Annotated in this window: 51 protein-coding genes and 1 pseudogene (1 of these 52 running past the window's edge); 32 read left to right on the top strand and 20 right to left on the bottom strand. The window is 56.2% G+C overall.

Going from position 1 to position 57671, the window contains the following annotated elements; genetic code table 11:
* Nucleotides 1–184: 184 nt before the first annotated feature.
* The 11 genes from A6F49_RS16605 to A6F49_RS16655 all read right to left on the bottom strand — a co-directional run bounded on the left by A6F49_RS16605 (nucleotide 185) and on the right by A6F49_RS16655 (nucleotide 12178).
* A complete protein-coding gene (locus A6F49_RS16605; protein ID WP_150119568.1) occupies nucleotides 185–643 on the bottom strand; it encodes a hypothetical protein in 459 nt (152 codons plus the stop codon).
* A 330-nt stretch (nucleotides 644–973) separates the two neighbouring features.
* Nucleotides 974–1603, bottom strand: coding sequence for a hypothetical protein (locus tag A6F49_RS16610; RefSeq protein ID WP_150119569.1), 630 nt, complete (start codon nucleotides 1601–1603; stop codon nucleotides 974–976).
* A 617-nt stretch (nucleotides 1604–2220) separates the two neighbouring features.
* The gene (locus A6F49_RS16615) at nucleotides 2221–3717 is read right to left on the bottom strand and encodes an aldehyde dehydrogenase family protein (protein ID WP_043055797.1); all 1497 of its coding nucleotides are present in this window, start codon (nucleotides 3715–3717) and stop codon (nucleotides 2221–2223) included.
* Complete coding sequence (locus A6F49_RS16620; RefSeq protein WP_043055798.1) at nucleotides 3714–4406, bottom strand: HD domain-containing protein; 693 nt, start codon at nucleotides 4404–4406, stop codon at nucleotides 3714–3716. Before A6F49_RS16620 ends, A6F49_RS16615 begins: the two co-directional genes overlap by 4 nt.
* Nucleotides 4407–4452: 46 nt before the next feature.
* A complete protein-coding gene (locus tag A6F49_RS16625; RefSeq protein ID WP_235605047.1) occupies nucleotides 4453–5772 on the bottom strand; it encodes an NAD(P)/FAD-dependent oxidoreductase in 1320 nt (439 codons plus the stop codon).
* Nucleotides 5773–5775: 3 nt separating this feature from the next.
* Nucleotides 5776–6096 carry a 2Fe-2S iron-sulfur cluster-binding protein gene (locus A6F49_RS16630; RefSeq protein ID WP_043055799.1) on the bottom strand — a complete coding sequence of 107 codons (321 nt, stop codon included), beginning with the start codon at nucleotides 6094–6096 and terminating at the stop codon, nucleotides 5776–5778.
* Nucleotides 6097–6149: 53 nt separating this feature from the next.
* Nucleotides 6150–6941 carry an SDR family NAD(P)-dependent oxidoreductase gene (locus A6F49_RS16635; protein WP_043055800.1) on the bottom strand — a complete coding sequence of 264 codons (792 nt, stop codon included), beginning with the start codon at nucleotides 6939–6941 and terminating at the stop codon, nucleotides 6150–6152.
* Nucleotides 6942–6967: 26 nt separating this feature from the next.
* Complete coding sequence (locus A6F49_RS16640) at nucleotides 6968–8830, bottom strand: PEP-utilizing enzyme (RefSeq protein ID WP_043055801.1); 1863 nt, start codon at nucleotides 8828–8830, stop codon at nucleotides 6968–6970.
* Between the two features lie 21 nt (nucleotides 8831–8851).
* The gene (locus tag A6F49_RS16645) at nucleotides 8852–9937 is read right to left on the bottom strand and encodes a PEP/pyruvate-binding domain-containing protein (RefSeq protein ID WP_043055802.1); all 1086 of its coding nucleotides are present in this window, start codon (nucleotides 9935–9937) and stop codon (nucleotides 8852–8854) included.
* Nucleotides 9934–11223 carry a cytochrome P450 gene (locus tag A6F49_RS16650; protein WP_043055803.1) on the bottom strand — a complete coding sequence of 430 codons (1290 nt, stop codon included), beginning with the start codon at nucleotides 11221–11223 and terminating at the stop codon, nucleotides 9934–9936. Before A6F49_RS16650 ends, A6F49_RS16645 begins: the two co-directional genes overlap by 4 nt.
* Before the next feature lie 148 nt (nucleotides 11224–11371).
* Nucleotides 11372–12178, bottom strand: a complete 807-nt coding sequence (locus tag A6F49_RS16655; RefSeq protein WP_043055804.1) for an IclR family transcriptional regulator — start codon at nucleotides 12176–12178, stop codon at nucleotides 11372–11374.
* A 197-nt stretch (nucleotides 12179–12375) separates the two neighbouring features.
* Here A6F49_RS16655 and A6F49_RS16660 point away from each other — a divergent pair, with 197 nt between their 5' ends.
* Nucleotides 12376–12675, top strand: coding sequence for a hypothetical protein (locus A6F49_RS16660; protein WP_150119570.1), 300 nt, complete (start codon nucleotides 12376–12378; stop codon nucleotides 12673–12675).
* Nucleotides 12676–12882: 207 nt separating this feature from the next.
* On the opposite strand, the gene A6F49_RS16665 is transcribed toward A6F49_RS16660, so the two are convergent.
* The gene (locus tag A6F49_RS16665) at nucleotides 12883–13800 is read right to left on the bottom strand and encodes a PDDEXK nuclease domain-containing protein (RefSeq protein ID WP_235605048.1); all 918 of its coding nucleotides are present in this window, start codon (nucleotides 13798–13800) and stop codon (nucleotides 12883–12885) included.
* Nucleotides 13801–13999: 199 nt separating this feature from the next.
* Between A6F49_RS16665 and A6F49_RS16670 the strand changes: the two genes are divergently transcribed.
* Nucleotides 14000–15493 (top strand): APC family permease, encoded by a 1494-nt coding sequence (locus A6F49_RS16670; protein WP_082911883.1) that lies wholly within the window; start codon nucleotides 14000–14002, stop codon nucleotides 15491–15493.
* A 55-nt stretch (nucleotides 15494–15548) separates the two neighbouring features.
* Here the strand turns inward: A6F49_RS16670 and A6F49_RS18555 are convergent.
* Nucleotides 15549–15806 (bottom strand): annotated as a pseudogene (locus A6F49_RS18555) (FAD-dependent monooxygenase); the annotation flags it as partial.
* A 607-nt stretch (nucleotides 15807–16413) separates the two neighbouring features.
* The gene (locus tag A6F49_RS16680; protein WP_150119571.1) at nucleotides 16414–18147 is read right to left on the bottom strand and encodes an FAD-binding protein; all 1734 of its coding nucleotides are present in this window, start codon (nucleotides 18145–18147) and stop codon (nucleotides 16414–16416) included.
* Between the two features lie 127 nt (nucleotides 18148–18274).
* Here A6F49_RS16680 and A6F49_RS16685 point away from each other — a divergent pair, with 127 nt between their 5' ends.
* The 20 genes from A6F49_RS16685 to A6F49_RS16785 all read left to right on the top strand — a co-directional run bounded on the left by A6F49_RS16685 (nucleotide 18275) and on the right by A6F49_RS16785 (nucleotide 41207).
* Nucleotides 18275–19060 carry an IclR family transcriptional regulator gene (locus A6F49_RS16685; protein ID WP_052499988.1) on the top strand — a complete coding sequence of 262 codons (786 nt, stop codon included), beginning with the start codon at nucleotides 18275–18277 and terminating at the stop codon, nucleotides 19058–19060.
* A gap of 115 nt (nucleotides 19061–19175) precedes the next feature.
* Nucleotides 19176–20279 carry a Gfo/Idh/MocA family protein gene (locus A6F49_RS16690; RefSeq protein ID WP_043055836.1) on the top strand — a complete coding sequence of 368 codons (1104 nt, stop codon included), beginning with the start codon at nucleotides 19176–19178 and terminating at the stop codon, nucleotides 20277–20279.
* Nucleotides 20276–21127 (top strand): sugar phosphate isomerase/epimerase family protein, encoded by an 852-nt coding sequence (locus A6F49_RS16695; RefSeq protein WP_043055806.1) that lies wholly within the window; start codon nucleotides 20276–20278, stop codon nucleotides 21125–21127. The genes A6F49_RS16690 and A6F49_RS16695 overlap by 4 nt, the downstream gene beginning before the upstream one ends.
* Before the next feature lie 16 nt (nucleotides 21128–21143).
* Nucleotides 21144–21986 (top strand): aldo/keto reductase, encoded by an 843-nt coding sequence (locus tag A6F49_RS16700; protein ID WP_043055807.1) that lies wholly within the window; start codon nucleotides 21144–21146, stop codon nucleotides 21984–21986.
* Between the two features lie 23 nt (nucleotides 21987–22009).
* Nucleotides 22010–23818 carry an FAD-dependent oxidoreductase gene (locus tag A6F49_RS16705; protein ID WP_235605049.1) on the top strand — a complete coding sequence of 603 codons (1809 nt, stop codon included), beginning with the start codon at nucleotides 22010–22012 and terminating at the stop codon, nucleotides 23816–23818.
* Entirely contained in the window at nucleotides 23815–24558 is a 744-nt protein-coding gene (locus tag A6F49_RS16710) for an SDR family NAD(P)-dependent oxidoreductase (protein WP_043055808.1), read from the top strand. Before A6F49_RS16705 ends, A6F49_RS16710 begins: the two co-directional genes overlap by 4 nt.
* Before the next feature lie 125 nt (nucleotides 24559–24683).
* A complete protein-coding gene (locus A6F49_RS16715; protein WP_043055809.1) occupies nucleotides 24684–25577 on the top strand; it encodes a LysR family transcriptional regulator in 894 nt (297 codons plus the stop codon).
* A gap of 112 nt (nucleotides 25578–25689) precedes the next feature.
* Nucleotides 25690–27075, top strand: coding sequence for an MFS transporter (locus tag A6F49_RS16720; RefSeq protein WP_043055810.1), 1386 nt, complete (start codon nucleotides 25690–25692; stop codon nucleotides 27073–27075).
* Complete coding sequence (locus A6F49_RS16725; protein WP_043055811.1) at nucleotides 27072–27941, top strand: shikimate dehydrogenase; 870 nt, start codon at nucleotides 27072–27074, stop codon at nucleotides 27939–27941. Before A6F49_RS16720 ends, A6F49_RS16725 begins: the two co-directional genes overlap by 4 nt.
* 141 nt (nucleotides 27942–28082) lie before the next feature.
* Complete coding sequence (locus A6F49_RS16730; protein WP_043055812.1) at nucleotides 28083–28382, top strand: YciI family protein; 300 nt, start codon at nucleotides 28083–28085, stop codon at nucleotides 28380–28382.
* A 12-nt stretch (nucleotides 28383–28394) separates the two neighbouring features.
* Nucleotides 28395–29471, top strand: coding sequence for an alcohol dehydrogenase catalytic domain-containing protein (locus A6F49_RS16735; RefSeq protein ID WP_043055813.1), 1077 nt, complete (start codon nucleotides 28395–28397; stop codon nucleotides 29469–29471).
* A complete protein-coding gene (locus tag A6F49_RS16740; protein ID WP_150119572.1) occupies nucleotides 29471–31108 on the top strand; it encodes an FAD-dependent oxidoreductase in 1638 nt (545 codons plus the stop codon). The genes A6F49_RS16735 and A6F49_RS16740 overlap by 1 nt, the downstream gene beginning before the upstream one ends.
* Before the next feature lie 165 nt (nucleotides 31109–31273).
* On the top strand, nucleotides 31274–32059 hold the full coding sequence (locus tag A6F49_RS16745; protein WP_043055814.1) for an SDR family NAD(P)-dependent oxidoreductase: 786 nt from the start codon (nucleotides 31274–31276) through the stop codon (nucleotides 32057–32059).
* A gap of 80 nt (nucleotides 32060–32139) precedes the next feature.
* Nucleotides 32140–32895, top strand: coding sequence for an SDR family oxidoreductase (locus A6F49_RS16750; RefSeq protein ID WP_150119577.1), 756 nt, complete (start codon nucleotides 32140–32142; stop codon nucleotides 32893–32895).
* A gap of 26 nt (nucleotides 32896–32921) precedes the next feature.
* Nucleotides 32922–33734, top strand: a complete 813-nt coding sequence (locus A6F49_RS16755; protein ID WP_043055816.1) for an IclR family transcriptional regulator — start codon at nucleotides 32922–32924, stop codon at nucleotides 33732–33734.
* A gap of 90 nt (nucleotides 33735–33824) precedes the next feature.
* On the top strand, nucleotides 33825–35507 hold the full coding sequence (locus tag A6F49_RS16760; RefSeq protein WP_327019985.1) for an FAD-dependent oxidoreductase: 1683 nt from the start codon (nucleotides 33825–33827) through the stop codon (nucleotides 35505–35507).
* Nucleotides 35507–35839, top strand: coding sequence for a Dabb family protein (locus A6F49_RS16765; protein WP_043055818.1), 333 nt, complete (start codon nucleotides 35507–35509; stop codon nucleotides 35837–35839). The genes A6F49_RS16760 and A6F49_RS16765 overlap by 1 nt, the downstream gene beginning before the upstream one ends.
* Nucleotides 35836–37212, top strand: coding sequence for an MFS transporter (locus tag A6F49_RS16770; RefSeq protein ID WP_043055819.1), 1377 nt, complete (start codon nucleotides 35836–35838; stop codon nucleotides 37210–37212). Before A6F49_RS16765 ends, A6F49_RS16770 begins: the two co-directional genes overlap by 4 nt.
* A 38-nt stretch (nucleotides 37213–37250) precedes the next feature.
* Complete coding sequence (locus A6F49_RS16775) at nucleotides 37251–39005, top strand: FAD-dependent oxidoreductase (RefSeq protein ID WP_150119573.1); 1755 nt, start codon at nucleotides 37251–37253, stop codon at nucleotides 39003–39005.
* Nucleotides 39006–39980: 975 nt separating this feature from the next.
* Nucleotides 39981–41207 (top strand): ATP-binding protein, encoded by a 1227-nt coding sequence (locus A6F49_RS16785; RefSeq protein WP_235605050.1) that lies wholly within the window; start codon nucleotides 39981–39983, stop codon nucleotides 41205–41207.
* A 95-nt stretch (nucleotides 41208–41302) separates the two neighbouring features.
* On the opposite strand, the gene A6F49_RS16790 is transcribed toward A6F49_RS16785, so the two are convergent.
* The 5 genes from A6F49_RS16790 to A6F49_RS16810 all read right to left on the bottom strand — a co-directional run bounded on the left by A6F49_RS16790 (nucleotide 41303) and on the right by A6F49_RS16810 (nucleotide 45136).
* Nucleotides 41303–41812, bottom strand: coding sequence for an amidohydrolase family protein (locus A6F49_RS16790; RefSeq protein WP_052499989.1), 510 nt, complete (start codon nucleotides 41810–41812; stop codon nucleotides 41303–41305).
* A 199-nt stretch (nucleotides 41813–42011) separates the two neighbouring features.
* Nucleotides 42012–42929, bottom strand: a complete 918-nt coding sequence (locus A6F49_RS16795) for an ABC transporter substrate-binding protein (protein WP_043055822.1) — start codon at nucleotides 42927–42929, stop codon at nucleotides 42012–42014.
* Nucleotides 42841–43659: an ABC transporter permease gene (locus A6F49_RS16800; RefSeq protein WP_067605905.1), complete on the bottom strand. Its 819-nt coding sequence runs from the start codon at nucleotides 43657–43659 to the stop codon at nucleotides 42841–42843. The genes A6F49_RS16795 and A6F49_RS16800 overlap by 89 nt, the downstream gene beginning before the upstream one ends.
* A complete protein-coding gene (locus A6F49_RS16805; protein WP_043055823.1) occupies nucleotides 43656–44330 on the bottom strand; it encodes an ABC transporter permease in 675 nt (224 codons plus the stop codon). The genes A6F49_RS16800 and A6F49_RS16805 overlap by 4 nt, the downstream gene beginning before the upstream one ends.
* A complete protein-coding gene (locus A6F49_RS16810; RefSeq protein ID WP_043055824.1) occupies nucleotides 44327–45136 on the bottom strand; it encodes an ABC transporter ATP-binding protein in 810 nt (269 codons plus the stop codon). The genes A6F49_RS16805 and A6F49_RS16810 overlap by 4 nt, the downstream gene beginning before the upstream one ends.
* A gap of 533 nt (nucleotides 45137–45669) precedes the next feature.
* Between A6F49_RS16810 and A6F49_RS16815 the strand changes: the two genes are divergently transcribed.
* The 4 genes from A6F49_RS16815 to A6F49_RS16830 all read left to right on the top strand — a co-directional run bounded on the left by A6F49_RS16815 (nucleotide 45670) and on the right by A6F49_RS16830 (nucleotide 49196).
* Complete coding sequence (locus A6F49_RS16815) at nucleotides 45670–47271, top strand: AbgT family transporter (RefSeq protein WP_082911886.1); 1602 nt, start codon at nucleotides 45670–45672, stop codon at nucleotides 47269–47271.
* Nucleotides 47272–47274: 3 nt separating this feature from the next.
* Nucleotides 47275–48444 (top strand): M20 metallopeptidase family protein, encoded by a 1170-nt coding sequence (locus A6F49_RS16820; protein ID WP_043055825.1) that lies wholly within the window; start codon nucleotides 47275–47277, stop codon nucleotides 48442–48444.
* Between the two features lie 117 nt (nucleotides 48445–48561).
* The gene (gene vapB, locus A6F49_RS16825) at nucleotides 48562–48786 is read left to right on the top strand and encodes a type II toxin-antitoxin system VapB family antitoxin (RefSeq protein WP_043055826.1); all 225 of its coding nucleotides are present in this window, start codon (nucleotides 48562–48564) and stop codon (nucleotides 48784–48786) included.
* Nucleotides 48777–49196: a PIN domain nuclease gene (locus A6F49_RS16830; protein ID WP_043055827.1), complete on the top strand. Its 420-nt coding sequence runs from the start codon at nucleotides 48777–48779 to the stop codon at nucleotides 49194–49196. Before vapB ends, A6F49_RS16830 begins: the two co-directional genes overlap by 10 nt.
* A 669-nt stretch (nucleotides 49197–49865) precedes the next feature.
* Here the strand turns inward: A6F49_RS16830 and A6F49_RS16835 are convergent.
* Nucleotides 49866–52295: a DEAD/DEAH box helicase gene (locus A6F49_RS16835; RefSeq protein ID WP_082911887.1), complete on the bottom strand. Its 2430-nt coding sequence runs from the start codon at nucleotides 52293–52295 to the stop codon at nucleotides 49866–49868.
* Nucleotides 52296–52579: 284 nt separating this feature from the next.
* Here A6F49_RS16835 and A6F49_RS16840 point away from each other — a divergent pair, with 284 nt between their 5' ends.
* The 6 genes from A6F49_RS16840 to A6F49_RS16865 form a co-directional block, all read left to right on the top strand.
* The gene (locus A6F49_RS16840) at nucleotides 52580–53359 is read left to right on the top strand and encodes a GAF domain-containing protein (RefSeq protein ID WP_043056622.1); all 780 of its coding nucleotides are present in this window, start codon (nucleotides 52580–52582) and stop codon (nucleotides 53357–53359) included.
* 489 nt (nucleotides 53360–53848) lie between these two features.
* Complete coding sequence (locus A6F49_RS16845) at nucleotides 53849–54955, top strand: hypothetical protein (RefSeq protein ID WP_052499990.1); 1107 nt, start codon at nucleotides 53849–53851, stop codon at nucleotides 54953–54955.
* Nucleotides 54956–55199: 244 nt separating this feature from the next.
* Nucleotides 55200–55427, top strand: a complete 228-nt coding sequence (locus tag A6F49_RS16850) for an alpha/beta hydrolase family protein (RefSeq protein WP_043056623.1) — start codon at nucleotides 55200–55202, stop codon at nucleotides 55425–55427.
* 88 nt (nucleotides 55428–55515) lie between these two features.
* Nucleotides 55516–57000 carry an MFS transporter gene (locus A6F49_RS16855; protein ID WP_150119575.1) on the top strand — a complete coding sequence of 495 codons (1485 nt, stop codon included), beginning with the start codon at nucleotides 55516–55518 and terminating at the stop codon, nucleotides 56998–57000.
* Nucleotides 56987–57520, top strand: a complete 534-nt coding sequence (locus tag A6F49_RS16860; protein ID WP_043055845.1) for a TetR/AcrR family transcriptional regulator — start codon at nucleotides 56987–56989, stop codon at nucleotides 57518–57520. Before A6F49_RS16855 ends, A6F49_RS16860 begins: the two co-directional genes overlap by 14 nt.
* Nucleotides 57521–57657: 137 nt before the next feature.
* Nucleotides 57658–57671 carry the 5' end (the start) of a Na+/H+ antiporter NhaC family protein gene (locus A6F49_RS16865; protein WP_043055831.1) on the top strand. Its footprint extends 1582 nt past the window's final position, so the window shows 14 of its 1596 coding nt (coding positions 1–14); it begins with the start codon at nucleotides 57658–57660; its stop codon lies off the right edge, out of view.

Below are 57671 nucleotides of genomic sequence, written 5' to 3' on the forward strand. Positions count from 1 at the left end.
GGGCATGTCGAGGTCTTTCTTTAGATGTGTTGTTTGAGCACTTCCATCTTCGGAAGACCTCGACTTTTTTATGCCTTCAACACACCCCGGTCACCAAACCGATCTACACCCAAAATTCCGAAGAGCCATATAACCCCTTCATGGGTTATGAAAATGCTTGAATGCTGCTGGTCGAAATAGATGCTCAGATTTGAAATTTAGTAGCTGTTTTCAAAAGGGCTTGTTGAGCTAAAAATTCGATTAGAGGCAACTCGATCAATATTAAATCATCGTGGTGGGTGCCAGGGAGTAGACCAGATCCGGCACCCTTAGAATTAGTGCTCTTTGAATGAACAATCCCGCATCTAATTGCATAAATCCTTGCAGCAAGACGACGCAGGATGTCTTCTTCTCGCGAAACCTGAATTCTAACAGTCGAGAGCTCCGAGTTTTTGTCGCTCAGATGCTCTTCTAACTCATGGTCACGAATAAACCTTTTTACTTCGAGTTCACTTACAACTGATCTAAGGGTAGTGTAAAGTTGTTCCTCTTCGTTTTTAACGTTGTTGCTAACCGAGGAAGCTAACTCGGCGACGTTCAGTACGCTCTCTTCGTCATGAGGGTCAAATAAAGGGTTCCTAAGGAAACGAGTTAACTCAGCCACCGCAACTTGTTTGTCAAAATGAGGAAAGAAGTATTCTAGGACTTGGTAAAAAGACCAGTATCTAATCAAAGGCGAGCTGCTTCTAGCAGTCCCAGAGTTATATAAAGCTATAGCTTCATGGCGATACGAATTGTTCGGAAAGTTTAGCGGGCTTTTCTTACCGCTACGTTTAGCTCTTCTACCTTTTGGCATCTCACGAAGGAGCGCGGGTACTACTGGAAGCCCATGAGAAACATGTAAATCAAAATTCAGAGAATCCGTAATTCGTTCAATAAGTTGGTCAGCAGCATCTGTAGTTGCTATCGAAACATTACTAACACGAACTGAGACTTATCGGGAGGTATAGCTTCGATACCCTCGACGAATAAGAGCAATACCTTCGTCGGACATTGATCCAATTCTAATTGTCGCACCTGACTCTTTGTCAGTTAGAACCACTTCAGGAACCGAGGCCCAGTTCTCATCAACCTTGCTTGCATTCGGAACTCTGTGGAGTCCATACCGGAGCAGCGCACCGTGTCTTTCGTTGATAAGGACTTCAATAGTTCCTTCGACGGGGTTCCATACACCGTCGTACTTCCTGAGTGAGCGCCAGGATTGGAGCTCCATCTCAAGAATCGTTTCAATTGTGTTGTGGTCAACAACTACAGCTCTTTCTGACCTTCCAGCGGGTAACTTAAATACCAGACCACGGCTGATATCACCCGCTTCTGCGACAATTAGCTCCGGTTGATACCCAAGCTCCTGAAGTAGTGTAGACAGTGTTTGTAGCTGGTCCTGAAATTCTAATTTTTCAGTAGCCTTGTCGAATTGGTCAGAAACTTCTTCGGTGTCTAACACTGATTCAGATACGACTTCCGTAGGGGTGCTACTCGTGACTGCTAGCTCATCAATCTCGATTAAGTTTTGTGGCCTGGAATTGAGTGATGTTTCCGGGGTGCTGTCGAAAACTTCTACCAAAGCGAATAATCCCCACTATCGATGAAAATTTATACAGAAGACTCGTAAACAAAGACTCCTGATGCATTGTACAGATACAGAATCGATTCTGATCTATTAAAGGCGTATTCGTACGTAAAACTTATCCTAGGTATTAAAGACAGATATTTATGTACTCAGGTCGGGGGTCTGTGCGTTATGTGAATCTATATCATATTTCGGCGAGATAGCTTAGACGAGCAGCCCTTAAAAATGCTGTGTTAGTTAGAAGGAGGTTGTTGAATACTTGGCAATAGTTTGTGAATTTAATGTCGATGGAATCCTCTTTGCGTAAGATGTTCGATCTTCAGACTACGCGTGGCGGAGTCTGAAGATCTGATTCTAATCACAGACCTATCGCGTTGCAGCGAAACCGTGCTATCACTCCTTGCCAATGGGTAAGACGCCGTCGAGTGGGGCGGTGTTGCGCAAGTAAAAGGCTAGCTCACCATCGCCTCTCGCACTCAGTCGAGTTGTTCACCTTGACGAACCTCACACCAACGTTTCGGGTTGGTCATAAGTGCTTCGAGCGCCAGCGGGTCCTGTGCGATTTGAGCTACCAATCGATTTAAAAGCATATTCTTCTTCGAGTTGAGGCATTAGTCTCGGTGGATGGATTTATATGATAGGTACGCGGCCAAGCCTTCTGGGCCGTATTCGACGCCGAGGCCGGAGTCGTTGCGTCCGCCAAAGGGCGCGGCATGGTTCGAAGCGAAGAAGTTGATGCCAACGCTGCCGGTGTTCATTGCTTCAGCGACCTCGAGCGCTTCGTCTTGGTCGGAACCGAAGACGATACCGCCAAGACCGAATTCGGTGTTATTGGCAAGACGAATGGCGTCATCGAGGCCTTCATATTTCAGAACGGTGATGACCGGTCCGAAGATTTCTTCGCGTGCTACTCGCATGTCTGGAGTAACATCCGCCAGTACGGTTGGCTGGATAAACAGCCCCTCTGCTAGCTTGGCGTCCAGTTGTGCTGGTTGGCCTCCAGTGGTAAATCGTGCACCTTGTTGTTTCGCAGATTCCAGATGCTCCAGCACGGACTTGTATTGCGAATGATTGGCGGAGGGGCCGAATACCGTGCCCGGGTCCAAGGGGTCTCCTTGTGGTGCGGCTGCGATGGTTTCGGTGACCATGTCGACGACTTCGTCGTAGCGGGATGCTGGGGCGAGGATCCGGGTGGAGATGTAACAGGTTTGTCCGGTGTTGCGCATGCATGAGCGGATAAGTTTGGCGGACATGTCATCCAGGTTCGCGTCTTCCATGACGATGGCGCTGGATTTGCCCCCGAGTTCTAGGGTGACTGGGCGCAGGAGTTCACCGCAGGCGGCCGCGATGTGGCGGCCGACCGGGGTGGAGCCGGTGAAGGCGACTTTGGCGACTTTCGGGTGGCGAACCATGAGATCTCCCATGCGTCCGGGTCCGGTGACGTAGTTGACCACACCTGCAGGCACACCAGCCGCGGTGAGGGCATCGACAATGATGCGGAATGATAGTGGGGTAGGGGAGGCGGGTTTCATCACGACGGTGCACCCGGCCAGCAGAGCAGGTGCGAGTTTGGTGACCATCAGGTTGATCGGGAAGTTCCACGGAGCAATGAGTGCACAGACACCAATGGGATCCTTACGCACCAGTGATTCACCCTTGCCGTTAGGGAAGGGTCGTACGTCGTCGGCTTCAAGCTCTGGTGCCAGGGTCGCGAAGTAGCGGAAGATGCTGGCGGCATTGGATGCGGCACCGGATGTCTCGGCGACCGGGGAGCCATTTTCCAGGGTGTTGGTCAGTGAGAGTTCAGTGGCGCGTTTTTCGATCTCGTCGGCGATGCGCAGCATGATCGCGGCGCGCTCGGATGGGGTGGTCTTCGACCATGGACCGGTGGTGAAGGCTGCGTGTGCGGCTTCGACGGCTGCATTGACGTCTTTCTCATTGCCAACGGGTACCGAACCCCAGATGGTGTTGGTTGCCGGGTCGGTGACCTCGATGGTGTCTTGTCCCTGGCTTTCGCGCCATTCGCCGTCGATGAAATGCGTGGTGACGTGCCGGTAGGGAATCTCGATGGTATCGCGGGTGAGCTTTGATGTGGTTTGCGTGGTCATCGGAGCACCGCCGTTTTCAGTAGGTCTCGGGAGCGTTTCAGATCAGCATGGGCCATGGCGATGGCTGCTTCGGTGATCAGTTCCGGGATGATTTCCTCTTCGAGCCGGTCGGTGTAGTAGTCGGGGGTTTGGCCGAACCAACCGGAGGCCAGGGCGATCCCGACGCGGTCGAAGCGCCAGGATCTATCGGCGTCGCGCATCAGGGCGTCTTCGATGCTGTGGGCTTCTTGCCGGGTGTCATGGCCGTCGATGATGGCTGTGACCTTGGCGATGAACTCGTCGGAGTAACCCAGACCGGGCAGGACGCGTTTAGCGACCTCGCAGCCTTGGAGTTCGTGTTCAAAGCGGATGTCGGATTTTCGCCAGTCACCGCGGAAGCCTTCGGAGATGATGCGGTCTTCATCGACGTGGGCCCAGCCGGTGTCGTGCAGCAGAGTTGCCACAAGCACGAGTTCCCGGTCGGCCTGCGGGTAGGCGTCGCACAGGCGGCGGGCATAGGCCACGGAGAGTGGCAGGTGGAAGTCGTTGCCGCGGGCCCGGGTTTCGGCGATGACTTGCTGCCAGACGGCGTCGAATTCATCGGTGTCGGGGGTGGTATCAATGTGGCTGGTGTCGATGGGCCCGTCGGCGGGGATAGGTCGCTGGGCGTATTGCTCGGCGAATGCCGCAGTCAGTTCTTGAAGTGTCATGGTGGAAGTCTTTCTTCGCGGGTGTGTGCTGTCGCTGGTGGTGTGGTTAGGCGATCAGTGTTTTCAGCATGGTGGACACGTCGGCTGCACCGTTTGCGTCGATGTTCTTGCTCTTGGATAGGGCCTGTCTGACGGCCATGAAGTCCAGGGGTGCATTCGCGCAGTCGGCCGCGATGATTTGGCCGTCGCGATAGTAGAGGACGCTGAATTTGCCGTGTTCGGTGTCATGGCGGACCACGGTTTGGTCATAGCCGGTGGACAGGCCTGCGATTTGGAGTTTGATATCGCCCTGGTTGGACCAGAACCAAGGGATGCCCGCGTATTCTTCGGAGCGTCCCATCAGCGAGTAGGCGGCCACCTTGGCGTGTTCGATCGCGTTGTTGACCGACTCCAGCCGGATGCGCTCGTCGGCGGGGGAGCCCGGCACTGGGTTTGGCATATTCGCTACGTCCCCGGCCACGATGGTGGTGCCGTCGGAGGCGATAGCGTGCGCGTCAACCACGATGCCGTTGTCGACCTCAAGACCGAGGGTTTCTGCCAGCTGGGTGTTCGGGATGACCCCGATGCCGATCAGCACAATCTGAGCGCTGATTTCTTCGCCGTCGGTTAGCCTTACGGCTTTGACGTTGCCGTTGTCATCGGGCAGGATCTCATCGATCTGTGTTTCGAGTCGGACATCCAGGCCGCGCTCGCGGTGTGCTTTGAGGAAGTATTCGCTGGTTTGGTCACCGACTGCACGGCCGATGAGTTTCGGTCCGTGTTCTAAGACGGTGACGTTTTTACCCATTTCGTGCAGGGATGCTGCGGCTTCCAGACCGATGAACCCGCCACCGACCACGATCACGTCTGTGGCTTCGGGTACGAGTTCTTTAAGGTGCAGCGCGTCGTCGGCATTGCGCAGGTACACCACACCGGGCAGGGTGCCGCCTTGCACATCGAGGCGGCGGGGGCTCGCGCCCACGGTGAGGGCAAGCCGACGGTACGGGTAGGTTGCACCCGAGCGGCCGATGGCCACTCCGGCGCCGGGGTTATCGGCGTCGCGTTGGATATCTTCGATGCGCTCGTTTTTGACCAGCGTGACGTTGTGATCGACCCAGTAGTCGTTGGTCCGGAAGATCAGCGATTCGTTGCCGACTTTGCCCTGCAACCATTCCTTGGACAGGGCCGGGCGCTGGTAGGGCCGGTGGTCTTCATCGCCGAGCAGCGTGATGTGCTCGTCGAAGCCCAGCGCTCGCAGGGATCCAGCCAGCTGCACGCCCGACTGCGATGCGCCGATGATCAACAGGCCGGTGGCTTGTCCTGCCGCGGGGGCGTCGGCGCCGGCGTAAGAGGGCATGGTTGTCTGAGCTGTGGTTGCCGTCGTCATGGTTTACACCTGCGTTTCTGGGGTCGTGACATGCACCTCGGTGTCGGCACCGAGTTTGAGTTGGCATGACAGCCGGGAGTTGTCTTCGCGGTCTTCGGTGGTGCCGTAGAGCATTTCGTCTTCCATCTCCGACATGGGCGGAACCTTATCGGCGTCGGCTGGGTCGAGGAAGACGTGGCAGGTGGCACAAGACAGCGAGCCACCACATTCGGCGACAATGCCTTCCAACCCGTTGCGGACTGCGGTTTCCATGACCGAGTCGCCTTCATTGGCCTCAAGGGTGATGGTGGAACCTTCGTAATCGGTGAAATGTACTGTAGCCATGAGATGCTCCTTGAAAAAATCTGTGCCCACCCTGGTGGGTGGTGTTGGGTGTCTTAGATGAATTGGCGGCCACCGTCGACGACGATGGTCTGGCCGGTGACAAATGACGAGTCGGGACCGGCCAGGTACAGGGCCGCACCGACGATGTCCTCGGGCTGCGATGCGCGTTTGAGTGCCCCGCGTTGGACCCCGTAGGAGGCGGCGTCGTCCATGAGCCCGTAGCTGGCTTCGGTGAGCGTGAACCCGGGAGAGATCGTGTTGACATTGATCTCGCGGTGACCCAGTTCTTTAGCCAGCACGCGGCTCAGTCCGATGACGCCGGCTTTCGAGGCGACGTAGTGGGCCCACTGTTCCGAACCCGAGTACACGGTGGCACTGGCCAGGTTGATCACTCGGGACCCTGCCGTGAGGTACGGGCTGAACGCGCGGGTGACCATCCACGGACCCTTGAGGTTGACCGCCATGACCTTGTCCCATTCGTTAGGGTCAATGTCCTCGAAGGCACTGCGATTGATGGTCGCATAAATCGCTGCGTTATTGACCACCGCGTGCACGGTGGTGTCCAACGAGGTCGCAAACTCGTTGACCTGTTGTGCCAGCGCATCGGTCGAGGCAGCATCGGTGACATCAGCGGTGAAACCTTTGGCACAACCGCCGGCTTGGGTCACGGCCTGCACGGTTTCGGCAATGCCGTCGGCGTTGATGTCCACGGCGGCGACCGGGTAGCCCCGGCGGGCAAAACCCAGCGCAAAGGCTCGGCCCAGCCCACCGGCGGCACCGGTGATGACCACCGTGCCCAGACCATTGGTGGTTCGGTCTGCAGTGTTGTCCTGTGTTGCTACCACGGGTCTCCTTTTTCCAGCTCAGTTGGTTAGGCGGTGGCGTGGGAATGCGCGCCCGGTCCGGTGACGGCCGGTTCGTCGGTGACGATTTCCACGGTGCCCTTGCCACCATCCACGATCAGCCGGTCGCCGGTCTTGATGGTGGTCGAGGCGTTGCCGGTACCGGTCACGGCGGGCAGATCGTATTCGCGGCACACGATCGCCGCGTGGCTCATCATCCCGCCAATGTCAGTCACGGTGGCCTTGATCTTGCCGAAGATTGGACCCCAGCTCGGCGCGGTAATGGGTGCCACCAGGATCTCACCGGGCTGGATTTCGGACAGCTCATCGGCGTGCATGATCACCCGGGCGGTGCCTTCGACCTTGCCCGGCGAAGCCGCCATGCCCTTGAGCTGGCTTGCATCGCCGTCGTCACCTGCCAACCACTGGTTGACCTGCTCGGTCGTGATGCCCCACAGCATGCGGGTAAATGGTTCGGTGATCGACTCCGGCGGGGTGTTCAATGCGGGTGCCGGGCGGGCGGTCTTGAGCGCTTCAACGATCTTTTTACGGCGCGCAATTTCTTTGGGCCATTTCACCGCACCGATTGGCGCGTCGGCACCAACGCCGTGGTACATGACGACGTCGAAGAGCACATCGCGAATCTCATTGCGGTTCAGGTACAGCATGTCGTCGGCGGTGTCCCACAGACCCAGGCCGGCGAGCATGGTGCCCAGTTCGCGGACTTTGCGCCAGAACACGCCCATGGTCCAGTGTTCAATGTAGAAGTTGTGGTTTTCCACGTACGGGTAGGCGGTCACGGCCAGCTGGCGTTTGGCTTCAAATACCGCGGCGGATTCTTCATCCAGCAGGTCGCGGTATTCTTCGACGATGCGTTCCTTTTCGGCGATCAGGCGCTCGGTTGGGCGCATGATGTCCTGGCCGTCGTCCAGCCGGCGAATGTAATCGGCGATGTACCCCAGCGGAATATCGAAGTGTTCACTCCAGTATTTATCGTGGCCGTAGAACCCATTGCCCACGGTGAAGTTGAACCACGGATCCTGAGCGGCCTCCCACTGGGCCAGCCACTGGTCCCCGCCGTCCAGTGCGGCGATAGCTGCCAGGGTGGTATCGGCGTCGTCGGTGTTAGCGAATGCCGACTGCAGGTTGAGTTCGACGGCTAGCTTGGCGAGTTTCTTCAGCTCGTCATCGGGACGGAAGAGTTCCATATCGACACCCTGGACCATCGCGGCGATCGACTGGTCCGGGATATTCGGGAACACTTCTTTACAGAAGTTGAAGAAGTCGAGGTAGGCGATGTAGCCGAGGTTCAAAAACTCGAAGTGGTACTGCCAGTTTCGATAGGCCAGTTGGATGAGCTTGTCGTAGTTTTCCAACAGCCGTTCGGAGCCGTCCATGGCCTTGCCCGAGGTGATGTCCTCGAAGGGCACCTTTTCGGGCAGTGGCGAGAAGTCCAGGGCCTCAATCTGTGCGATGGTGTCTTTGACCTTGATGTGCCACTGTTCAAGCAGCTCATCCCAGTTGGCGAAGTAGTGGCCAACGCGGGCTTCGAAATCTTCGATGCGCGCCGGGATTTCCTCTTCGGGCACCGGGATGGGGGACATGTACAGGTAGCCCAGGTGCACCCGGAAGTCGATGCCCTTGGCGGTGGGGATCATCAGGTGCCGGGCGTTGTACTGGCCCAGGCACTTGACGGCGAATTCGCCACCGATGGTCTCAAACGGTTTGAATACCGTGGGCCAGTGCTGCGAGTCGCAGAACCAGAATTTTTCGTCTTCTTGGGCCTTGAGCTCATCCTGGAAGACCAAGTAGTACGGGTAGATGTCTTCCCAGCCTTCGGCGCCCTCGGGCACGGGCAGCTCAGATGGCTTTGGAAACGATTTCATAGTCATGTCGGTTGGCCTTTCGGGACTTTAAGACTTCAAGAATGAGGCGGTCATGGAGGAGATGGAGGAGCCCAGCCCCAGCGAGGCGGCAAAGCCACCGGATGCAGCAGATTTTGCGGCAGGTTTCTTGGCCGAGTGCACGGTTTCTGGCCGAGATTGCAGTAGCAGTACGTTTTCGCCGTCGGGCAGATCGGCGTCAATAGCCCATTCGATGTCCTGTGGTGTGCCGTAGTGTTTCTCAGCGCGTTTGGCCAGCTGTGCGACGGCGGTAAGTTGCGCGTCCGTCAGGCTGCGGATCTGGCGACGCGCGGCCTCGACTTCGCGCTCGATCAGCGCATTGGTCTTAGCATCGGGCACGAGCTCAACGTGCTTGTCGCCGATGTGTTCAAAGATGACGTCCAGGGTGACCTTATCGAGCTGGATATTATCCGGGGTCACGGTGCCCGAGACAACTGTTTCACCCATCCCGTAGGAGGCGTCAACAGTGATTTTGGAGCGATCCCCATTGGTCGGGTCCAGGGTCATGGCCACCCCGGCGACGTCGGCGTTGACCATTTTCTGCACGACAACGGCCATCGACAGGCCCTCATTCGGAATGTCGTTTTTCAACCGGTACAGGATGGCCCGGGAGGTAAACAGCGAGGCCCAGCACTGGCGCACGTGCTCGGTGACCGCCGAGTAGCCCGTCAGCCACAGGTAGGTATCCTGCTGGCCAGCAAACGAGGCATCGGGCAGGTCTTCTGCGGTGGCCGAGGAGCGCACCGCAACTGGGACGGTCTCATCAAACTGTGCCTGCAGCTGTTCGTAGGCGATCCGGGTGGCTTCGCGGATTGCTTCGGGTACCGGGCACTGCAGGATGAGGTCACGAATTTTGGCGCTGATTTGGTCGACGGCTGCGACGTTATCGGCATCCAACCCCGCCAGCAACTCATCCACTTGCTCGACCAACGTGGCGTTGAGGAACTGATCAAAGGCTGCGGTGGTGATCACGAATCCGGGTGGCACGGGCATGCCGGCCGCCGTCATGGTCACCAGCGAGGCGCCTTTGCCGCCGAGGGTTTCTAGCTTCGGTTCGGTGGCATCATCGAAGTGTTGAATAAATGCGTTCGTCATGCTGAGGCCTCATTCCAGGTCACGTGTACGTGGTGGGGGATTCGCATGGAGATGCTTTCGCGGAATGGAATCCCTTCCGGTTCGTTGAGTTCCAACGTGGGGATGGCGCTGGTGAGTTCTTCCAGGGCAATCTTGGTTTGGAGCTTGGCGAGCATATTGCCCAGGCAGTAGTGAATGCCGAAACCAAAGGACAAGTGCTCTCTGGCATTGGACCGGGCGATATCGAAAGTGTCGCCGTCTTCGAAGCGTTCTTCGTCGCGGTTTGCGGAGCCCATCAGCAAGAGGAGCTCGGCGCCTTCTGGAATTGGCACGCCGCCGATTTCGGTGTCTTTCAGGGCTTTGCGGCGCCACGCGACGATCGAGCCGGAATAGCGTAGGACTTCGTCGATGGCCTTGGAAATCTTCTTGGGATCCTCCACGATGGCATCCCATTGCTCGCGGTGATCCAGCAGCACGCGGACGGCGTTGGAAATCAACGTCGTCGTGGTTTCATGCCCTGCAAACAGCAGCGAATACAGCAGTGAGGCAATCTCGTGATCGTCGATTTCGGCGCCATTTTCCTGATCCCGCACCATATCTGCTGTCAGGTTGTCCCCGCCCTCGTCATGCGCTCGCTGGACGAGTTCACGGCACCGTGCCCAGTACTCGACAAGATTATGGGCGTGCGGGATTTGTTCCTCATCTGACAGGTTCGACCAGGTCATCGCGGCACGAGAGTCTGACCAGCGCTTATACTGATCCACGGTCTCAGGGTCGGTATCTTCACCAATCAGGGTGAGGATCGTGATGGTCGGCAGGCTGTAGGCAACGTCGGCCAAAATGTCGGCGTGTGGGGTATCTTTGGCCAGCATCCGCTCGATCGAGGCCCGAACATTATCGCGAATCATGGGCTCCAGCACCTTGAAGCGACGCGGGGTAAACGCCTTCTGAGCGACGGCGCGAATCCGGGTGTGTTCCGGTGGACGACGAGCGGACAGCCCCGAGTAGACGGTAAAACCGCCGTCTTTCATGATCTGAGTTGCCTGTGGTCCCCGTTTGGTCACCGGAGACTGGGCGTTTTCTGACGAGAACGTCTCCCAATCCTCAAAGACGGCTTTCACGTCGTCATAGGCGGAGACCACGTAGAGATTCGTGCGCTCATCGAACATGACCGGTTGTTCTTGTCGCAGCTTGGCGTAGGCGGGGAATGGATCATTTTGATTGAACGGCTCGTAGCCGTGGTGATCCGCCGGTGCGGCTGCGGCATGTGCGACGGGACATCCGCCGACTGACTGAGTGCGAGACATCGAACAATCTCCTTTGGCAGTAATGGTTGCAACTCACTGGTGTGAGGTACATTACGTCTACTGCCATACAGTGTGGCTCACCTCACTGCTAAAAGTCCCGTCGAGGCTTCCATCCAGTGGAAATGATCTGCGGGAGGTGGGGAGGTGGCTACCGCATTTCTTCCGATTCTTCGCCAATAAATGCGCCAAGGAGTGTTTCCAGTGGAATATGCGCCGTCGCTTCTTCAATCCGTTTCGAGGTGCCGTATAACACCGGGAGATGGCGAGACATTTCGGTTGCGGCGTCACTGGAAACTACCAAGCCGATGGCGCATCCGAGGCGACCCGTGTGATAGACCGGCACCGCGATGGAGCTTGCGCCGACGCGAACTTCGTCCAGGGTGATGCCATACCCGTTTTGGCGGATCGTTTCCAGTTCGGCCGCTAAGACGTTGGGATTGATTTTGGTGCGGGGAGTGAATGCTTCGAGGTCGCGCGTCAGATACGCTTCAGCAACCCACGGCTCGGAGAATGCCAGAATAACCTTCCCCACGGCGGTGGCATGTAGCGGTAATCTGCCACCTACCCGAGAAGCGCGAGGCACGCGCCGCGGACCATATACCCGATCAATATAGAGACTCGATGCGCCGTCACGAATGGCAAGCTGGCTGGTGTGACCGGTCAGTGAGTACATGTCTTGGACAAAGGGGCGTGCCGTGTCCCGGAGTTGGCGGCCGGTGTTCTGGGCGATACTCCACAGTTTGAGGCCCAACTGAATTTTTCCGTGTGGTCCCCGCGCGAGCATGCCCTCATCGATGAGCTCACCCACCAGACGGTAGGCGGTCGAAAGGGGCAGGTCGGCTTGATCGGCAATTTGTGTAAGGCTCATCGAGCCCCGCGAGTGTTCGAATGCCGACAGAATTGCTAAAACTTTTGACGTGACGCTGCGCCCGCGCTGCTTCGATCCACCCGCCATGTATCCCTCCCGCTAATGCTTCTGTAGTCAAGGGTAAGCTGCCGCAGTACGGTGACGAACGATTGCGTGGGGTGACCAGACCGCGTAGCGAACCAACCCCTCATGGCCTCATCCTTAACTGAGTTATCTACAGGCGCATCCCCGTCATCATGAGAGATGGAAAGATGGAAGGCATGTGGGACACAATGACAGGGCCTATGACCAGCGAATTTAATTTCGAGATGGCGCAAATGCTACGTGACTTTGGCGAAAACCTTGCGAAGCTCCACCAGCCACAGTGGCAGGCATCTTTCGAGGAGCTAGCGGATTCATTCGAGCGTGTAGAAACTCAACAGGATCGTAGCCGCCTTGCAAAGCAGGGATTGGCCTATTTTACCCGGCCACATGGTCTCAACGACTGGCTCAGAGCACTCGAAGGCATGCCTGACGCTGAGCTTTACTGCATACTGGAACTTAGTTGGGCGCTCACCCAGGAGCTGCTGAAGCGAAACCTGTGAAAAGCGGCTTGAGCTCTTCGCAGGCGGGCTCGTTGAGGAAATTAGGCGGTGAACGATCACGAGCCATCTATCTTTTTTGTGCTCGATAGTTAACCGGTGCTTTGTCTTTTAACTATCGGCTTCGGAAGCATCTTCGAACTCGGCGGCAAGCTCAGCTTCGAGCTCCTCGACTGTCGGGAGCCCACGAGCGAATTCTTCGGGCATTGATTATTCTAATTCGGTAGCCCATTCGGCCACTCCGATTGGGGATTGGAAGCCGCGTAAAGCATATTCAGCTACGATTTTATTTTTCGATTTGCACATGAGGAGGCCGATGGTTGGTTCGTCATCCGGTTGTGCCAAGAGATCATCAACGGCACTCATACACATGCCGAGCTGTCCGAGGTACCCTGGTTCAAACTTTCCGGTTTTTAGCTCAATAACGACGAATCGGCGCAATTTGAAGTTATAAAAGAGAAGGTCAGGAAAAACCTCGTCTCCTGAAATATCGAGCCGCATCTGACGTCCAACGAATGCAAAACCTCGTCCTAACTCAAGAAGAAACCGTTCTACATGTTCGATCAGCTGATTTTCCAGATCACGTTCAGTCGCGAGGTCAGCAAAGTTTAGAAAGTCGAAAATATACGGATCTTTGGTTGCCTCTTGTGAATGTTTAGAGTCACGAAGGGAAAGCGTGGATTTGAAGTTTGTGATTGCGCGGCCTGATCTTTCGAAGAGACGACTGTCGATCTGCGTAATCAAAGTCTTACGTGACCAGCCTTCTTCAACTGCTTTCTTTGCGTACCAGAGGCGGATCTCGCTGTCGTTGAGCTTGTCGAGGAGAACAATATTTTGACCCCATGGCAATTGTGCAACAGACTGTTGCACAATTGCTGGGTCGGGCCAGGCAGCAGCAAAAGTACGCATGTACTTGAGGTTCCGTGGTGAAAACCCACGAACATCCGGGAACCGTACGCGGAGATCGGACGCAAGACGGTCAATTACTTTCGTACCCCAGCCTTCTTGCAGCTGTTTGCCAAGAATATCGTGGCCGATTGCCCAGTATGTAACGATGAGCTCTTGATTGACAGCACGCTGTGCCCGGCGTGCTCCCGCAGAGATTCTTTCACTGACTGTTTGCAGCAATGCCGGATACCAGTCTGGTGTTTCAGACCGGGATGGAGTTTTGGCAAAACTAGTGACTTCGTCGTCGGCTTGATGCTCGCGAAGTTCAACTCGGTGAACATGGTCCTATGAGGCCAATCGACGTTCCGCGTAGACATTCCAATGTCTTTGGATATGTTATCTACTGACCTTAGTGACGAGAGCCACTAAGATATTGTCTATGAGCTCTCGCAAATCAAAGAAAGCGCGGTTATCGCAAAACGGCCAACCTGGTTCGTCCGATAACCAAGGCCTAGCGAAGGTTCTGGGCAACGTCGACATCCTATTCGTTGGTTTCGGAGCGATGATCGGTTTCGGATGGATTGTCCTGACGAGCGGGTGGATTCAGGACGCCGGAACACTCGGCGCGATGCTGGCTTTTGCCATCGGCGGCGTCATCATGATCTTCGTCGGCTTAGTGTACTCTGAGCTTGTTTCGGCCATGCCGCTGGCCGGCGGGGAGCACAATTATCTCCTGCGATCCATGGGACCTAAGATCGCGCTATTTGGTTCGTGGGCCATTACCGGTGGGTACATCTCCGTGGTGATGTTCGAAGCCGTTGTCATCCCAGAAACCCTCATGTATTGGTTCCCGAATTTGGAAACGATTCACTTATGGAGTTTCGCCGGATTTGATGTCTACCTTAGCTGGGCGCTCATCGGAACCGTCACGGCCGTCATCATAGGGTGGATCAATGTTCGTGGGATCCGCACTGCGTCATTAGTGCAGACCTTTATTGTGAGCTTCCTACTGGTCGTGGGCGTGCTGCTGATCGTAGGGGTGTTTGTTGGTGGTGAGCCGAGTAATACGCAGCCACTCTTTACCGGTGGTGCCTCTGGCATTGTTGCGGTGATGATCGCTGTTCCCTTCCTCTTTGTGGGGTTCGACGTCATCCCGCAGTCAGCAGAAGAAGCTAACATTCCTCCCCGTAAGATAGGCCAACTCGTCGTCTTCTCAGTCCTGATGGCCATTGTCTGGTACCTACTCATTATCCTCACCTCCTCCATGGCAATCCCAGCCGCTGACCTGCCAAACCACGAGCTGGTCACTGCCGATGCACTGGCAGTCTTGTTGGGCCACGAATTCTGGGGAACCGTGGTCATTGCCGGCGGCGTGGCAGGGATTCTCACCTCGTGGAACGCGTTCCTGATTGGCGCTTCTCGCCTGATGTTCTCTATGGCACGCGCCAGGATGATTCCGGCCCTCTTCGGCAAGCTGCATCCGAGGTACCGTACCCCAGCGAATGCCATCATCTTGATCAGTATCTTGGCCGCCTTGGCACCCTTCCTGGGATCAGGCATGGTCAACTGGATTGTCAACGCCGGCTCACCGGCCATCGTCATCGCCTATTTCTTGGTTTCCGTGGGCTTCCTGCTGCTCCGTCGTCATGATCCGAATATGCCACGGCCGTTCCGTGTTGGTGGGAAGAACAACACCGGCGGGGTTGTGATCGGTGTGTTGGCCGTGGGACTGACGCTAGGTATGTTCCTGATATATCTGCCGCTCACACCCTGGTCGACAGACCTTGGCTGGCCGGCATGGGTCATGTTCGCCATGTGGATGGCCCTTGGCATTTACTACATGTTGCGTCTACCTCGCGGCATTAAGGCTGGCCCGGATGCCGAAGATGAGCTCATTACAGCGGTTGAAGAAAGAAAAGCTGCAGCGTCTTAACAGCCGGGCCTCTGATTGAGCGGCACAAGTGTCGGTCAGATTCTGGAGTTTTGAAGTTCTGGGCTATCACCTTGCGCTCCTCGGCATAGGTTGAAAGTAAAGAGGCTAGTGCGCGGTCTTCAAGTACGACAGCAAGTTTCCAACCCAGGTTGAACCCGTCGTGGATCGACACGTTCATTCCTTGTCCGGCCTTGGTACAATGGGCCTGGCATGCGTCTCCCGTGATGAATGCTCGCGGGGTACGAATCTCTCTGCGTTCATCGGGTACATCGTCAAAACCATCGCTAATTCGATGGGCAACCTCATACACAGTGGAACGGTGTACTCCATTGCTTTTGCCGCATCGAACCCCCCATGTGCATTCGGTGCTGTTTGGGGCGACCAAACTTGACCACATTGATTCTGCGGTACGCGGTCTCTCGCTTGCAGTTCGCAAAGGCGACGAAATTCGCTCCAGTGCACGCGAGTTAGGAATTTCTGCGAATCAACCAGATCCGCCATTGGATGACACGTCCTGGGCGCCGGCAATCACAATCGCCTAGCAACAGCCCCTTACTTAATGGAAGCTGTCTTCTACATCCAAGCCTCGGTGAGCATGTTACTCACTGAGGCTTGGATATATACACCACCTGAGCCCACATGTACATTTGCTGGCTTCGGACTACTTTGGTCGATTTTTAAAGCTGATGATGGTTGGTAAATACATCAGTCGATTCAATGTTTCCAGATGTCATGGAGTGCGGGCAGCAATCACCGCCACGTGCATGCGTCCTGGCGATTTCTAGCCGTTATCGAGTGGATTGAGACATTACTCGCAGTTGAACCTTCTCAAAGATAGCGTTCATGCCGAAAGTCTCTCGCGGTATTGTCGTTGCGTGCTAGCTAGACCCGCTCTCGCGCAACGACTGTTCAACGAGGAATTAGCCGTGAGCAGCGTGTCGTGCGGCAACCCAACCAAAGGTCATAGCGGCACCTACTTGGGTGCCAGCTCCCGGGTATTCGGAGGCCATGACCGATTGCGCGTCGTTGCCGGCTGAATATAGACCTGGGATGGCAGCGCCGTCGTTATCAACGACCTGAGCGTGTTCATTGGTTGACATCCCAAAAACCGTGGTCAGGGGAGTGGGTACAACCGCGATCGCATAGTAGGGGGCTTTTTCAACCGGTCCGATATTCGGGTTTGGCCCGTGGTTTGGATCGCCCGCAGCAATACCGAACTCTAATTCGCCCTTATGGAAGTCCTCATCCACGCCGGTCTTGGCAAAGCCGTTGTAACGATCGACTGTCCGCCGGAGCCCCGTAGCGTCGACACCAATGTTTGCCGCGAGTTCTTCGAGGGTATTTCCGACGCGCAGGTAGCCGGTGTCGATGTATTTCTTCAGGGCTGCTTTTGGCAGGTGCGGCATGGTGATCATACCCAGGCCGTATTTCGCCAGTGTCCGCGAATCGACAACCAGCCAAGCTGGGATCGATTCTGTTGTTGCGTTTGCTTCATACATTGCGCGAACGAACCGGTGGTATGAGACCGATTCATCGACGAACCGTTCACCAGCGGCGTTGACGGCGATGACTCCTGGTTTACCGCGATCCCAGATGTGTGGGAAGACTGCAGTTGAACCGTCAGCGCGCGTGCCGATCGACGACGGGAACCACAGTGCGTTTTCGCCGTTGTCGTTGCCGATGCCTGCACCGATCTCGCGCGCCATTTTCATCGTGTCGCCCGTAGCGCCTTCGGCTGCTCGGGAGAACTGAGGGGTCGGGGATGGCAGGTACTGTTCGCGGAGCTCAGGCGATTGGGCGAATCCACCAGCTGCCAGCACGATGCCCTTATTCGCTTTAATGCGATGTTCTTTGCCGCGATGACCAACAACTGCACCGATGACCCGGCCGGTGTTGTCTTCGCGGATGAGTTGAGTGGTCTGAGCGTTGAGCCAAACATCTCCGCCACGTCGCAGCGTTTCATAGTACATGCGTGCTGTCAGGGCATTGCCCATTACTAAGCGCGTTCCACGAGGATTCGATACCCGGTCGACTGCCCAACGAGTACCGAGTTTCAATGCGGTGCCAACAGCTTTTGCGGTTGCGGCAGGTCTTTTCGAGAACAGCCCCAACAGTGTGCTCACTTCAGGACGACGAACCATCAGTTCCCCGCCCATCAGCGCGAACTCGGGAACTGGACGACGCACATTGCGGAATCGAACTTTGCCGAGTTTACGACCATCGAACGGTTCGGGTTCAAGTGCTCGACCGGTCTTGCCGGTTTCCGGAAGTTCAGAGTGGTAATCGACCACAGCTGGTGAGCGGAGGAAACGCACATCGAGACGCTCCATGTATTTGAGCATTTCTGGGCCGTTGTCTACATAGGACATGCGCAGTTTCTTGTCGGCTTTGTCTCCCACTACTGCATCAAGATAGCGCTCCACTTTTTCTCGACTGTCGTCGATACCATCTTGTTTCTGGAAATGGTTATTGGGTATCCAACACGTACCAGCCGAGTAGGCGGTCGTACCGCCGATGTAATCGGTCTTTTCCAGCGCCAGCACCTTGAGCCCTTCGGCCGTACCGGTGAGTGCGGCTGAGAGGCCGGCGGCTCCGGTACCTAATACGAGTAGGTCAACCTCGAGGTCCCATGCAGGGTCGGTGTGTTGGTTCATGGTGGAAGTACCTTAGAAATCGGAGAAGAAAACGTTGCTGTTTCTGATCATCAAGGCGTGGATCACGAATTCCAAGCAATATCCCATTGGATGGGAAGTGCGGTAGTGGGTCAGCTACCATGAAGCCATGGCAAATTCTCCTCGTGGGGAATCCGTGGTGTATCGGGTTTCGCGGATTCTTCGAGCCTTTGATGAAGATCATCAGGTCCTATCGGCGACCCAGGTCGCGCACCGTGCAGATCTGGCAATTTCGACCGCACATCGCATGGTGGGGTCGATGGTGAACGAGGGGCTCTTACTGCGCACGCCGGAAGGAAGGTATCGCCTCGGACTCATTCTGTGGGAATTGGCCCACCGCTCCACGGTATACGAGAGTTTTTCCGCTGCGGCTCGCCCATTCCTAGAGGGCGTCCACCAGACCCTTAGGAAAACGGTTTCCCTGGCTATTTTGGACCCGGCTGATGTGTCGATTATTTATTTGGAACGTCTGGCCACCGGTCATGACGATACCGATGTTTCCTCACTCGCCGGACGCCTACCAGTCCTCTCAACGGCTCCGGGGCAAGTGATGCTGGCTTTCGCTCCGCAGAACGTACAGGACCAGTACATAGATCAAGCCGATCAAGATCCCGGCGTCACGGCACAACGATTGAACCGGCAGGATCTCGTTGACCGATTAGCTCAAGTAAAACGTGACGGGTGGGCGCATGTGGCAGAGGTGCTCAGTGCCGGTTCCTCAGGCACAGCCGCGCCCATCTTCGGGCGCAGACAACGCGTCATTGGCGCGATCTCGATCGTCCGTCCGGTAGAAGAGATCAATCTCAACGTGCAACTCCCCGTGCTCCTCGCTGCTGCCAAGGGCCTGAGTCAGTTGATGGCACAGCAGCCAGAGCACTATCAAGACTTTGCCTAAGGCGGTTGAGCTACTCAAAGTTCCCATTCAGTGAGAAGTGGCGCGCCTTGCAGGATAATTGCTGCAAGAATCGCAACGACTGACCAACCACGGAACAAAGGATGCGGCACTATACATGTCCGAGTCATCGCCTGGCACCACGTTGAAGGTTGCCATCATCGGCACCGGCGCCATTTTTCGCAACCACCTAGAGGCCTACCGCGCCCTAGGAAACGTTGAAATTGTCGCAGTCTGCGACGTCAACAAAGAACTTGCGGTGCGCACTGCACAAGAGCACTGTATTCCGCGAGCTTTCGGTAGCGTGGCCGAGCTGTTGTCCGCGGCTAATGACACCACGGACCTTGGTCGTATCGATGTGGTCTCGGTCTGCACACCCCACCCGACCCACGAAGCCGTCGTGACGGAGGTTGCCGAAGCCGGAGTACATGTTCTCTGTGAAAAACCACTGGCGATCTCCTTGGAGTCATCGCAACGAATGGTCGATGTATGTCGCCGTAATGAGGTGAAACTCGGCGTCCTATTCCAGCGCCGCTTCTGGCCTGCAGCACAACGCATTAAAGCTCTCATCGACGACGGCACGATTGGTCAACCCATTTTGGGACACGTTTCGGTGATGCTGCACCGCGACCCGAGTTACTATTCAGCGACCCCGTGGCGCGGCTCGTGGGACACCGACGGTGGGGGAGTGCTCATGACACAGGGCATCCACTACATTGATTTACTGCTGTGGTTGATGGGCGACGTCGTCGAGGTGCACGGCCACATCAATACCTTCGTTCACCAGGCACACATGGAAACCGAGGATTCCGCGACGGCGACCCTGAGGTTCGCATCCGGTGCAATGGCAACGGTTCAGGCTTCTACCGCGGTGACGCCCGGTCTTGGCGTGCAAATCCGGATCACCGGTACTACCGGAGCCAGCGTGCAGCTGACAGAATTTCCCGAAGGCACCGAGGGGCGCATCGACATGTTCGGTACCGGAACCACACTGGAAACCGAACCGACCTGGCCGGCCGACGCCAACCCGAATACCCCACTGTCTGAGATCAACGCAGCCCTGGTACCGTTTCACAAACTTCAGGTGGCCGATTTCGTCAACGCCGTCCTGACAGATACCGAACCTGCAGTAACGGGCGAAGAAGCAACGAAAGCACTGGGTGTGCTGCTAGCCATTTACGAATCATCCGAGACCGGAAAGCCGGTGAAGCTCTCACTATGACCACCCAACAAACTCGTCCACTAGGACTTGCGCAACTCTCCTCCCTGACGACTGAACCTCCCAAGCTCGTTGAGCTTGCCGCACAGGCCGGCTTTGACTTCGTTGGCATCAGGGTGCGCCCCGTGACCGCCCACGAAACGTCCTTCAACGTGCAGCCAGGCTCGCCCATGCTTGCTGAAACCCTGGCTCGATTGGCAGATACGGGATTGCAGGTCAAAGACACCGAATTCTTGCTGCTTGACGGTAGCGATCAACGTGAAGCCTGGTTGCAGATGTTCGAAGCAGGACAGGCCCTGGGTGCCGAATCGATGACGGTTGCGGTAGCCGATACTGATCGGTCGCGCGTGATCGACACTCTTGGGCAAATGACTGCCGATGGGAAGGCGTACGGGATCACCCCTGCGCTAGAGGCCATCAGTTATCAAGCCGTTAACAGCTACCCGCAGGCCCTAGACATTGCCGAACAGACCGGTGTCACCGTGCTGGTGGATACCCTGCATGCCGCACGATTCGGCGCGACTGCTGAGGATTTACGCGCTGCTGCACCTCGGGTGCCCATGATCCAAGTCTGTGATGCCGCAATTGCGCAGCCACCGAACCGCGAAGCCCTGGTTGAAGAGTCTCGCAGCGGACGATTCCCAGCCGGTGAAGGCGGCCAGGACCTAGCGGCGATGATAGCCGCCGTGGACGCTGGCCGAGGAACACACGAACCGCTGCTCCCGATCTCAGTTGAGGTGCCGAATACGGTGCTGCAAGATTCCATGAGCGCCCAGGATTGGGCCAACCGGCTCTACACCACCACGCGCGCACTGCTGAACAGCATTGAACCTACAGCGCAGCGTGCATAACGAAAGGGACGTCGTCATGCCGAACGTTAACACACTGACTCTTAGTGGCACCGGAGTGGCCGGGGTGCAGATCCCCCAGATTGGGTTGGGCACCTGGCCGCATACCGGGCAGGCCTCCACGGACATGGTTGCTATGGCGATCGCCAATGGGTATCGCCACATCGACACCGCCCAAAAGTATGGGAACGAAGATGCCGTGGGTAAAGCCGTGCGCGCATCATCGGTGGCCCGTGACGAACTGTTTATCACCACCAAGCTCATCAACCGATACTTCGGTGAGGTGGCAATCGTGCGCGAGGGCATCGAACACAGCCTGCAAGAAACCGGACTGGACTACATCGACCTGATGCTGATCCACTGGCCGAATCCACAGTTGGGCAATTATGTGCAAACCTGTGCATCCCTAGCGCAGCTGGTCGAGACCGGACTCATCCGGGCATGGGGCGTCTCGAATTTCAAACCCGCACACGTCCAAGCCGTGGCAGATGCTGGGTTGGCTATCCCGATCAATCAGATCCAAGTGGATCCGCTTTCCGGTCAACCTGATTATGTGGCAGCCAACGCGGCCCTTGACGTCGTCGTCGGGGCGTATTCGCCAACCGGTCGGGACGTGAACCTGTCCGAGTTTCCCGCGCTGGTTCAAGCAGCTGAACGCCACGGGAAAACGCCCCATCAAATCGTTTTGCGCTGGCACGTCCAACAGGGCCGCATCGCGGTGCCGCGGTCAGCTCATGCCGAGCGCCAGCGTGAAAATCTTGACGTGTTTGATTTTGAACTCTCCGATGCTGAAATCACCGCGATCAATGCGCTCGATAACGGCTCCCGTGCCCGGCTGGATGCCGACGAGTACGGTCACTAATTTCCTTGAAAGGCAAGACACTCTTGAATACCTCAACACCTGGTCTGTTCCACGTTGATGACCTACCCGCGCACCTGCCAACCGATGAGGTCGATGTCCTCGTCGTGGGAGGTGGGGCAGGCGGTTTCGCGGCCGCGACGACCGCCGCATATCACGGCCTGAACGTCATGCTGGCCGAGCAATCCGCAGCCTGTGGCGGGGCCACCTCTCGATCCGGTGGGTGGGCTTGGACACCGGGGACCTCCCTGGCAAAGGCCGAGGGCGTGGACGAGGAAGCTGAAACCTTCCGCACATACCTGCGCGGTGTACTGGGGGAGCTGTATACCGACTCGGCGTCCGAGATGATCGATGCGTTTCTTGAAGCCGTGCCGCACATGGTGGACTTCTTCCACTACAAGACCGCGCTGCAATTCGTCACGGGTGCCAAGATCAACGATATCTACGGCCACTTGCCCGGGGCGGGCACCGGTAACCGCTCGGTAGGGCCTCAACCCATTAATGCGCGCAAGCTGTCCAAGACTGCGCTGGAGAAACTCAATAACCAGTACTATCCGACATCCTTTTTAGGCATGGGGATTATGGCGGGGCCTGATCTGCAGAAGATCCTGGCTGCCTCGCAAATGTCTCTCAAGGGCTGGGTGTATTCGGCATCGCGCGTCATCCCGCACGTCTGGGATATGGCCACCCACCGCCGCAGCATGCACCTGGTCAACGGAACGGCGCTGATGGGAAGACTGATCCAGTCGGCTGAGGATCTCGGGGTGGATATTCGCGTCAAAACCGAAGTTCAGCACCTGATTGTCGACGACCAGGGGGACGTGGTTGGTGCTGTTGTGGGGACCGATGACGGCGGGCGCATCATTCGGACGAAACGCGGCGTGGTGTTGGCCACCGGTGGTTTTCCGGCGGATGTCGAGCGTCGTCGTCAGTATTTCCGCAATACGCCCACGGGCAATGAGCACTGGACCTTGGCTCCTGAGGAAGCCGATGGTTCGGGTGCTGATCTTGCCGAAGCCGTCGGCGGATACCTGGACACCGAGGTGTACTCGGCCGCAGCCTGGTGCCCGGTATCGCTGGTACCTTACCCCAACGGTAAGACCGGAGTCTTCCCGCACATCATGGACCGCGCGAAACCGGGCTCCATCGGTGTACGCAAGGACGGCAAACGCTTTGTCAACGAGGCTAACGGCTACTTCGACTATGTCGACGGCATGATGAACGCGACACCCGACGGTGAAGCCGTAGGATCCTGGCAGATCGCCGATTCAACGTTCGTCCGCAAATACCCATTGGGCTTTGCCAAACCGATCCCGGTCCCGCTGCTGCCATACATTCGTAGTGGTTACCTCATCAAAGCAAATACATTAGAAGAGCTTGCACACAAGACCGGCATTGATCCGGTGCAGCTGGCCAAGACTATCCGCGAATTCAATGACAACGCCCGCCGCGGGGAGGATCCAGCATTCCAGCGTGGTGAAAGCAATTTCAACCGCTACGGTGGAGACCCGGCCGTAGCACCGAACCCCAGCCTGGCGCCGATCGAAAAAGGACCGTTTTATGCCGTCCACATCCGCCCTGGCTCCTTTGGAACGTTTGCGGGACTTGCCGCCGATACCAAAGCACGGGTATTGAATCGTGACGGTGAACCCATTCGTGGTCTGTACACGGCCGGTAACGACATGGTGTCGATCATGCGCGGCAAGTACCCGTCCGGAGGAGTGAATATCGGTCCAGCGTTGACCTTTGGGTATATCGCAGGACGCGACCTAGCCGGGGTGACCGATTACGAGGTCACCACCCCGGGACTCCAAAACAAGGGAGTACAACGATGAGTGTTCAAGAATCATCTAACGACAGCGCGATCATCGATGCTGAGTACCCTGCCGGAGCCCTGGCCTTGATCACCGGCGGGGGTGGCGGACTTGGTGCAGCGTGTGCTGACCTCCTACGCCACCGCGGAGTGCAGGTATGTACCGTTGATCTAGCTCCTAAAGCAGATTATCAATGCGATATCAGCGACGAACAGCAGGTCGCGGACCTTCGGGCACGGTTGGTCGAGGATGGCAAGTCCGTCAACATCTTGATCAACTCCGCAGGATTGCAGGGTCCCGAGTCTGCGCTCGCAGACACGGACTATGATCAGTGGCAGCAGACCATGCGGGTAAATGTCGACGGAGTGTTCCTGATGTGCAAGCACTTCGTGCCTGACATGGTCGCCTCGGGCTGGGGTCGGATTATCAATCTGGCCAGCATTGCCGGCAAAGAAGGAAACGCTTTCCAGTCGGCTTATTCGACGTCTAAAGCTGCCGTTATTGGGTTGACGAAGTCTCTTGGAAAAGAACTTGCACAAGACGGCGTGTTAGTTAACGCGATCGCGCCGACCATTATCTCCACGCCGTTGAACCAACACATGGACCCGCGCACCCACGATCGTCTCATGGAACGCATTCCCATGGGACGCCCTGGGCACCCCGATGAAGCAGCGGAACTCGTGGCATGGTTGGCTTCGAAGCGCTGTAGTTTTTCTACCGGTGCGGTTTACGACCTCTCTGGAGGTCGGGCAACGTACTAATCGTAACCGGCGCATGTGCCGAACCCACGTCGCTGGAGTTCCTGCAGCCTGCGGGGCCTGATCTTCGGACTGGGCGCTGGCACTACACTCGCACTATGACGTAGGAATGAAGGGGCTGCAACGACATGGAAATTCGATGGTTGGAAGCGTTTATTGCTGTCGCTGAAGAGCTGCACTTTGGTAACGCCGCTATCCGTTTGCGCATGGCAAAGTCACCACTTAGCCAGGTGATTCGAAAGCTTGAGCATTCGCTTGGCACGGACTTATTTATCCGAAATACGCGGTCAGTCGAGCTCACGTCGGCTGGGCACGCGTTCTTGCCACACGCTCGAATGGTGCTTGAGGATCTTGAACTGGCGCAACAGTCGGTGAAAGTCCCCGACGGCGTCGTCTACGGTCATCTCACCCTGGGTTTTACCGGGGTGCTCAACCAACGGACGCTGCCGCGGTTTACGCGCGCGGTGCGAGACACTTATCCAGAGATTGAATTGTCACTGGTGGGCCGCGTCATGACACAAGATGCGATCGCACAATTAGACGCCGGAACGCTGGATTTGGCCTTCGTTGGGCTACCAACTGATTCGACTCGAACCGAAACGCAGCTGCTTCTTCGCGAACGGTATGGCATGGTCGTGCCGACTGAGCACCCACTGGCCGAGCAAGACGATGTTGAGCTATCGATGTTTGCCGAGGAACGTTTCATCACTCCGCCCATCGGGGTGGGCTCGGTGCTGTACGAAGATACGATCCGCGCTTGTACTAATGCCGGCTTTCATCCCATCATTTCCCAACAGATCACTGACCCGTACATGAGCATGATGTTGGTGGCGGCTGGAGTCGGCGTCGCCTACTTGCCAGAAGGCGTAGACCCAGTCGTCCCGCCCGGCACGGTGTTTGTTCCGCTAGAGGGTGAACCGGTGTACCTGAATCATGGGTTGGCCTGGTCAAAGTTGCGCAGTTCACCAGCCCGTGAAGCCTTCCTGGGACTGGTCGAAGATGTGTTAGCCGAAGGACTTTAAGATTGTGTATTTTTAGCACACAGTCTGGGACGAATAAAGTCGTGGACAATACCCAGTGCGGTCAGTCACACTAGATGGTGATCTCCACGAAGGAGCTTGAAAGGACCATCACATGACTACCGACACCACAGCATTTCAGGTATCGAATCCTGAATCCACCGGCGGGGCAGATCCTCGCGTTCGTAACGCTACGACAGTAACTCCGCAGGCCAAGCGCGCGGCATTCTCAGGCTTCCTCGGCAGCGCCCTGGAATACTACGACTTTTTCATTTACGGCTCTGCCGCCGCACTAGTTTTCTCTCACATCTTCTTCCCAGGCGACGGCACGAACGCGCTGCTGCTGTCGATCTCCACCCTCGGGGTTGCCTACATCGCCCGTCCACTGGGTGCGGTCATGTGGGGTCACCTGGGAGATCGTTTCGGACGTAAGAAAACCCTGATGGCTGTGTTGTTGCTCATGGGTGTGGCAACGTTCCTGATCGGAGTGCTGCCAACATACGAGCAGATCGGAATTCTGGCACCAATCCTGCTCGTATTCCTACGTCTGTGCCAGGGTTTGTCTGCTGGAGGCGAGTCTCCAGGCGCTGCTTCGCTGTCGATCGAGCACGCACCAGAATACCGCCGCTCGTTCTTCGCTAGCTTCACCGCTTCCGGCATCATGCTTGGCATCGTTTTGGCAACCATCGTCTTCATTCCCGTTGCGCTGCTCCCGGACGAGCAGCTGTTCAGCTGGGGCTGGCGCCTACCATTCCTCATCAGCGTTGTCCTGACCTTCTTTGCTGTCTGGATGCGGCGCAATCTGGAAGAACCTGAAGTTTTCGAAGAAGCGATTGAAAAAGAACAAGAACCGCAGGTTCCATTGGTAGTGCTGTTCCGTGACCACCTGCCAGCCCTGCTGCGCGTCATGTTCTCCTCGACATTTGCAATGATCAACACCATGGTCAACGTCTTCGGGCTCTCCTTTGCCGTCGAACACTCCGGCGTTGATCGCACCATCATGCTGGCAGCGATTGCCGCGTCGAACTTCGCTGCGGTCCTAACCCAACCGCTCTTCGCCCTGTTGGCCGATAAGATCGGACGAAAGCCAGTGTTTATTGGTGGCGCGATTGGTTCCGGTTTGATGATGTTCGTCTTCCTGTGGGCAGTCAGCACTGGCAACGTCTCCTTGATCTTCATCTCTTCGATCGTGATGATGGGTGGGTTCTATGCCGCAGCAAACGGCATCTACTTCGCAGCATTCCCGGAACAGTTCCCAGCAAAGGTTCGTTACTCCGGGATGGCCATCGGTCTGATGCTCGGACTACTCGTCTCGGGTTTCACCCCAGCCATCGGAACCATGATCACCGGCGGCGACGTTACCAACTGGATCCCAGTCGCGGTCATGTGTGCGGTGTTTGCGCTTGGCTCTGCCGTCGCATTCTCCACTGGCCAAGAAACCTACCGGACCCCAACCTCCGAGCTGGGTAAACCACGCGACAAAGCGGCTGAAGCAAAATGAGTTCGCAGCACTACCGCATAGGACTCATCGGCGAACACATCAGCACCTCGCTGTCGCCAATGATTCACACTGCAGAAGCCAAAGCTCATAGTCTCGAAAATTTCCAGTATGAAGTGATCGATCTGGAAGGCCAAGCGGATGCGGCCGAACGCCTGGGCGAAATTATCCAAGAGTATGCCGCCGCGGGATTCACCGGATTCAATGTCACTCATCCGCACAAACAGCATGTGATCCAATACTTGGATGACCTCACCGATGCTGCTCGAGTCCTGGGCGCTGTCAACAATGTCATTCGAACTGAAAACGGTTGGATCGGTCATAATACCGACCACAGTGGATTCCTGGGGGGCCTGCATGCTCGACTTCCCGAAGATGCGCCTCGCGAAACCGCGGTGCTCTTCGGAGCCGGTGGCGCAGGAGCCGCAGTAGCCAGTGCACTGCTCGACTTCGGTGCCCAGAACCTTTGCGTGATTGACCCGCAGCAAGTCCAACTGGACCAGCTCAACGAGCGTCTCGGCGCGGTTTTGGCTGATGGCGTGCAATTGCATACCGGTAGCCCAGACATGGCAGCCGCTTGGGTTCCGAATGCTGATGCGGTCATCAACGCGACGCCGATCGGCATGGAACATCTGCCGGGCACGCCGTTTGATGTCAGCCTGCTGACTGGCAATCAGTGGGTGGCTGATGTGATTTACCGTCCGGTGGAAACTCAACTGTTAGCTCACGCTCGCAGCCATGGCTGTCCCACGGTTGACGGCACGGCCATGCTGGTTGAACAAGCCGCTGACACGTTCGAGTATCAAACCGGGTTGGTCGCCAACCGCCAGCGTATGCGGGAAAGTATGCAACTCGAGTTCGTGAACTAACTGATAAACACCCTAAGAATCACGCGCCACAGCAATTCACGGCGCGTCTTTGGCAGACGGCGAGGCCCGAGTACCTTCGCGGCCTCGGCGTCTGCCCTATAACTGCAACATCGTGCAAGTAAAACCTCAAGGAGACATGACATGAACATTTATGCGATCAATTACGTTTACGACGACTCGACAGCTGCTTCACGCGACGAAGTCCGCCCCGTCCACGTCGAATTCCTACAAGAATGCTTCGACAATGGCCGTTTGCTCGTCTCAGGTCCAGTTGATGACGGAGTCGGTGCGCTGCTCGTCGTCACCGGTGAAGACGAGGCTGACGCACTGGCCCTGATGGACAACGACCCATTTGCGCAAAATGCTCTCATCACTGAACGGGATATTCGCAAATGGGGTGTCTTCTTCGGCAAAGACAAACTCGTTCCCGCCAACGCCTAGGAACACCCAGCCATGCTACGCGCCCATACAGTCGCACGACGCACCGTCGAACTCAGAGATGAACCAGCACCCGAACTGATCCCCGGCCACGCACTGATCCGGGTCCATCACGTCGCACTGTGCGGCACGGACCACACGATTTGGGACGATCAGTACGTGACCGAACTACCGATCGTTCAAGGCCATGAATTTTCGGGCATCATCGAAGCCATCGATGAACAGGCATTCGATTTATCCGTGGGAACCGCCGTCGCAGTCAGCCCGATGGTCTATTGCGGCACGTGCGGACCGTGCCAAGCCGGGCGCTATAACGTGTGCGAATCGATCTCCTGCTTAGGATGCTATGAAGACGGCGCCTTGACCGAAATCATCTCGATGCCGGTCGACAAACTCCACCCGCTTCCCCATGGCATGCCGCTCCGTCTGGCGGCACTGGGTGAACCGGGTTCGATCGCGATGCAGGCGGTAAACCGCGGCACACCGGTTGCCGGTGAGACGGCCCTGGTTCTAGGGTGCGGACCAATCGGACTCCTGGCCACCTTGTTCTTGACCGAGCGCGGCGTGAACGTCGTCGCTGCTGACTTAGACGAACATCGCATGGCGCTGGCACGCCAATTTGGTGCAACGGCAACCATCAGCGCCGGTACTGATCCCTTCCCGAGCGTGGAAGGCGCCAAGGTGCTGGCTGAAGCATGCCCGATGGCCGGCCCTACCTTAGTCATCGAAGCTACGGGTGTCCCCGCCAGCCTAGAAAACGCAGTGCGGCTGGCAGCTCCGACCGCTCGCGTCGTCCAAGTCGGGATCTCCACGGCGAGTGCTGCACTGTCGATGCGCGATATTCCCTTTAAAGAGCTCGATATTCGCGGCAGCCGCAACTCACTGAACCTGATTCCCGAAGCACTCGAGATCCTCAATAAGCGCCATGATCTAGCAGATGCCTTGATTACCCACACGTTTGATTTCCAGCAGCTCAACCAAGCCTTCGAAACCATGGGAAATCGTAGCGCGCAGGTCGGCAAGATCGTCATCGATATGCCAGTGACCACGGCAACCGAACCCGTAGAGCTTCTCGCAGAGGTGCACAATTAATGTCTGATATGTCTTCCTTTTACACCGTTGACCAGCTCGACGAGTCCTACGACGTCGTCGTAATGGGCTCGGGTGCCTCCGGCCTGACGGCAGCGGTTCGGGCCGCGCACTCCGGTCTGCGAGTCGCGGTGGTTGAGAAAGCCGAACGGCTCGGGGGAACTTCAGCTGCCGGTGGCGGTGTCATCTGGGCGCCCGCCAACCATCTAGGCGCGGCGGCCGGATATCAAGATTCTGAACAAGACGGCATCGATTATCTGACCGCAGCGGCAGGCGACATCATGTCCGATGACGATATCGCCTGGTACGTTCGCACGAGCCGCGAAGCCATCACCTTCCTTGACGAGCACACTCGCGTTGAACTGCTGCCGTTGAGCCGACCGGATTATCACATGGAATGGCCTGGTGCCGCAGCCGGGGGTCGCAGCCTTGACAATGCGGCCTTCCGCGCTGACGACTATCCAGATGTCGCAAAGCTCATGCGTCAGCCAACCTACTTCCCGCTGCTGACCATGGTCGAGCGCGACGACCTCAATGGACGCGCACCCGATCCACAACTGCTGGAAGATCGCGCAGCCCAGGGAATTCGAACCATGGGAGGAGCTCTGGTCGGTTCACTGACTGCCTCGGCCCTGGATGCTGGTGTCCACATTGCCCTGAGCGCACCAGTTACGAACCTCGCCGCTGACGAGCGTAACTGGCAGGTCACCGTGACTGATACGAAAGCCATCACTGCGGCCGCCGTCGTCATTGCTTCGGGCGGTTTCGACTATAACCAACGACTGCGGGAAACCTTCCTGCCCTTGAACGTCACCCCTATTGGGGCGCCCTCCAATGAGGGCGACGGACTGGAGCTGGGTATGGCAGTCGGGGCGAGCCTGCGCGATATGAACGCCCTGTGGGGTGTTCCAATTATTAACGCGGCAGGCCAGACCTACGATGGCAAACCAACTGGCCGAATGGGCAACGTCGAGATGACCTTACCGGGGTCCATCACGGTGAACGCCGCTGGGCGCCGCTTCGTCAACGAGGCACTGAACTACCACGACGTGGCCCGAGTATTCGTCAACATCGACCCGCACACGGGCATGGCGCAGAACAATCCGGCCTGGTTGGTCTTTGATCACACGTTCATGTCGAAGTACCCGGTGGCGGGCTCCACCCCGGGCCAAGCCCCCGATTGGATACTGCAGGCTGACAGCCTCGAGGCTCTAGCCGAACAAGCCGGTATTGATGCAGAACAGCTGAGCGCCACGGTCGAGAAATTTAATGACGACGCCCGTCGAGGAGTCGATACCGAATTCGGCCGCGGCTCATCGGAACAGGACCGTCACCTCGGAGATGCTTCGGTAAAGCCCAACCCGTGTCTGGCACCTTTGGAAACAGGCCCGTATTATGCGGTTCCCCTGCGCGCCGGTACTTTGGGCACCTCCGGAGGCCTGGCTACGAACCACGACGGGCAAGTCCTGGACCGTAACCAGCAGCCAATTGAGGGACTGTATGCTGCCGGCAACGTTTCCGGCGGAGTCTTCCGCAACACCTATCCGGGTGGCGGAGCCACTCTCGGATCGGGCGTAACCCGAGCCTATGCGGTAGGGAGCCACCTCGCCGAGATCTTGGCACCGGTGACCGTTCCATGAAGTAAGGACTACCGGACAAAAACTGCCAATGATCAATCAAGCGGATCATTGAATGGAAACCACAATCAGACACCCATTCGAATCCTATAGATTAGCGGCACATCGCAAAGGACGATGGGGCACGTGAACAACTAGCCAAGCAAAGAGTGCTAAGAGGACAGCATCATGACACAACTCCAACCGGCAAACGCTCCGGAGGTCTTAGCGGTTACCGGTGGGGCCAACGGCATCGGCCTGGAAGTTGCCCGCCAATGGCTGAAGAAGGGTGGCCAAGCGATACTGCTGGATCTTCACCACGAGGCTTTGGACGCAGCCGTAAACCAACTCGGAGACCAGGCGCGTGGTGTTGTCGTTGATGTGACGAATTCAGAGTCGGTAGAGACTGCGATTGACAACATTGCTCTACAGGAAGGCAAGCTCAACGGTCTGGTAAATTGTGCAGGCTTCGCTCGCCATGCGTGTCTAGAAGATCTTGACGACAAGGATTTTCAAGCCATGTTCGAGGTGCATCTGGGTGGCACATTGCGGATGTGTCGAACAGCCTATCCGCTCCTGCGGCAAGCAGCACAGCAGGATGAAGGCGCAGCCGTTGTGAACCTGTCCTCGGTTGCTGGGACCAATGGAACTCCTGGACGCGTCAGCTACTCAACCGCTAAGGCTGGGATCGCGGGCATGACTCGCACGCTCGCGGTTGAATGGGGCAATGACGCCATTCGTGTCAATGCAGTCAGCCCTGGACCGACTCGCACAGCACTGGTGGATGATCTCATTGCACGCCATGAGATACAGGTGGATCCTCTAATCAAACGTACTCCGCTGGGACGCATGCCGACTGTGGACGAGGTTGCGGCACCAATTGTATTTTTGTGTTCCCTTGCGGCTAGTTTTATCACGGGAACCTGCTTGCCCATTGACGGCGGGCTGACCATTGATGGCAACTGGTACGAATAAGCACGGCACTCCATAAATACTGTCTCATTGAATGGAATTACGATCCCTAGTTTTGCCAGCACTGTACCCTGGAATTTATGATGCCTAGATCACAAAGAGTATTAGGAAAAGTTGTCCTCATAACAGGTGGCGCCTCAGGCATGGGAGCATCTCATGCCAAGATGTTAGTCGCTGAAGGAGCGCAAGTCGTCGTCGCTGACATCGATGAACAAGGCGCTCGGACGCTGTGCAAAGAGCTGGGCGAGGACCGGTCGATGTTTGTCAGCCTCGACGTTACGGACTTCGACAACTGGCAACGCGCTGTTGAGGATACGGTTGACCGCTTCGGCAAGTTGGATGTGCTGGTGAATAATGCCGGAATTTTTACCGCCGGCTCAGTGGAAGATGCAACGCTAACCGATTGGGAACGAACTCTTGCCATCGACCTGACCGGCACGTTCTATGGGATGAAAGCTGCCGTCCCGCACCTGAAAAAGAACGAGACATCGTCGATCATTAACATTTCCTCGATTGCAGGCATGACGGGTTTCAAAAACCGGGCTGCGTACTCAGCTGCGAAATGGGGCGTTCAGGGACTGACCAAAACCTCAGCGCTAGATTTTGGTGAGCACAACATTCGTGTAAACGCCATTCATCCTGGAAGCGTCGAAACACCATTAACGGCCAACCTCAAGCGCGGTTATGGACAGATTCCGCTGGGCAGGGCCGCTCAGGTCGAAGAAATCTCGCATTTGGTAGTGTACTTGGCCTCTGATGAATCAACCTTCGCCACCGGTGGGACGTTTGTGCTCGACGGCGGCGAGACCGCGGGAAACAACCTACGCGATGACCAATAGAATGACCAATAGAGCAGTCGGGACGTATGGCTAACTCACCATCTGGCGAGTCACTTATTAGTCGAGCAGTCCGGGTCCTGGCGGCGTTGGCCGACCAGAACCCGCGCGGTAGGAGCGTGCGCGAGACAGCTGACATCGCGGGTTTACCAGTCTCTACAACTTACCGGTTATTGGCTGAACTCGAAATTGAGGGTCTGGTGACCAGGGTCGAAGCCAATAGCGGATGGAAACACGGCACACGCTTATGGGAGCTGGCACTCAGCGGAGCACCGTTGGAGGGGCTGCGCGAAGCTGCCGTGGCGGCCATGGAAGACCTCGTTGCCAACCTCGAAGTTCACGTCTCATTAGGCATCTTGGATCGTAACGAGGTGCTGTATATCGAACGATTTGCACCTCATGCGCTCACTGAGAACATCACAGCAGTCGCCGGTAGGCTGCCCGCCCATGCTACGTCTGCAGGGCTCGTTTTAATGGCGTATGCAAAACAAGTGGATCAAGACCTGTTGCTGAGTCGTAAGCTCAAGAAATTCACAGCGACTACTTTGACAGATCCGGGGGAGCTGCGACGCGTCTTGGCCGCAATTCGCCGGGACGGCTACTTTATCGCGCCCGGATCAATCATTCCTGAATCCACGGGCGTCGCCGTGCCTATCTTCGGAGAAATGGGTCACGCCATTGCAGCGCTGACGATTATAGTTCCGGTCAGTGATGAGGCCCCGGAGCGTTTTGTTTCACACCTCAAGTTCGCTTCCGCTGGGATTCAGCGCCAGCTCGGGGTGGAACCCAACAGGGGAGTGGAGTTTGCTCGGCGGACGGTTCCCTCTCCACGACACATCTAGGTGTTCCATTGAACGAGCTAAGCTGATCCATTGAATGGAACACCCGCCTCGCAGATGCCGATCAAGCGGGCATGATGTAGATCACATCTAATGCGAAAGGTGATTTACCTCATGGAAATTTTGGAGCAGCGCACGCTTGCGGAACACTACGACTTGGTTGTTGTGGGCTCAGGTGCTGCCGGCTTGACCGCCGCAGCAACTGCTGCCGAATCCGGTTTGCAAGTCCTCGTCGTCGAGAAGTCTGGGCTATTGGGTGGAACGTCGGCGGTATCCGGAGGGATGCTGTGGATAGTAGCCAATCATTACGCAGAACAGGACGGTGTGGAGGATTCCAAAGCTGCCGGACGTGAATATGTGGAAGCCGTATCACGTGGGCGTGGACGCCACGAGCTGCTTGACGCTGCGGTCAATCATGGTGCTGAGATGTTGCGCTACGCGGAGGAGAAACTCGGCGTCGAGTTCATTTTCTTGAATAACTTTCCTGACTACCGTCAAGATCTGCCGGGCGCTGCAACGGGCGGACGAACAGTGGAACCGCAACTGTTCAATTACCGAGACTCCCTGGGTCAAATTGCTCAATATATTCGAACCGATGGACGCCATCCCTACACGATGCAGGAATATGAAACGTGGGGTGCTTTCACGCGATTCCCTTGGGAAGAGATGCAAAAGCGAATGGATTCAGGCGTCGCGGCAAAGGGGCATGCTTTGGTTTCCATGTTAGTGGCTGCTTGTCAGCGGCACGGTGTAACTTTCGCCGTTGAGGCCCAGGTGCAACGGCTCATGACAGATGATTCTGCCGTGACAGGCGTGGTGATAGCAGGCGGTCAACAAGTTTCTGCCAGTGCGGTCATGTTGGCATCCGGTGGTTTTGAATGGGATCGTCAATTGACTGATTCCATGCTGGCCTCACGCCTGTACACGGTTTGCTCCCCGCCATCCAATACTGGCGATGGGCTGAAAATGGCTCAACGAATCGGATCAGCAACACGAGGCACTCGCGAAGCCTGGTGGGCACCCATGTCGATGACCGGTGGTACCAGGGATGGTCAACCCATCGGATCGCTGCTGCGTTTTGAACGCCAAGGACCCGGTTCTATTATGGTCAACCGACACGGGCAGCGCTTTGCCAATGAGGCTCAAAACTACAACGACCTGGCTCGTTGTTTACAGTCCTGGGATTCCACGAAGAACCAGACGCTCAATACCCCAGCCCACGTAGTCTTCGATCAGTCCTATCTAGAGCGGTATGGCATCATGGATCACCGCGCCGGCCAGCCCACCCCCTTCTATCTGCACGAGGCGGACACGTTGGAAGAGCTCGCTGAAAAAATTGATGTCCCTGCCAATACACTGGTCGCAACAGTTGATCGGTTCAATGCTATGGCCATCAAGGGAGTCGACGAAGATCACGGTCGCGGTGATTCGGAATATGATCGCTACTGGGGCGATGCTCAATGCCCGTGGCCCAACCCGTCGTTGGGTCCACTGCAATACGGACCGTACTACGCGCTTGAAGTGGTCAACGGAGCTTTTGGTACAAGTGGCGGCGTCGGAACCGATGGACGCGGCCGAGTCGTCGACGTCGACGGCACGCCAATCCCGGGACTCTACGCGGCAGGCAACGTGGCCGATTCACCGTATGCTTCCGGGTATCCAGGGGCCGGAGCCACGCTAGGACCATTGATGACTCTGGCATATCTTGCCGGACGCGACGTCATAGCTCGATCCACAACCTCCACTCCGCACGTTGCGAAGGAGGTACTAGTCTAATGCTTCGACACATTGTCTTATTCAAGTGGAAACCTTCATTTACCGACGATATTCGTGCCCAGTGGATCGCTGGACTGGATGCGATGATCGGTAACATCCCCGGCATGATTCGACTGGTCCATGGTTCAGACGTTCTGGCCACTGATAAGTCGTGGGACCACGCGATCATCGCCGATTTCGAATCGGCAGATGCCCTCCAGGTGTACAACACCCATCCGCTGCATGAAGCGATCAAACCCTATTCATTACCCAACGTGGAAGATATTGCCTACGTCGATTTTCAGATCGATGATTCGGCACTATTTGCCAACCAGCAGGAGGCCTCAAGATGAGCGCATCAACTCCACAATTAGAACAGCGTCAAAGCCCAAAGAAGGCCGCACTCGCCTCGTTTTTAGGTTCGACCCTGGAATACTATGATTTCTTCATTTACGGCACCGCGGCGGCCTTGGTCTTTCCGCAATTATTCTTCCCAGAAGGCAATCAGCTCGTTGCAACGATCGGTGCCTTTGCGACCTTTGGGGTAGCCTATATTGCTCGCCCGCTCGGCGGGCTCGTGATGGGACACTTTGGTGACAGACTGGGCCGCAAAAACGTACTGCTCTTGACCCTGATGATCATGGGTCTTGCCTCCTTGGGCATTGGGCTACTACCGACTTACGGACAAATCGGCCTCTGGGCAACAGTACTGTTGGTCATCGGACGATTAGCACAGGGGTTCTCAGCCGGAGCCGAATCCGCCGGCGCATCCTCGTTGACACTGGAGCACTCTCCAGAAGGTCGTCGTGGGTTCTTCACCTCGTTTGTGATGACCGGCTATGCCTCAGGCATGGTGCTATCAACCCTCGTGTTCATCCCAGTGACCATGCTGCCAGAAGAACACATGATGACGTGGGGATGGCGAGTACCTTTCTGGCTGTCAGTCCTCGTTCTAGCATTAGCGTTTTGGGTCCGCACAAAACTCGACGAAACTCCGGTTTTCGAAGACGACGTGAAAAAGGAAAAGACTCAGGACGCTCCAGCCCGTCTCGCGATCAAATACCAAGGTCTTGATGTATTCCGGGTCCTGCTCATGTCGATCTTCTCGGTCATGCAAACCATTCTGACTGTTTTCGGTTTGTCATACGCCACTGATCAAGGGGGCTTTGAGCGCGCAGAAATTCTGGGCGTCAACGCGGTGGCAATCGGACTATCGATGTTGGCTATGCCAGCCTGTGGCATGCTGGCGGATAAGATCGGCCGCAAACCACTGATGCTGTCTGCCATGATCGGTAGCGCGGTCTCGCTCTTCTTATACTTCATGGCGTTAGGCACCGGCAACATTTGGTTGGTCTTCATGGCCACCGTATTGTTCATGACCATCTGCTATTCCGGATTCAACGGTGTATGGCCCAGTTTCTTTGCTGAGCTCTTCGCCACCCCGCTGCGTTACACCGGCATGGCCATGGGCAACCAGCTGGGCTTGGTGGTCGCTGGCTTCGGCCCAATGATCGGTGGCCTACTGCTGGCCGAAGGTGCCTACGGCTGGGTGCCGGTCGCCATTTTTGGAACTGTTTGCACAGTGTTGGCCATCGTAGCGGTTCTGTCGGCTCGTGAGACAGCCTTCACCCCGATCAAAGATCTCGGAGAACCGTATTGGCGAGCTCAGCGTGACCAGGTATCATCCGTCACGATTGTCACTTCACCAACTACGCCGGTCGCCTAACTCAACACAGCGAACCACTTGAAAGGATTACACATTCTATGCCACACATGTCATCGAATGCTCGTGACTGCGACGTCCTGGTCGTTGGATCAGGCATTGCAGGACTCTCGACGGCCATTGCAGCTGCCTACCGCGGGCTGCGCGTGATCGTTGCCGAACAAAACCCATACTTCGGGGGAACGACTGCTATTTCTGCTGGCTGGGCCTGGGTGCCAGGCAATCCGGCTGGCCAGAAAGCCGGCGACACCAAAGAGGAAGTGAAGACATACCTAAAAGCGCTGGCCCCGGACAACTTCAACGAAGAACGCATAGATGTGTTCTTAGATACTGTGCCCGAGACGATCAAGTTCTTCGAACACAACACTGAGGTCAACTTCGTCTACCCCGAGAAAGCGCCGGACTACCAAATGGATCTGCCTGGTGCTCGCATCGGTGGTCGGGCCATCCTGCCAGGAGATGCTGATGCGCGCATGCTGGGTAAACGCCGCAAAGAGCTACAACCGTACCTGAGCTCTTATACGGTATTTGGTTACATGCCACAGGTTGGCGATGATCTGACCCAATTCCTCTACGCTAACCGTTCGCTGAAATCCTTCGCTTATGCTGGCACCAAACTCACCAGAACCTGGTTTGATCAACTTACGAAAGGTCAACCGGTTAAACGTACCAACGGGTCAGCGTTGATCACTCGCATGGTGAAATCTGCGCTGGATGCCGGTGTTCAGATTTGGACGTCAACCCCTGTCGAATCTCTCATGCAGGACGACGACGGCGCGATCACTGGAGCTGTCCTGGGCGGTGGCCGTCATAGTGGTGTCGTTAACGCGCGCCACGGCGTGGTTCTGGCCGGTGGGGGATTCACCGGTAACGCTACGCTGCGCCGAAAATACTTTGACCACGACTCAGAAGGTAATAACCACATCACCCCCACGGTGGGACACAACGGCTCCAGTGCCGTGCTGGCCATGAAGGCGGGAGGCCAGATCAGTAACGATGTGTTCACCCCGGGTTCATGGGCGCCTGTGACTGAATTTAGGCAACTCAGCGACGACCGACAGCGCTTATTCCCTCATCTACGACAAATTGGTTTGCCGGGTATGATCACGGTGGATCGTTATGGGAAACGCTTTGGGAATGAAGCACTGAGTTACCATGATTTTGGCCGCCAACTGTTGGAACATGACAAAAACGAATCCGATACCTATGCCTGGATCATTGCGGACGAAAAATGTATGGACACCTATGGGATCGGGTACGCAAAACCTTGGCCAATTCCACGACAATACTTCCACGACACAGGTTTTCTTATCAAAGCCACCACGCTGCGAGAGCTAGCCGAAAAAATCGGAGCAGATCCCGCAACCTTAGAATCCACGGTGGAGCGATTCAACGGCTTTGCACGCACGGGTGAGGACGAGGACTTTGGACGTGGTTCCACGGCATACAACCATTTCCGCGGCGACCCGTTACACAAACCAAATCCGAACCTGGCCGAGTTGAAAAAAGCTCCGTACTACGCGGTGCGAATCAAAATGGGTGATCTTGGGTCTTTCGCCGGGCTTGACGTCGATAATGGTGCCTCCGTGCTGGATGGTGCTGGTCAACAGATTCCCGGACTCTATGCCGTGGGCGCCGCTGCCGTGTCAGTCTTTGGTGGCGGGTACCCAGGCTATGGTTCGCATATCGGCCCGGCGATGGTATTCGGTTACCGCCTCGGTCGAGATATTGGACAACAGGATGTCCCCGAGGGAGCTGTTCACAACGCCAACTCGGTCACCCCAGCTCGCGTGTAGATCCCTCGCACGACGTCTGCAATCCGAACAGCGACTGCTTCAGAAGCCATCCCAAGAGTAGGCGTTTGATCGGATCGCACAGACGGCGGAGGAATGTATAAGAGTCCGTTAGGCAGCGGCCGCTATTGCGGTCCGCTGCCTAACGGTTACCTGAAGGAACCGTGGTTGGAAAGTAGCTCGCTGAATTTCAGGTGGCCCTAGGCCAATAATTGGCAAGGCTCGAATCGATCGGCTGGGCGTTTCGCGCTTGAGAGGTTGGCACACCGGGAGCGAGTCGTGACCTATGTCAGCTGACCCAAGGGGAGTAGACGCCAGAGGCTTGCTGTATCACCGATGCGCGCGCTGATCACACCGTTTGTGGTGTTGTTCATCGTCGTCGTGGGGAGGTATGTTTCAGGTGGGAGCATTGGTGATAACTAGTCGGTGCTGGCTGCCCTGGCCAACACTGATGATCGGTGCGGTGTGGGGTGACCACAGTTCATCGATTTCGGACACCACGATTCTGTCGAGTACTGGTGCCGCCTGTTCGATCCCAACTATCGAAGACAGATCGATTCTGGCTGCCCAACCTTCGCAAGGGTAGCCGCAAGGCGCGAGGTCTTGGGAATTGGTGGACTCATACACAGCTCGATGAATGACAAGGAACTCCACTAAGCTAGCGAAGTAACAGCTCAGCCCGCCCGTTTCATCTGGTGCGGGCTGGATCTCTTTTGACGGGATTCGATAGCTGAGGAGGAGTCGGCACACTGGCGCACTCGTCGGATTTTCGAGTCCTACCCTGAATTAGGATCGTGCGTGACTGATGAAGCCCCCCGCAGTTTTATAAAGTGGCGACCAAGATAGTTCTAAATTGACGAGTGAATAGCCTTTAAACTGACGACTGGAACCTTTCTAAACTGACGACTAATGTGGTTCTAAATTGACGACTAGTTGTAATTATTGCGAAGCGAGTGCTGGATGTCTGGGTTCGAGTATGTGACGAGAATTGTTGATGCTGAGTTGTCTGCTGCACTGAAGAGGGCCGGGGCGGTGCTGATTGAAGGCCCACGAGCGTGCGGGAAAACTGAGACAGCACTCCAAGTTGCCAACAGTATTGTCAGGATTGATCGGGAGCCGGGCTTCATAGATCTATTAGGAATCGATCCTCAGTTGGCGTTGCAAGGTGACGTGCCACGACTCTTTGACGAATGGCAGCTTGCACCACGACTCTGGAACATCGTGCGTGGAGAGGTCGATGCCAGAAGGCAAAAGGGACAATTTATTCTGACCGGCTCTATGGCACCGACCTCGGATGCGAAGCGCCACACAGGAGCAGGCCGATTTGCGCGACTTAAAATGCGCACGATGACGCTGTCAGAAACTGGTCACTCTACAAACGAGACTTCTTTTGCGAACTTGCTCGCTGGGAATCCTCCGAGATCTACCGACCCGGGGTTCTCATACCGGGATCTTGTTACCCGGGTGGTCGTTGGCGGTTGGCCTGGTTTTCAAGATCTAGATGCCTCGCAAGCTAGCTTGAATCTGCGGGATTATTTAGACACCGTGGCCGAAGTCGACCTGCAAGAGGTTGATAGTGTGCAACGGGACCCGGTGCGAGTTCGGCGGCTCTTATCGGCGCTAGCTCGTTCTACCGCAAGTGAAGTGACGCTTGCGACCCTGGCCAAAGATGAAACGTCTTTGTCGCGTGATACCGTACGGGACTATTTGGCTGCGTTGCAACGCATATTCATTATCGAAGATCAGCCCGCGTGGTCGACCCACTTACGCTCGTCCGCGACCCTGCGCCAGGAACCAAAACGTCATTTCGTGGACCCATCCTTAGCAGTTGCTGCTCTTGGTGCCTCCGAAGATGCACTCTTAAAAGATCCGCGTTTCACCGGGCAGCTCTTTGAATCGCTGGTCGTCCAACAGCTGAGAGTCTTTTCCCAAGCAACAAGTGGCACTGTGAGCCACGCACGAGACTCTCAGGGCCGAGAACTTGACGCCGTGGTGACACTGCCCGATGGTAGCTGGTCGGCTTTTGAAATCAAACTGGGCAACGATCCTGCTGTCATCGATGCTGCAGCAGCGGGATTGCTGAAGTTTGCAGATCAGGTTGCGGACAACCAGCCAACGTCCCTGACGGTGGTGGTTTCTTCCGGACCCTCGTATCGCCGAGTTGATGGAGTCAATGTCGTTGCCATCGGAACCCTCGGACCCTGATGCTCGAACCACACAGCACTACCTCCGGACTGTCAGTTGCGATTGCGGCACCATGTGTGGGTTGTGAACCATACGCGGCTGCGGCGCTGTCGTCGTTATTTACCCCAGTAAAGAGCCATTGGGTTGTCGACGAGTTGACGTTGCATGTCGGATTCGTCGGGGGCTATCTGAGTCAGGTAGTTGAGCAGGACGGCGTCGTCTGGCCGGCCCAGGTGATCAATGATCAGTGGGACATCCAGGTTGGCGAGGAAGTCTGCGAGGTCGGGGAGATCTGGCGACTCAAAGTACACCACAATGTGCCAACCGAGCTCACGAATCTTTGCGGCAACGAGCTCGACCTCTTCCAGGGACTGGTTTTCGACAAGCCGCTTGACGAAGTTGAACCGCACTCCGCGAACGCCACGGTGATGCATGTCTGCGAGTTCGCTCTGGCTAACGTCACTACCGATGGCGACGACGCCGCGGGCGGTTTCCCCGAAATAGTCCAGTGCATGAAGTAGCGCTGTGTTATCGCGGCCATGGCACGACGCCTGAACAATAACGTTTCGCGCAATATCAAGATCGTTGCGCAGATGTTCTTGAATATTTGCAGTACTGGGGGCCACTCATGGTGCGAATGAGAGCCACCGGCTGATGTGGCCTGTGGGTTTGTTCAGAGCCACTTGTAGCTTAAGCTCCGAGTGGTCGCGGAAGTAGTTAGGTCGAACACCACGCGACCTTCTTGGGACTATTATCGCACTGACGGTCAAGATTTCGTATGGCGTCGAAGTCGAAGGAGTGGTTTTCACCCAGACAGACTGCGTCCTAGTTGAGGTCGTTTTCCTCAAGCCAATCGGCTGCAATTTCTGTCGGCTCTTGAACGTCCTCACCAGAGTTCAAGGCATTCATTTCCATCAGAGTCTCCGTGGTCAACGCTGCGGAAATCTGATTCAGGGTCTCGACCACCTGGTCATCCATCGCCTCAGTCCGAATGACCGGCACAATGTATTGCGCGGCGATCATCTCGTCTGGGTCTTCTAGGGTCACGAGGCTGTGTTCTTCGATGGCCGGGGTTGTGGTGTAAATGTCGGCGACGTCAACGGTGCCGTCAAGCAGTGCCTGTACTGTCGCGGGTCCGCCGCCGTCGCTGATGGCGGTGAAGTCAACGTTGGTGACGCCGTAAATCTCGGCCATTCCTGGCAGACCATAGGAGCGTTCGGCGAACTCTGGATTGGCGGCCAGCCGCACTTGCTCTAATGCAGCCAGATCACCAATGGACTCCAGGTCGTGTTCTGCCGCGAACTCTGGCGTGACATTGAGCGAGTCTTTGTTCTCGGCGGGGGCTGGAGTCAAGATCTCTAATCCCTCCGGAAGAGTCTGTTGTAGCTCAGCTTCAATGTCTTCGGCGGAAGTGGCAGTGGTTTCCGGGTCTAGGTAGGTCAACAGGTTCCCGGTGTAATCGGGCATCAGGTCGATTTCGGCATTCTCCAGGGCAGGTAGGTACACCTCCCGCGCACCGATCTGGAAGTTACGGTCGACTTCCACGCCGTCGGCTTCTAGAGCTTGTGCGTAGATCTCGGCAATGATCTCACTTTCGGGGAAGTTTGCCGAGCCAATGCTGACAGACTCGACGGCACCTGCTGCTTGGTCGCCGTTATCCACCTGGTCGGTGGTGTTGGGATCGCTGCAGGCGGTCAAGAGGAGCAATGCTGCGCCCAGGGTCATGAGTCGGCGGCTGATCATGGGTTGTTCTCCTTGGTAGATGTGCTGATGGACTCTGTGAGGGGACTCGGGAGGTAGCGAAGGTCTCCGCTGCAGGGTTGGCAAGCCTGGCGCTCAAGCGTTGGGCTGCGGCAAACATTAGGTCGAGCATGAGCGCGAGCACGACGACCAGGATCGCTCCTGCCAGGACGCGCGGAGTGTCTCTGACCGCTAATCCGTCGATTATATAGCGGCCCAGGCCCCCGGCGCCGATGAAGGCGGCTACTGTCGCCGTGGCAGTAACTTGCAGCACCGAGGAGCGCAGTCCACCTAGGATGACGGGCATGGCAAGCGGCAGCTCCACCCGGAGAATAATTTGCGTTTCGGTCATGCCCAAAGCTCGGGAAGCACCGACTGCATTGGCATGCACCGATTCTAGACCGGAGTACATACCGGCCAACAGGGGTGGGACGCACAGGACCGCTAAGGCGATGACCGAAACGCCTACCCCGATGCCAAGCCACAGCGCCAACAGTGTAAGCAGGCCCAGGATCGGTAGTGCACGCATCGCTCCAGTGGTCAGCACTGCTAGGTTGCGCCATCGACCGATGTGACCGATGAAGATGCCAAGAGGTATCGCCACGACGGCAGCTGCTGCAGTGGCGAGCAACGTGTAACCCAGATGCTCGACAACGCGCCACGGGATGCTCACGTCTCCGGTCCACTGGGCCGGATCACTAAACCAGGCCAGCGTCTCTTCCAACAGACTCATGCATCACCTGCGCGCAGAGTAGATTGCCAGGGCATCAACAGGTTTCCGGCCAGCATGAGGACCACATCGAAAAGCAGCGCCAGGGCCACCGTCAGGACCACCCCGGTGATGATTTCTGTGGGGAAGTTGCGATTGAACCCGTTTGTGAACAACGAGCCGAGGTTCTGCACGCCAATCAGTGCACCGATGCTCAACAGGCTAACGGTGCTCACTGAGACCACGCGCAGTGTGGCCAAGATGACTGGTCCAGCAAGCGGCAGGGTGACGTATAAGCCCAATTGAAATTTATTGAAGCCGCACGCGACCGAAGAGTCGAGCACGCTTTCCGGCACAGCGTGCAGCGCATCCACCACACCCCGGACCATGATGGCGAAGGCATAAATCACCAGCGCCACCAGCACATTGATGGGATTGAGCCATCCCAAGCCCAAGACGGTTGGCAAGATGACAAACAGCGGCAGCGACGGGATGGTGTAGAGCAAGCTGCTCACACTGACGATGACACCGCTTACCTGCCGCGCACCCTGCCGACGAGTATTCCGCAACGCATAAGCAGCCCAACCCACAGGTAGGGCCAGGGCAAAGCCCAGCCCGATCGCCACCGCGCTGATCCAGGTGTGCTGCCAGAGCAAGTCCAAAAGCCGTTCGGAGTTGGCAAGCGCCCAGTTCACTCTAGAACTCCCATGGGGCGGCCGTGCTGATCGACAATGATCAGCCGACCCTGGAGCTCCTGCACCTGAAGAGTGCGGCCACCACGTTGCAGGCCAATAAATTCCTCAACAAATTCGTCGGCAGGTTCGGCCAGGAGATCGGTTGGGGACCCAACCTGAGCGACTGTTCCACCCGTCTTGAGCACGACCACCTGGTCGCCCATAGCAAAAGCCTCTGCTATATCGTGGGTTACGAAGACGATGGTCTTCTTTAATTTTTCCTGGAGTCGCAGCATTTCGTCCTGCAGTTCGGCACGCACGATGGGGTCCACTGCACTGAACGGCTCATCCATCAGTAAGATATTCGGGTCGTTGACTAGCGCCCTGGCGACTCCCACACGCTGCTGTTGCCCACCGGAAAGTTGACTCGGGTATCTCCGATGCATCGACTCATCCAACCCCACGGTCGCTAACATTTGGGCCGAACGCTGTCTGGCGTCCGCCTTTGCCACGCCGTTGAGTCTCAGCGGCGTGGACACGTTATCAATCACTCGACGATGTGGCAGCAGACCAGCATGCTGCATGACATGGCCAATGCTGCGGCGTAGCTGCACCGGGTTGCGGTCGGAAATATCGACGTCGTCGATGAGGATCTGGCCTTCGGTCAGGTCTACCATGCGGTTGATACTTCGCAACAGCGTGGTTTTACCGCAGCCGGAAGGACCAACGAACACGGTAGTGGTGTGGGAGGGGATCGTCAGAGAAAAATCTGACACCGCACGAGTCCCATCCGCGAATTGCTTGCCAACCGAGCGGAACTCAATCATGGATCTCCTGACCGTGCATTGTCATCTAAAACTGGTCCTCAGCGGTAGGTGACCGACCTCGAGGCGATGTCACGGGTGCTGCGTGCAGACCAGTCGTCCTCACGTACTTTACCGGGGGAATCGCTTGAGGCAATGAGTTGACTACCCTCCGGCACGTGACCTCGATGGAACGCTACACTGGTTACACAGAATCAACTTGCAAGATTTGAATCTGCCCAGACTGCTGAAGATCGTCGTCTCTCCAGTCGTAACTTCGCTAGGTTGTGTCTGCCAGGGGATCAGCGCTGATACCCCATTGCACGTCGATTGGGCTACATCCTCACCATATTTGCTGGACGCACGTACCCTCTGCCAACCTGAGAGCAGCATATTGCAAGATGGCTCGATGTGCCTCGAGCAGGAACGGGTCTCTATCCCACTCGCTCGCCTAAACACCGGAATGGAACTAACCTATTCAATAGAGCTGTTTCGTATTGTTGCAGTCATTCCGCCGTGTTACAGAGACCGCGCCATTGGCGCCGGAAGGGGACTAGATGACCAAACGCGATACATCTTCCTCCAAGGATAGTTCGAAGCGCAACCGGCGCGGAGCTCGGTCCGATAAACAATTTGGGCGCAGACGTGGACCCATCGAATTTGTTCTGGACGGCGTCGAATGGGCCGGCAATAAACTGCCGGATCCCATCATTATCTTTATCGGACTGTGTCTCTTGATGATCCTGGGTTCTTGGGTCGCCGCACTCTTCGGGGTTCAGGCTCAAAGCCCCACTGACGGCGAATTCATTGAGGCCCAATCGCTGCTGTCAGCAGACAACATCAGACGCATGATCGTCGAGGCACCCGCGAACTTTGGCGCCTTCCCCGCTTTGGGTCTGGTGCTGGTCATCATGATTGGCATTGGGCTGTCCGAGCGGACGGGTTACTTTGAAATCCTGCTGCGCCACGCGGTCTCTCGCTCCCCGAAGTTTATGGTGATTCCTACGATCGCCCTGGTCGGATTGTTAGGTAATATAGCCGGCGATGCCGCCCCGATCGTACTGCCGCCACTTGCAGCAATGATTTTCTTACGACTCGGGTGGCACCCATTCGCCGGAGTTGTCTTGGGGTACGCGGCTGCCATTGGTGGCTTTGCGGCGAACTTCATCCTCGGCATGTCCGATGCCCTGGTCTATGCCTTCACCCAGCCGGCGGCCGAGCTCATAGAACCTGGCATCTCGCTTACACCGGCCATGAACTACTACTTCACGGCCGCCTCCGTAGTGCTTTTGCTGCCGATCCTGTGGTTTGTCACTGCCCGGATTACCATCCCACGCTTGGGCTCCTACGACAATCCGGAGTATGTTGACCCAGAAGGGGGATCGGAAATCACCGACCAACAGCGTAAGGCGCTGCGCTGGGCAAATATCTCGGCACTTGGTTTCGTCGTACTGCTGGCACTGCTCTACATCCCGCCCGGTGCGTTGTTGCGCAACCCAGAAACGGGCGACATGATTCAGGGCGCGCCCTTCATGGACGGGATCACGATATTACTCACGATTCTGTTCTTCATTCCCGGTCTAGTTTATGGTTTGATCGCCAAGACCATTCGAAGTACCAGTGACATGGCCACTATGATGGTGCAGTCCATGGCATCGATGGGCAGTTTTATTGTCATCGTGTTCTTCGCAGCACAACTGTTGGCGTACTTCGACTGGAGCAATCTCGGCACGATTTTTGCGATTATCGGAGCCGAACTGCTACAGGGGCAAAGCGGCGTCGTCCTGCTCATCGGGATTATCCTCATCGGAGCTGTGTTGAATCTGTTCCTCGGGTCCGCATCAGCGAAATGGGCAATCCTGGCGCCGATCCTCGTGCCCATGATGATGCTGCTGGGCTACCACCCCGGCTTTACGCAGATGCTGTACCGCATCGGGGATTCCATTTCAAACCCCATTACCCCGATGCTGCCGTATTTCGCCCTGGTGTTGGTTTTGGCGCAGAAGTACGTAAAAGATATGGGGATGGGCACGCTGCTCGCCGCACTTCTACCCTATTCGGTGTTCATGGGGATAGGCTGGATCCTCTTCATGATCGGTTGGTACTTGCTCGGATGGCCAGTCGGTCCAGGCGCTCCAATTTACTTAGAGGGTGGGTAAACCATGCAAGATGTCACACCGTATCTCGACCAGTTGGTCACCTGGCGCCGACACCTGCACCGCCACCCGGAACTGTCTTTCGCTGAACACCAGACGGTGGCATACATCGAGAGTGAACTGCGCAGCGAACTACCTGAGGCCCAGATGCGCAACCTCACCCCGACCTCCCTGGTGGTCACGTTGGACACCGGACGGCCCGGACCACAGCTGGGGCTGCGGGCAGATATCGACGCGCTCGCGATTCAAGAGGATCGCCCCGACTTGGAGTTCGCCTCGGAAGTCCCCGGAGTCATGCACGCCTGTGGTCACGACGGGCACACCGCGGTCGTCATGGCGACCATGCTCTGGGTGCGTGACCACCTGGCTGACCTGACCGGCACGATCACCGCGGTCTTCCAACACGCCGAGGAGACGCCACCCGGCGGTGCCCAAGAAATGGTGGCTACCGGATTCTTCGACGATTTCGACTACATGTATGGCTTCCATCTGTGGGGCTATCAACCCACCGGAACCATCGACATTAAAGAAGGCCCGGCTTCGGCCAACTCAGATCTTTTCCGCATGACGATCCATGGCCGCGGCGGACACGCCTCGATGCCACAAGAAACCACTGACCCGGTCATCCTCGCGACACAAACGATCCAGCAAATTCAGCACATTGTGTCTCGTCGCATTCACCCGCTGTCACCGGCGGTGGTGTCAGCCACGTGGCTTCAGGCCGGCACTGATACGGCGTTGAACGTCATCCCGGGTGTGGCCCATCTGGGCGGTAGCATCCGCACTATGGACGACGACGCCCGCCAGCTGGTGCGACAGTCACTCGAACAGATCGCGATCAGCCTGCAGACCGACCCGCAGGTGCGTGTGGACCTGGACTACGTGTTGGGCTACGACGGCGTCTACAACGACCCGGCCCGCACACGTATCCTTCGAGGCCTAGCCGAGCAACATCCGCTCACCATCATCAGTGAGCCACCGATGTTGGGTGGTGAGGATTTCGCTGCCTTCGCCCAACGCGTGCCCAGCAGTTATGTGTTCGTCGGAGCCCAAGAAGACCCTGAAGCCGGCGGGCACCATACGCCCACGTTTGGTATCGATGAGGACTCCTTTGCCATTGCTATGGCTCTGGCAGTCGATGTGGTCCGCAACGGCCCCGAACTGGCAGCCGGCTGACGCTTCAGAGCTCTACATGGTCAGGCATTCTGTAGCGTATTCTTCTGGCTTCCGCAGCCAGATCTCACATGTACGCCTGGTGATATCATGATATCATTTTCGTGAGGGGTGATTGAGATGAAAGATATACTTATCCGGGGTGTCAGCGAGGAAGTGGTTGAGCGGATCGATGCTCAGGCTGCTGCGCTGGGTTTGTCGCGCAACGAGTTCTTGCGCCGGAAGCTCGATACCGACACGTACTCGGATTCACAGGTGCGGCTTACGGCTGCCGATTGGAAGCGATCTGCTGCCACGTTTAGCGACCTTGAGGATCCTGCCGTAATGGACGCCGCATGGCGGTGACGAGTTGGTTGATCGATAGGTCCGCCTACGTTCGGTTGCAGTTGGGACAGGCTGCCGATCTGACGAGCTGGAATGAACGTATCCAACGAGGGTTAGTTCGCCTATCTACAGTGACGAGACTTGAGTTGGGTTTCTCAGCGAGGTCGGGCGATGCCGCGAGGGCTGCTTTCGGGCTACCGCCACTTTCGTTGATGCCGATTGAATACTTGACACCGGCGATGGAAGATCGAGCATTCGAAGTGCAGATGCTCCTTGCTGATCGTGGACAACATCGAGCACCATCTATCCCGGATCTACTTATCGCCGCCACTGCCGAAAAGGCTGGTCTTACTGTCTTAGCCGTGGACAAGGATTTTGAACTCATCGCTGAGATCACAGGCCAAGCCGTGGAGGTGCTCGCGCTCAAATGATGACGTTTGTCCTTCACCCACGTGCGGCGGCTAGGTTCTGAGGGATCTGATGATTCAACAACTGGAGCAGCCAGTGTGTTGACGGATTGTGCCGGTCCCTAATGAACGTGCCAGAAACAGTTCAGTCCGCCCAGTTCATCTGGTGCGGACTGAAGCTCTTTTGGGGATCAGAAAATTGCGTAAGATACGGGGTTCTGGATCACTTGCTAGATCTGTCACTCTTGTCTTGAATCAAGATCGTGCCGAGCTGACGGGGACTCGAGTCGAATGTGCCGGTCAGAGCGTTCTTGCGAATATGCACGGTGTACGAGCCCGTTCTTGGATTTTGTTTAGCAGCGATTTTCTTCTTTGCCATGATTCCTCCCAAACTCAGTTTATGCCACGAGCCTGTAGCTGGGAAAGCGATTTGGCTGATTCTGCTTCTATAACCCAGACTGAGTTTTTCTATAACAGGGGCTGCAAGTTTTTAGTAGGGGAAGAATCTCGTCGGACTTTTCGATAATCCAAAGATCAGCACTGCTGTCACGAAATCAGGCGCGTGTCGACAAGAGGCAAAATTTGGAATCGCTAAAACAGATTTCCAAGTTGGTCGAGCCCTACGTTTCCATTGCATGTCGCGTAGTTCTCTCATTCAATCGTCAATATTGTCTGAAGCGAGATTCAATATACCTATCCCGCAGCAATTGGAAGCGCGGGCTGTAGTAAGAATCCCTCTTTCTGTAGGACCTTGGACCGTCGACGATGCATCCGAGCGAGTAGCGGTACCTGAGTGTCATGGAAGTCGTGCACGATCGCGGTCTCTTGTCCGCGCGTTGAACCTCTCGTGATTCGTCCGGCTTGCTGGATAATGCGGCCTTTGAATGAGACGGGCATCGTCAGAAATAAAGTATCCATGTTCGGGATGTCGAGACCTTCTCCGGCAACTTTGTCGATGGCGAGCAAAACGAACGGAATGTTCTGCGCTGCACATCTGGCGATATTTTGTCGTACTTGTGCTCGTTCAGGTGCAGTGAGTTGACCATGAAGAGTAAATACTGGGTGGCTGATCCCAGATTCTAGAAGAGCACGAAGCGTCTGGAGATGGGTTATTCGATTGGTAAGTACCAGACAGAAACGCTGCTCTGAAGTGGCCTTTACAATCTGGTCGACAATGAGGTTATTCCGTTTCTGATCCAGGCTGAGCTCGTTGTATATAGCTTGTACGGACGCTCCATCAGTCCCGGGTTCTTCGGTTGTAAACGATGTCTCGTGAATAATTCGTTGGCGGCTTCCTCGAGTCTTGGCCTCCATGACATGGCGAATTGGTCCGCATTGCATCGTAATCAACTCGTCCATCTGGTCTGCTCTGAAAGGAGTGGCCGTTAGGCCAACCCAAAATCGAACGTTAACCTTACGAATAGCTGCCTCGCTAGCGGGGGCAGCTATGCCGTGGCATTCGTCAACTATAATCTGGCCGTAATCGTTCAGGATTGTGGGGTCGGCATCCCTGTGACTGATGGATTGCATCATGATGAGATCGATGACACCCGTGCGTTTCTTACGTCCGCCACCCAATTGGCCGATCTGCTTCTGATCGATATCGAGAAAGGACATGAGTCTTTCTCGCCATTGGTGGATCAGCTCGGACCTGTTCACCAGAATGGCCGTTGCAACTTGGCGTTCTGCGATGAGGGCGCAAGCCATCACTGTTTTCCCAGCTCCAGGCGAGGCGACCAGCACGCCGTCCTGATGTTTCAGTAAGGTGTGCACAGCATCATGTTGTTCGGGGCGTAACTGCCCAGTAAACGAAAGTTGTTGTGGTGGAGGCTGGTTATCTTTGTTCCGAATCGAGACCTTGGCACCAGCTTTCTTCAGCAGTTGTCTCGTTTCAGCGGCGAGACCTCGGGGTAGTCTGAGTTCCACGTCGTCGTGTTCAAAACAGGTCACAAGACGCGGCACTCCGAATGTGCTGAACCGCTGCGCCTGACGACGGTAAAACTCAGGGTTTGCAATCGAGGCCCTATGCTTGAGCTCGGTGATGAATGCCGAAGGTAACGTTTCTGTTTTCAAGTGCAACATTGCTCGGCGCTGGATAGTTATAGTTTGATCTTTTAAGCCGGATTGAAGTTCGTTACGATCGGGTCGACGTGCAGTGAATGTTGAGTCCTTCGGACCCACCACATAACGGTCATACTCGGCGGCAATGTCACGGATAACGGTCTCGGTTGCGGGTTTCGTGCGGGCCAAGGCCTCAAACTGATCGTTATAGGGTTGCCAGGTGATGGGATCTGCAAATACTGTCGTGCCACGACGGCGACAGTTTCCCTGTAGTGGCAGCGCAATGAGGTTTCCCAATCGAAACCGTCCGGATGCTTTTACGGGAAGGACATCTTGGGAAGGGAAGAATCTATCATAGCTGTCCAATTTTATGCCAGGGCTGATTTGCATGGCTTTTCGCAACAGTGCTGAGCCAGCTTTGCGTGCTGTGGATGCGGGAATCCAGGCATCGAAGAATATCCAGATGTGAGCGCCGTTACCAGACCTAGAAATCTCGGCCAGATTGCTAATCCCAGCTTCTGCACAAGCTTGGCTAAAGGCAGCCGCATCGGTCTTCCATGTCTGCCCATCAAAGTCACAGGCTAGAAGTTTGCAATGATTGTCGGTTGTGAGAGGATAGATGCCGACGTGAAATTCTTTAGAGCCCTCGTCACTTCCGCGGAGGTGACGTTCTAGAACTTGTGGGCTGACTGGTAGCAGGTCGGTATCTAGTTTCTTGTCAGTATAAAATCCGCCTCTGACGGACGGGCTCCAACCAGCTTTGTGGGTCTTTTTACTGACCCATCGCGTGGCATATGCGTCGGATCTGCCTGCAAAACGGAGTGTGAAAAGTTCCAGCTTGGCATGAAGACTAGATTTCGCAGTGATATTTTGTTCGGTGGGGGAATCACTGAGGTTTAGTGGTGCCTCATCTGGCAGGACTTGACGTTCGTGGTTTTCCAGGGCCTTCAGAACGGCACGCGCTTGAGCTAGTTCTTTTTCTAATTTCCTGATGCGCTCGCGAGCATCAGAAATCTTGTGGGCTACGCCGCTATTATGCGGGCGAGGCGAACCTGGATACATGGATCCGAGTTTATGTAGTGTCGTGAAGCTGGGCAATAGGTCATGCTACGAAGCGACGGTTCAACCGTTCTTATTTGATAACCTACTGAAATTCTCGTGGGCTAGAACCGTCTTTGGTCAGTGACTCGTGACCTTTGCTGCCTGTAGTGGTCGATATTATTGCTCGGGGTGATCTGGATCCCCCGTTGTAAATGAGCGCAGCTACTATGCTCGCATTCTTTCTCGTTTCATAGCAGTAATGAAAATGGCAAGCTTGGGTATAGTACCTCTTAATGAGAACACCCGTGAACCCGATCACAGCCACCTGGAATTGGTTGGCTTATCAAAGCTCCCGTTTTGCCACAGTATCTTTTCTTATAACTTCTGTGGGTGGCATTAGCAGTGGCTTCATACTCTCTTTATATTCGGAATCCGGCTGGTTTATTGTTGTGGGCCTCTTCGTTGCTGTTGTCACTGCCATACCAAGCGCAGGAACTGTCTATTGGGAACGTAAGAATGAAGAAGCCGAAGATGTGGGTGCCGCTCGAGAACGAGTAATGGATGAAGCTATTCCTCCTCTACTCGATAAAGCGCGATTGTTGTCGACAACGCCGAGAATGCAGCGACAGCAAGCACTTGACTTAGCCGCGGAGACGGTCACGAACAACCTATATAGCGCTTTCCGATCAGTCACGGGTATTCGAGCCGTTGTCTACAAAGTTAGTGATGACGGTACACAAATGGTTCCTATTGCAAGAGCGGGGAGAAGTCAGCTTCCACAGCCCTTTGTCAAAGGAACGAGAAGAGGAGACTACGCTTTCGAAAGCCTCAAGATGGCTGAGTACTTTGCTTTCATTGATGACATTGAAGAGGCGCCTCACACATGGGGAGGCAGTGGAAAGGGTTATTCTACTTATATTTCTGCGCCGATACGAGGTAAGGATGTCGGTTACGGAATGCTTACCCTTGACGCGCCGAAGGTTGGCGATTTAGATTCTAGGGACGGATCTACGGTGTCGCTTTTAGCGGCCACCTTGAGCTTGTTCTTTCACGAGGCTCAGCGAACTAGCCGAAATATCAAGTAGAATCTAAGTGCGGAGAGGAGCAGCAATGGGAAGAAATAAACTTGTTGGCCGCCAATCACACGCTATCGAGAATGATGACGGCAACGATGACCGCTTTGCTGACGTTCTCAAAACTGTTCGTGAGGAGCGGCTACGGCGTGAGCGTACTCGCGTAAGAACGTTTTCACTACGAAAAGGCAAACTTGCTCAGTAATATTCTTTAAGCGAGCAAATAACCACGGTAAGACCCTAGCGAGTTTTCTACACGGCTAGGGTCTTCTTCAATCCAGGAAATCAATTCTAGAAGTAATTTTTAGATCTCTGTTGCGAATGCAGATTTTCCGATCAGTTCGGTCCGTAATCCAATTGCTTTGGCAATTGCGTCGAGGAAGTTTTCGTTGGTAAAAGGCTGCAGGGCAGAAAGCGGACATTGACACTGAAGCACAGGAAGAACACTCAGAAGACCCTGCAAATCGACAAAGCCAAGAAGTTAGTGCAGCGCAGCCGCGGTTGGGCATTACCTATGACGGCGGAGTCGCCATACTTGATGGCGGCACGCTGGAGACGGTAGCGGAATTTGATGCCGAAGGCTTTCTGCGTCTCAATCCAGCCGGCGACGGCAGATATATGTTTCTTACCGAAGGCGACAGTTTCCGACTGCTGGATGCCGGAGCTTGGGGGGTCCCGCACGGGGACCACAGCCACTACTACACTACGGAGCCACTCCTGACAGACATCACAGTCGAGGGCTCTGAACCTGGCCACGTAGTGGCACACGAAGGTATCGGAGCGTTGTTCTTTGACGGGAGCGGGGAGATTCATACCTTCGATTTGACTCATCTCGATCCGCAGGTGGACTTCGAAACTGAGGTAGCTCAGACAGAAGAACCGCATCATGGTGTTGCAGTGGCCTTCGAGGACGGTTCTCGATTCGAAACCATCGGTGATGTTGATGAACGCTCTGGCGCTCGCGTCCTGGATGCCGATGGGAAAGAGACCGCTCGCAATGAAGACTGCCCCGGGGTGCACGGGGAAGCTGCCGGTCCAGATGGTGTAATTGCTGTTGGTTGCGAAGACGGTGTCTTGGTGTGGGACGGCGCAGACTTCACCAAGATAGATGCAGGGCCGGAATACGCCCGCACCGGTAACCTGTTTCCTGCCGACGAGTCAGCCATCATGCTCGGTGACTACAACGAAAAGGAAGGTGAACCGATGACTCAAGTTGCCCTGGTTGACACTGAGGCAGGTCAGATCACCACCGCTGATATTGGTGCTGCCTATAACTTCCGCTCTCTAGCACGTGGGCCGGAAGGGGAAGCCCTTGTCCTGGCAGAGGATGGCCAGCTTCACGTGCTTGACCCAGAAAATGGAGATGAAATTGGCGCACTCCAGATCATGGATGAATGGAGTGAACCTGAAGAGTGGCAAGAACCGCGGCCTGCCATCCGAGTGATTGACGACATCGCTTATATCACCGACCCCGAAGAGCAAGTCATCCATGCAGTGGATCTGACCGACCTGGAAATTATTGAATCGGCACACTTGAACTTCGTCCCCAACGAGCTTGCTGCGGACGAAGGTCAACCTGCTCAAGGGATATCTGGCCATGAGGAGTAGGCCTAACAGCATGTGTATGCCCGGATGATTTACGGCAGTATAAAGCGGAAACCCATCGCTCTTGGGGCTCCCGCTTTGTTGTCCAGCACCGCAATTTATGCGTTGGTTTACTCCTTCGGTTACCGCGAGCAGGTAGCGGCCGCAGCGTTGGCGAAACACGCGGCCGCGCCGTCGGTCGGGGGACGAAGTGTTGGTGTGCTTGGCGAGTGCCTGCTCGTCGTCACCGGTTTCTACCGCCTTGGCCATGGACGCCTCAAAAGCACCACCGTTTATTATCACGCATGGTGACCACGACGTATACGTTCCGGTCAAAGACGCCCGCGCCTTGCGCGATCACCTGATGCAAGGTTCGCATCACGAGCTCTGGTATGCGGAACTGCCCGGTGGTCAGCATGGGTTTGATGCCTATGCATCCTGGAGATTCATTGCCGTCATCGAGGGGATTGACGCATTCTTGGAGCGCAACGTTTAGGTAAGGCCATCGCGACTGGTAGAAGAGTCGATCGAGAGGGCAACTCTGAGGTTAGTAACTGTACTGAACGTTTGGTATAGTTACTGAAATGCTCAAGGCTGAGGTAGAGGTACAATCCACGCGTCGTCAACGGTGGATATTCTTAGCGATCATTAGCGCCGCCTTATTTTTGGTGGGTGCCGACAACTCGATTTTGTATACCGCGCTGCCCGAATTGCGCGACCAGTTAGGCACCACGCCCCTGCAAGGCCTGTGGATTATCAACGCCTACCCGCTGGTGCTCTCCGCGCTGATCCTTGGTACGGGCACGCTGGGCGACCAAATCGGCCACCGACTCATGTTCCTGATCGGTGTCTCAGTCTTCGGGCTGGGCTCACTGGTGGCCGCATTCTCGCCGTCGGCTTGGATTTTGGTTGCTGCACGTGGGCTGCTGGGTGTGGGTGCCGCCGCGATGATGCCCGCCAGCCTGGCCCTGGTGCGCATCACGTTCAGTAATGTGCGCGAACGCAATATCGCCATCGCCGTGTGGATGTCCGTGGCCGTGGTCGGCGCGGCAGCCGGCCCGGTACTTGGTGGGCTGCTGCTGGAGTTTTTCTGGTGGGGATCGGTGTTTCTGATCAACGTGCCCATCGCCGTCATCACGCTGCTCGCCACCATTGCCGTGGCGCCACCAAATATTGCCAACCCGCGGAAGCAGTGGGATCTGGTGTCGTCCATTTGGGCGATGTTTGCGATGCTTGGTTTAGTCACCGCGATCAAAGAGCTCGCCAACCCCGAGCGCACCGTGTGGTTGCTGAGTGCCTCGATTGTGGTGGGCGTGATCGGTGTGCTGCTGTTTATCTTCCGCCAACGCGGCCTGGAACAACCACTGCTCGACGCCGCGCTGTTCCGCAACCGTATTCTCACCGGTGGCGTGCTCACCGCCGGGATCATGATGTTCATTGTGGCAGGCATTGAACTGACGACGACGCAGCGGTTCCAAACCGCCGGCGGGTTCTCCCCGCTGCAGGCCGGTGCCCTGGTCGCAACGATTGCCATTCCATCGATCCCCGCAGCCCTGCTGGGCGGCGCGTTCTTGCACCGGGTGGGCTTTATCCCGTTGATCTCCGGTGGTTTCACTATGATCGCCGGCGGCATCGGGCTGGCCGTGTGGACCTTCGGCATGGAATCCTTGGTGCCGTTCATTGCCAGCCTGCTGCTGGTCGGAATCGGCAGCGGCTTTGCCTCATCGGTGGCATCCACCGCTATTCTGGGCGCTGCTCCTGTGGATAAAGCGGGCATGGCCTCGTCGGTTGAATCGGTGTCCTATGAGTTCGGCACGCTGATTTCGGTGGCAGTGTTTGGCTCACTGTTGCCATTTTTCTACGCGTTTTCTGCGCCGTCGGAAGTCGCTCACGACGTCGACCACGGGGTTGACCATGCGGTGCACGGCCCGGCTGCCGTAGCGGCCTACGATGAGGCATACCTATTGATTTTGGTTATTGTTGGCGTGGTCGCAGCACTGGCTGCAGTCGTCACCGCGTATTGTTTCCGTGGGAATCCGAAAGAGGCTGATGCGCATGCGTCCCAGTAAGAAAACTGAAATTCTCGACGCCGCCGTCGCACTCATTGAGCGAGAGAACCTGGAAGCGGTCTCCTACGAGGCGCTGGCCGAAGCGTCGGGCATGTCGAAATCCGGAATTGTTTACCACTTCCCGTCGCGGCATGAAATTCTGCGCGGGATTCACCAGCACCTGGCCGATCAATGGGAAGAAGAACTCGAACGCGCCGCGGGCGGTCCGGCACATTCCGTGGACGCCAAGACTCGCCTGCGCGCCGTCGTGCTATCCCAGAGCAACAGCGCTACCAAGGCCGAACTGCTCTTGGAGATTGATGCGCGCAGCAACTCAGAGTTCTCGGCCATCTGGGCTGAAGTTAACGACCGCTGGGTGCCCTCGACTACGGGAATTGAGGACGACGACGAGCTGCGCTCACAGTATTTGGTCAAAGTGCTGGCCGATGGGTTGTGGATGCACGATTATGTGCACGAACAAGCTCTGACCCGGGCACAACGTAAAGCCCTAACTGACCATATTTTGCAGATGCTCAATTAAACGTATTTCCTCTCGCCGCAGTAGCTGTGCCAGACTCCTGTACCAGCAGAGCGCGCCGTGCACCATAGACTGTGAGGCGCTGTGGGAACGCTGCTAATCTGAGGGAAACTTCCTCGACATGATGTGAAGGTTCGATCGTGCTTGATGCCTA

It is taken from the genome of Enteractinococcus helveticum (assembly GCF_001657475.1).
Classification (GTDB): Bacteria; Actinomycetota; Actinomycetes; order Actinomycetales; family Micrococcaceae; genus Yaniella; species Yaniella helvetica.

Bases quoted from the DNA above. Each gene is read 5' to 3' on its own strand.
- A6F49_RS16615 (WP_043055797.1), bottom strand. From the start codon at position 3,717: ATGACCACGCAAACCACATCAAAGCTCACCCGCGATACCATCGAGATT.
- A6F49_RS16620 (WP_043055798.1), bottom strand. From the start codon at position 4,406: ATGACACTTCAAGAACTGACTGCGGCATTCGCCGAGCAATACGCCCAG.
- A6F49_RS16625 (WP_235605047.1), bottom strand. From the start codon at position 5,772: ATGACGACGGCAACCACAGCTCAGACAACCATGCCCTCTTACGCCGGC.
- A6F49_RS16630 (WP_043055799.1), bottom strand. From the start codon at position 6,096: ATGGCTACAGTACATTTCACCGATTACGAAGGTTCCACCATCACCCTT.
- A6F49_RS16640 (WP_043055801.1), bottom strand. From the start codon at position 8,830: ATGACTATGAAATCGTTTCCAAAGCCATCTGAGCTGCCCGTGCCCGAG.
- A6F49_RS16645 (WP_043055802.1), bottom strand. From the start codon at position 9,937: ATGACGAACGCATTTATTCAACACTTCGATGATGCCACCGAACCGAAG.
- A6F49_RS16650 (WP_043055803.1), bottom strand. From the start codon at position 11,223: ATGTCTCGCACTCAGTCAGTCGGCGGATGTCCCGTCGCACATGCCGCA.
- A6F49_RS16655 (WP_043055804.1), bottom strand. From the start codon at position 12,178: ATGGCGGGTGGATCGAAGCAGCGCGGGCGCAGCGTCACGTCAAAAGTT.
- A6F49_RS16660 (WP_150119570.1), top strand. From the start codon at position 12,376: ATGACCAGCGAATTTAATTTCGAGATGGCGCAAATGCTACGTGACTTT.
- A6F49_RS16670 (WP_082911883.1), top strand. From the start codon at position 14,000: ATGAGCTCTCGCAAATCAAAGAAAGCGCGGTTATCGCAAAACGGCCAA.
- A6F49_RS16680 (WP_150119571.1), bottom strand. From the start codon at position 18,147: ATGAACCAACACACCGACCCTGCATGGGACCTCGAGGTTGACCTACTC.
- A6F49_RS16685 (WP_052499988.1), top strand. From the start codon at position 18,275: ATGGCAAATTCTCCTCGTGGGGAATCCGTGGTGTATCGGGTTTCGCGG.
- A6F49_RS16690 (WP_043055836.1), top strand. From the start codon at position 19,176: ATGTCCGAGTCATCGCCTGGCACCACGTTGAAGGTTGCCATCATCGGC.
- A6F49_RS16695 (WP_043055806.1), top strand. From the start codon at position 20,276: ATGACCACCCAACAAACTCGTCCACTAGGACTTGCGCAACTCTCCTCC.
- A6F49_RS16700 (WP_043055807.1), top strand. From the start codon at position 21,144: ATGCCGAACGTTAACACACTGACTCTTAGTGGCACCGGAGTGGCCGGG.
- A6F49_RS16710 (WP_043055808.1), top strand. From the start codon at position 23,815: ATGAGTGTTCAAGAATCATCTAACGACAGCGCGATCATCGATGCTGAG.
- A6F49_RS16715 (WP_043055809.1), top strand. From the start codon at position 24,684: ATGGAAATTCGATGGTTGGAAGCGTTTATTGCTGTCGCTGAAGAGCTG.
- A6F49_RS16720 (WP_043055810.1), top strand. From the start codon at position 25,690: ATGACTACCGACACCACAGCATTTCAGGTATCGAATCCTGAATCCACC.
- A6F49_RS16725 (WP_043055811.1), top strand. From the start codon at position 27,072: ATGAGTTCGCAGCACTACCGCATAGGACTCATCGGCGAACACATCAGC.
- A6F49_RS16730 (WP_043055812.1), top strand. From the start codon at position 28,083: ATGAACATTTATGCGATCAATTACGTTTACGACGACTCGACAGCTGCT.
- A6F49_RS16735 (WP_043055813.1), top strand. From the start codon at position 28,395: ATGCTACGCGCCCATACAGTCGCACGACGCACCGTCGAACTCAGAGAT.
- A6F49_RS16740 (WP_150119572.1), top strand. From the start codon at position 29,471: ATGTCTGATATGTCTTCCTTTTACACCGTTGACCAGCTCGACGAGTCC.
- A6F49_RS16745 (WP_043055814.1), top strand. From the start codon at position 31,274: ATGACACAACTCCAACCGGCAAACGCTCCGGAGGTCTTAGCGGTTACC.
- A6F49_RS16750 (WP_150119577.1), top strand. From the start codon at position 32,140: ATGCCTAGATCACAAAGAGTATTAGGAAAAGTTGTCCTCATAACAGGT.
- A6F49_RS16755 (WP_043055816.1), top strand. From the start codon at position 32,922: ATGGCTAACTCACCATCTGGCGAGTCACTTATTAGTCGAGCAGTCCGG.
- A6F49_RS16760 (WP_327019985.1), top strand. From the start codon at position 33,825: ATGCGAAAGGTGATTTACCTCATGGAAATTTTGGAGCAGCGCACGCTT.
- A6F49_RS16765 (WP_043055818.1), top strand. From the start codon at position 35,507: ATGCTTCGACACATTGTCTTATTCAAGTGGAAACCTTCATTTACCGAC.
- A6F49_RS16770 (WP_043055819.1), top strand. From the start codon at position 35,836: ATGAGCGCATCAACTCCACAATTAGAACAGCGTCAAAGCCCAAAGAAG.
- A6F49_RS16775 (WP_150119573.1), top strand. From the start codon at position 37,251: ATGCCACACATGTCATCGAATGCTCGTGACTGCGACGTCCTGGTCGTT.
- A6F49_RS16795 (WP_043055822.1), bottom strand. From the start codon at position 42,929: ATGATCAGCCGCCGACTCATGACCCTGGGCGCAGCATTGCTCCTCTTG.
- A6F49_RS16800 (WP_067605905.1), bottom strand. From the start codon at position 43,659: ATGAGTCTGTTGGAAGAGACGCTGGCCTGGTTTAGTGATCCGGCCCAG.
- A6F49_RS16810 (WP_043055824.1), bottom strand. From the start codon at position 45,136: ATGATTGAGTTCCGCTCGGTTGGCAAGCAATTCGCGGATGGGACTCGT.
- A6F49_RS16815 (WP_082911886.1), top strand. From the start codon at position 45,670: ATGACCAAACGCGATACATCTTCCTCCAAGGATAGTTCGAAGCGCAAC.
- A6F49_RS16820 (WP_043055825.1), top strand. From the start codon at position 47,275: ATGCAAGATGTCACACCGTATCTCGACCAGTTGGTCACCTGGCGCCGA.
- vapB (WP_043055826.1), top strand. From the start codon at position 48,562: ATGAAAGATATACTTATCCGGGGTGTCAGCGAGGAAGTGGTTGAGCGG.
- A6F49_RS16830 (WP_043055827.1), top strand. From the start codon at position 48,777: ATGGCGGTGACGAGTTGGTTGATCGATAGGTCCGCCTACGTTCGGTTG.
- A6F49_RS16835 (WP_082911887.1), bottom strand. From the start codon at position 52,295: ATGTATCCAGGTTCGCCTCGCCCGCATAATAGCGGCGTAGCCCACAAG.
- A6F49_RS16850 (WP_043056623.1), top strand. From the start codon at position 55,200: ATGGACGCCTCAAAAGCACCACCGTTTATTATCACGCATGGTGACCAC.
- A6F49_RS16855 (WP_150119575.1), top strand. From the start codon at position 55,516: ATGCTCAAGGCTGAGGTAGAGGTACAATCCACGCGTCGTCAACGGTGG.
- A6F49_RS16860 (WP_043055845.1), top strand. From the start codon at position 56,987: ATGCGTCCCAGTAAGAAAACTGAAATTCTCGACGCCGCCGTCGCACTC.